The sequence below is a fragment of the Streptomyces olivaceoviridis genome (assembly GCF_014650115.1).
GTDB classification, from domain to species: Bacteria; Actinomycetota; Actinomycetes; order Streptomycetales; family Streptomycetaceae; genus Streptomyces; species Streptomyces olivaceoviridis.
Genome location: NZ_BMUI01000001.1, coordinates 1 through 55,676 on the forward strand (window position 1 = coordinate 1; position 55,676 = coordinate 55,676).

Here is a 55,676-nt window from a genome sequence, read left to right on the forward strand (position 1 = left end):
CGGCAGCTTGGGCGGGTGGGGCGGGGGGCGGAGCGCCGGGGGCCGGTCCCGTGCCGGGTGCCGTGCGGCGGCTTGGGCGGGTGCCGTGCGGCAGCTTGGGCGGGTGGGGCGGGGGGCGGAGCGCCGGGGGCCGGTCCCGTGCCGGGTGCCGTGCGGCGGCTTGGGCGGGTGCCGTGCGGCAGCTTGGGCGGGTGGGGCGGGGCGCGGGTGGCGGGTCCCGTGCCAGGTGGCGGGTGCCATGCCTGCGGCGGCCAGTGCGGGTGGGGCGTGGCTCGGGTCGCGCCTGCCGTGGGGTGGGGGTCGGGGCCGCGCCGGGTGGTGTCCGTCCTCGGTCCGGCGGGCCGTTGCTCCTGTGGTGCCCGGGGTTTTCGCCGGCCGCTGCGGGCGGACACCACCCGACACGTCCCCTTCCCACCGTGCGCGGGTGCGGGCCGTCGTGGGTTCCCGCCCCGGCCTCCTGCCTCGGTCGGCCCCGCCGTGGGCCGTTGCGGGCCGTCGCGGTCCCTGCCACGCCGTGCGCGGGCGCGGGCCGTCGCGGGTTCCCGCCCGGCCTCCTGCCTCGGTCGGCCCCGCCGTGGGCCGCTGCGGGCCGTCGCGGTCCCTGTCACGCCGTGCGCGGGTGCGGGCCCTCGTGGGTTCCCGCGCGACCTCCTGCCTCTGCCCGCTGGTGCGGGAGGCTCGTCGTCAGGAGGTCGTGCAGGGTCTGGGCCGCCCTCGGGGCCGCGTCTCCGCAGCAGTTGTTGAAGAGGACGTGCACCTCTTCGGCCTGAGTGGCTGCCTGCCGGATGGGGGGCAGCCAGGCGGAGAGTTCCTGCTCGGTGTAGCTGTGGCGGAAGCGGTCCTCCTTCGTGCCCTTTCCCCAGTGGGGGCTGCGGCCGTGGAAGCGGATCAGGTGCAGGTGGGCGGTGGTGACGGGGGCGGGGGGCGGGGCGTCGGGGGTGTCCGTGGCCACCGCCGTCGCGTTCAGGTCGCCGAGGAACGCCGCCGTACGGGCTGCCTGGGCGGGGTGCCACCAGGCGGGGTCGCGGAACTCCACGGCGAACGGCCAGTCGTGGGCGCGTTCGCGGGCCGTGCGGATGAAGCCCTCGGCCTCCGGGCCGGGGGTGAGGGAGGGCGGGTACTGGAAGAGCAGGGTGCCCAGGCGGCCGGCGTCGCGGAGGGGGGCCAGCGCTTCGGCGTAGCGGGTCCAGACCTCCGTGCGCAGGGCCTCGTCGCGGGGGTGGTCGCGCAGGTCCGCGGGGAGCGTGGCGGGCCGGGTACGGTGGCCGGTGAGCAGGGAGAACGCCTTGACGTCGAAACGGAAGCCGGGAGGCGTGCGTTCGGCCCAGAGGGCGGCTGTGCGCGGGGCCGGGAGGGCGTAGTACGGGGAGTCCGCCTCGACGAGGGGGAAGCGCGTGGCGTAGTGGCGCAACCGCTTCTCGGCGTCCCGGTGGCCGGGTGGGTACCAGCCGCTCCGGAGCAGCGCCGGGTCGGTCCAGCCGCACGTGCCGATGAGGATGTCCGCCATGCGGGCGTGGGTACCCGCCGTTCACCGGGTTTTCACCCGTGGGGTTGGCCGACGTGGGCCGCGGGCACATTGGCGTGAGCATGCTCTGTCCGCACCGCCAGCCGCCCATCCCTACCCGGAGGTTGAAGTGTCCGGCAGTTCTGCTCGTTCGGCGTATCGCCGTGCCCGCGCCGTCGTGGCGTCCGCGGCAGCCCTCGCCGCAGCCGCGGTCGGGCTGTGGACCGGGCTCGGCGAGGGGTCCGCGCACGCCGCGGGCGCCGTGCCCAGCCCGGACCACGTGGTCGTCGTGGTCTTCGAGAACCATGCCTACAGCCAGGTCATCGGCTCCTCCAACGCGCCGTACATCAACTCGCTGAAGGCGGGGGGTGCCAACCTGACCCAGTCGTACGCCGAGACCCACCCCAGCCAGCCGAACTACTTCGCGCTGTTCTCCGGGTCGACGCAGGGGATCACCGACGACAGCTGCTACACCCCGGGGTTCTCCTCGGCGCGCAACCTCGCGTCCGAGCAGATCGCCGCCGGCCGCACCTGGGCCAGCTACAACGAGACGCTGCCGAGCCAGGGCTCCACGACGTGCAGCAGCGGCACCTACGCCCGCAAGCACAACCCCTGGTTCGGGTTCAGCAACGTACCGACGTCGACCGCCAAGACGTTCGCCCAGTTCCCGACGGACTACTCGACGCTGCCGCAGATGTCGTTCGTGGTGCCGAACCTGTGCAGCGACATGCACGACTGCTCGGTGTCCACCGGTGACACCTGGCTGAAGAACAACCTGGGCGCCTACGCGACCTGGGCCAAGACCCACAACAGCCTGCTCGTCGTCACCTTCGACGAGGACAACCGGCTGAGCGGGAACAAGATCCCGACCGTGTTCTACGGGCAGCCCGTCGCCGCCGGGTCCAGCTCCTCGACCACGTACAACCACTACGACCTGCTGCGCACCCTGGAGGACACCCAGGGCCTGACCACGCACGCGGGCAACGCGGCCTCCGCCCAGGACATCACCGGGATCTGGGCGTCCTGACGTGTACGTAGCGGACAGCCGTACGAACACGTCCGCTCAGGGTGCCGTCCGGCCTTCGGCCGGGCGGCGCCGTGCGGCCCTCGCGCCGACCGTGCTCGCGCTGGGGACGGTGAGCCTGGTCACCGACGTCTCGTCGGAGATGGTGACGGCGGTGCTGCCGTTGTACCTGGTGACCGGTCTGGGTCTGTCGCCGTTGGGGTTCGGGCTGCTGGACGGCGTCTACAACGGGTTCTCGGCGCTCGTGCGCCTGGTGGGCGGGCACTTCGCCGACCGGGGCGGCGGGCGGCACAAGTGGATCGCCGGGCTGGGGTACGGCATCTCGGCCGTGTGCAAGCCGCTGCTGCTGGTGGCGCACGCACTGACCCCGATCGGGCTCGTGCTCGCCGCCGACCGGACCGGCAAGGGACTGCGCACGGCGCCCCGGGACGCGCTGATCTCGCTCGCCAGTACGCCGGAGACGCGCGGGCGGGCCTTCGGGGTGCACCGGGCGATGGACACGGCCGGGGCCCTGCTCGGGCCGCTGGTGGCGTTCCTGATCCTGCGGGCCACCGTCGACGGGTGCGACGCGGTGTTCACCGTGAGCTTCTGCGTCGCCGTGCTGGGCGTCCTGGTGCTGGTCCTCTTCGTGCCGGGCGGGCGGGGTGACGCGGTCCCGGCCGAACGGCCGACTCTCCGCGCGGCCCTCGCCCTGCTGCGCGGCCGTGATCTGCGCCGGATCACCGTGTGCGCACTGCTGCTGGGCCTCGCCACGGTCAGCGACTCCTTCGTCTACCTGCTGCTCCAGCGCCGCCTCGGCGTCCCCGACCGCTGGTTCGCGCTGCTGCCGCTCGGCACGGCCGCCGCCTTCCTGCTGCTGGCGGTGCCGTTCGGCCGGCTCGCGGACCGGGTGGGCCGCTGGACGGTCTTCCTGGCCGGCCACGGCGCCCTGCTCGTCGTGTACGCGCTGCTGCTCACTTCCTGGCACGGCACGGGCCTGCCCTACCTCGTGCTCGCCCTGCACGGCGGCTTCTACGCCGCCACCGACGGGGTGCTGATGGCCGCGGCCTCGGACAGCGTGCCGGAACGGCTGCGCTCCTCCGGGCTGGCCGTCGTACAGACCGGGCAGGCACTGACCCGGTTCGCCTGCTCGCTGCTGTTCGGCGCGGCCTGGACGGTGTGGGGCGACCGGGCGGCGCTGTCGGGCGCGGCGGTGGCGCTGGCCGCGTGCGCCGCGTTCTCCCTCACCCTGCGCCCGAAGGGAACGGTGCCCGCATGACCGTACGCACCCGCATCCTGATCCTCGTCTCCGCCGTCGCCGTGCTGGCGGCGGTCGGGCTGGCGTCGGTGCTGCACGCCTCCGCGCGGGCGGACCGCCGGGACCACGCGCAGGCGGGCGGGCCGCGCGTCACGCCGGGGACGGTGACGCTGCGCGGGCCGGGGCGGCTCGTGTTCCGGAACATGGCGTGGGGGCCGCACCGCGACGAGCTGACCAGCGTCCCGGCCTCCGCGCCGGACGCGCCGCGCACCGCCTCCGGCCTCAAGTGCCTGCGGTTCTACGCCGCCTCGGGCACCGGCGTGTGCCTCCAGGCCGTGCACGGGCCCGTCTCGGACACCTACCGCGCGCTGATCCTGGACGCGCGCCTGCGGACCGTGGACCGCTACGACGTGCCGGGCATCCCCTCCCGCGCCCGGGTCTCCCCCACCGGGCACTTCGCCGCCTGGACGGCGTTCGTGGGCGGCGACTCGTACGCCGGGACGGACTTCTCCACGCGCGCGGCCATCGTGGACACCCGCGACGGGAAGCTGATCCCGTCCCTGGAGTCCTTCCGGATCGTCAAGGACGGGCGTCCGTACCAGGCGGCGGACGCCAACTTCTGGGGGGTGACGTTCGCGGCCGACGACCGCACGTTCTACGCGACGCTGGCGACCAAGGGGCGGACGTACCTGGTCCGCGGCGACCTGCGCCGCCGTACGGTCACCACGCTGCACGCCAACGTGGAGTGCCCGTCCCTGTCGCCCGACGGCACCCGGGTCGCGTACAAGAAGCGGGTCGCGGGGCTGCCGAAGGACGCGCCCTGGCGGCTGTACGTCCTCGACCTGCGCACGATGCGCGAGACCCCGCTCGCCGAGCCGCGCAGCGTGGACGACCAGGCGGTGTGGAAGGACGCCCGTACCCTCGTGTACGCGCTGCCCGGGGACTACGGCGCCGACCTGTACGAGGTCCCGGCGGACGGCTCCGGACGGCCGCACCGGATCAGCTCGGCGGCGGTGTCACCGGCGTACCTCGGCTAGGTCGTTTCCTGTGTCGTCGACTGACGCCCAGACGCGGCGCACCGGGTGGCGGCGATGGTCACAACGCGGTCACGGGGCGGCGGCCCGGACGGCCTCGGCCGGCACGCACCGCCACGCGAGACCCGCCGCGAGCAGGTAGGCGAGGGCGCCGACGGCCATGGCGAGCCGTACCCCGGAGCCGTAGTCGGTACTGGTCGCCAGCAGGCTGCCGCCGAGTGCGACGCCGGTGGCGCTGCCGATCTGGCGGGTGGTGTTGAACAGGGCGGAAGCGGCTCCCGCGTACGCCCGGGGCGCGGCGCCCATCACCGTGGTGGTCGAGCCGGTCAGGGCGAAGGACGTGCCGAAGCCGGCGGCCATCATCGGGGCCACCAGCAGCGGGTAGGCCGGGTCGTTCCCCGCCGCGGCCCAGCCGGCCAGCCCGAGTGCGCCCAGGAGCATGCCGGAGACCACCAGCGGGCGGTCCCCGGTGCGGCGGGTCAGGCGCCCGGACAGGACGGAGGCGAACATGGTCACCGCCACGGCCGGGAACAGCGCCAGCCCGGTCCGCAGGGCGCTGAAGCCGCGCTGGTGCTGGAAGTACAGGCTGGCGGTGAACACCATGCCGTAGAAGCCGAGGTTGAACAGGAGCCCGACGACGGCCGCTCCGCTCATCGCCGGTGAGCGCAGCAGCCGCGGTGGGAGGGCCGGAGTCCGGGCGAGCCGCTCACGCACCGCGAACCCGGCCACGGCCAGTGCCGCCAGACCCAGTCCGGCGAGGACGGCCGGGTCGGACCAGCCGCGCCGTCCGGCCTCGTTCAGGGCGGCGGTCAGCAGGGTGACGGCCGCCACCACGGCGGCCTGGGCCGGCCAGTCCACGGCCCGGTCCGGATGCCGCGGCGAGGGCGCGACGAACCGCGCTGTCAGGGCCAGGCAGGCCGCGCCGACGGGCACGTTGATGAGGAACACCCACCGCCAGCCCGCGGTGGACACCAGCAGCCCGCCCAGCAGGGGCCCGGCGGAGGCGGCGATCCCGGCCATCGACCCCCACAGCCCGAAGGCGCGCGAGCGGGCCGCCGACTCGGGGTAGACCTCCTGGAGCAGGGCGAGCGAGCCGGGAACGATCAGCGCCGCGCCGAGCCCTTCGACCAGCCGGGCCGCGACGAGGGCCGGGGCACTGGGCGCGCCCGCGCACAGGGCCGATGCCACCGTGAACAGCGCCACGCCCGCGCAGAAGACCCGCCGGTTGCCCAGCCGGTCACCGAGCGCACCGCCCGTCATCAGGAACCCGGCGAGAACGAGGGTGTAGCCGTCGGTGATCCACTGGATGCCGGTGAGCGAGGCCGCCAGCTCACGGCCCACCGCGGGCACGGCGACATTGATGATCGTGACGTCCAGGATGACCATGAAGTACCCGGCGCACACGGCGAGCAGCGGTGCCACAGGCGCATGCTAGGGCCGGGCGAACGCCGGATCGACGACCTCGGGTGCGTGTTCACGACCGCGGGGGCCGACGGTCCGCGACCGTCGGCCCCGCCCGCCGCATCAGCGGCAAGTCTCTGACCTGCCCTTACAGCACCGGCAGGTTCTTCCGCAGCTCGAACGCGGTGACCTCGGAGCGGTACTCCTCCCACTCCTGCCGCTTGTTGCGGAGGAAGAAGTCGAAGACGTGCTCGCCGAGGGTTTCGGCGACCAGGTCGCTGCCCTCCATGAGGGTCAGGGCCTCGCCGAGGTTCTGCGGGAGGGGCTCGATGCCCATGGCGCGGCGTTCGGCGTTGGAGAGGGCCCAGACGTCGTCCTCGGCGCCCGGCGGGAGCTCGTAGCCCTCCTCGATGCCCTTCAGGCCGGCGGCGAGGAGGACGGCGTAGGACAGGTACGGGTTGGCGCCGGAGTCGAGGGAGCGGACCTCGACGCGGGCCGAGCCGGTCTTGCCGGGCTTGTACATCGGGACGCGGACCAGGGCGCTGCGGTTGTTGTGGCCCCAGCAGATGTAGGAGGGGGCCTCGCCGCCGGCGCCGGCGGTGCGCTCGGAGCCGCCCCAGATGCGCTTGTAGGAGTTCACCCACTGGTTGGTGACCGCGGAGATCTCCGCCGCGTGCCGCAGCAGGCCCGCGATGAAGGAGCGGCCGACCTTGGAGAGCTGGTACTCGGCGCCGGACTCGTAGAAGGCGTTGCGGTCGCCCTCGAAGAGGGACAGGTGGGTGTGCATGCCGGAGCCGGGGTGCTCGGAGAAGGGCTTCGGCATGAACGTCGCCTGCACGCCCTGCTCCAGTGCCACCTGCTTCATGACCAGCCGGAACGTCATGATGTTGTCGGCGGTGGAGAGCGCGTCGGCGTAGCGCAGGTCGATCTCCTGCTGGCCCGGCGCGCCCTCGTGGTGGGAGAACTCCACCGAGATGCCCATCGACTCCAGCATGGTGATCGCCTGGCGGCGGAAGTCCATGCCGACGTTGGTCGGGGTGTGGTCGAAGTAGCCCGAGTTGTCGGCGGGGGTCGGGCGGGAGCCGTCCAGCGGGCGGTCCTTCAGCAGGAAGAACTCGATCTCCGGGTGGGTGTAGAAGGTGAAGCCCAGGTCGGAGGTGCGGGCGAGGGCGCGCTTGAGGACGTACCGCGGGTCGGCGAAGGACGGCGAGCCGTCGGGCATGAGGATGTCGCAGAACATGCGGGCCGTGCCGGGGGTCTCCGCGCGCCACGGCAGGACCTGGAAGGTGGACGGGTCCGGCTTGGCGATCATGTCGGACTCGTAGACCCGGGCGAAGCCCTCGATGGCGGAGCCGTCGAAGCCGATGCCCTCGTCGAAGGCCTGTTCCAGCTCGGCGGGGGCCACGGCGACGGACTTCAGGAAGCCCAGCACGTCCGTGAACCACAGGCGTACGAACCGGATGTCACGCTCCTCCAAGGTCCGGAGCACGAACTCCTGCTGCTTGTCCATCTTCCGCTTCCCCATCCTTGCTGGTCAGGCCGCCTGTCCCCCGAACCACGGGAGGCGGTCGGGCACCTGAGCATCCCACCACAACACCATTTCACGCGCGTTGCGGACCTTGATCGCCCGAGCATCCTCGCCCTGAACGCCTCCCGTACGGCAGGTGTACTGCGCTCTCGCCCCATCTTGCCTGCTCGGACCGGCATCCGTAATGGCCGGTCCGCTTCCTCCGTGACCGACACCACGCCCGTTAAATTTGCATCTCAGATGCAAGTTTTCATAGCGTGGTGATCAGCCGAGTTCTCCGAGGAGTCCGATGCTGACCGAGCAGTCCACAGCCACCGTCCGCGCCACCCTGCCCGCCGTCGGCGCGGCGATCGGCGAGATCACCGAGCGCTTCTACGCCCGCCTCTTCGACGCCCACCCCGACCTGCTGCGCAACCTCTTCAACCGCGGCAACCAGGCCGCCGGCACCCAGAAGCAGGCCCTCGCCGGGTCGATCGCCGCCTTCGCCACGCACCTGCTGGACCACCCGGACCAGCGGCCGGACGCGATGCTCGGCCGCATCGCGCACAAGCACGCCTCCCTGGGCGTGGCCCCCGAGCAGTACGACGTCGTCCACGAGCACCTCTTCGCCGCCATCGCCGAGGTCCTCGGCGAGGCCGTCACCCCCGAGGTGGCCGCCGCCTGGGACGAGGTGTACTGGCTGATGGCGAACGCCCTCATCGCGATCGAGAAGCGGCTGTACGAGGAGAGCGGCGGCCCCGGCCTGCGCGCCTGGGAGGTCGTCGAGCGCGTCGAGGAGACCCCGGACGTCGTCACCTTCCGGCTGCGTCCGGCCGACGGCGGCCCGGTGGCCGGCTTCCGCGCCGGGCAGTACGTCTCCGTCGGCGTCACCCTGCCCGACGGCGCCCGGCAGATACGGCAGTACAGCCTGACCGGGGCGCCGGGCGAGGCGGTGCGCCAGATCAGCGTCAAGCGCGTACGGGGCGAGGCGACGCCCGCCGGCGAGGTCTCCCACCACCTCCACGCGCACGTGCGGCCCGGCGACGTCCTGGAACTGTCCGAGCCGTACGGCGACCTCGTGCTGGCCGGCACCCCGGACACGCCCCTGCTGCTCGCCTCGGCGGGCATCGGCGTGACCCCGATGATCGCGATGCTGGCCGACCTCGCGGCCGGCGGCCACCGCGCCCCGGTCACCGTCGTGCACGGCGACCGCTCCCCCGCCGACCACGCCCTGCGCACCGACCACACGGCGTACGCGGAGAAGCTGCCCGACGCCACCGCGCACTTCTTCTACGAGCGCGACGCCGAACCGGGCACCCGGACCGGCCTGGTCGACCTGACCGGCATCGCCGTACACCCCGGCACGCGCGCGTATCTGTGCGGTCCCCTCCCCTTCATGCGCGCGATCCGCACCCAGCTGATCGAGAAGGGCGTCGCCCCGGCCGACATCCACTACGAGGTCTTCGGCCCGGACCTCTGGCTGGCCCAGGGCTGAGCGCCCCGAAGAGGCGCGGGGAACCGCGCGACCAGCCACCACGGCGCGGCACACGCCTGACCACCTCACGCGGCCGGTCGCGACGCATTGCGTCCAGCCCCGGCCGACATCCACCACAAGGCATCCCGCCCCGACCTGGCGGCCGGCCCAGGGCTGAGCGTCCGCGCGCGTTCAGTCCAGCCCTGGCCGCCGGGAGATCCCCAGCAGCAAAGGCCCCGTCGGCCCAGTGACGAGCTCCCCGATCGTGACGGAGTCCAACGCGGCGAAGAACGCCTCCTGAGCCCCGCGCAGAGCGCCCCGCAGGCGGCAGTCGGAGCGCAGGGGGCAGGCCGGCGTCCCCTGCGTCCCCTCGCAGTCCACCACGTCACCGTCGCCCTCGAAGGTCCGCACGACCGCGCCCACCGACGCGGTGCGGCCCCGCTCCGTGAGCGCCAGCCCGCCGCCCCGCCCGCGCCGGGCGTCGACCAGGCCCAGGTGCTGGAGTTCGGCGACGACCTTCGCGGCGTGCGTGTAGGGCACGTCCATGTCGGCGGCGACCTGACGGGTCGTCGGGGTGGATTCGGCGACGACCGCGAGTCGCATCAGGACGCGCAGGGCCAGGTCGGTGGAGCGCAGCAACCGCATACCGCGAGCGTAGATAATGCGCATCCCGGCTTCAAATTATCCGGTTCCTGTGCCCTCCCTACGTCAAGGGCTGCCCCGTCGCATTACGATCAGCGGGCCCCACCGTCCACGTCCCCCTTCCCCCGAAGGACACGCCTCATGGGTTCCGGCAAGAACAGCAGCACCGCGGCGCGCAAGGCGCGCATCGAGGAGATGCGGCGCGCGGAGCGTGCCCGCGAGCGCCGCAACCGGGTGCTCACCATCACCGCCAGCGCGGTGGTCGTCGTCGGTCTCGTCGTCGGCGGTGTGGTCCTCGTGAAGACGCAGGACGACTCCGGCAAGGACCAGGCGACGCCGAGCGGTGACGCCAAGGGCTCCGGGGACTCCGGAAAGTTCACCACCGGCGCGGACGGCGTGAAGACCTGGTCGGGCAAGCTGTCCCGGACGCACGTGACGACCAAGGTGTCGTACCCGATGCACCCGCCGGTCGGCGGCAACCACAACCCGGTCTGGCTGAACTGCAACGGCGACGTCTACACCAAGGCGGTGCCGGAGGAGAACGCCGTGCACTCGCTGGAGCACGGCGCGGTCTGGGTGACGTACACGGACAAGGCGGCCAAGGCCGACGTCGACGCGCTCGCGGCGAAGGTGAAGAAGACGCCGTACTCGCTGATGAGCCCGTACGAGAACCAGGACGCCCCGCTGATCCTGTCGGCCTGGGGCCACCAGGTCGCGGTGAAGAGCGCCAAGGACCCGGAAGTGGACAAGTTCTTCGCCACGTACGTACAGGGGCAGCAGACGCCCGAGCCGGGCGCCTCGTGCACCGGCGGGGTCATGAAGTGAGGCGGCAGCACATCGGCTGGGTCGCCGGGGCCGCGGCGGCGGTGCTCGTCGCGGCCGGCGCGATCACCTACGCGGTCGCCGAGGAGCCCGGCGGATCGGACCCGAAGACGCCGAGCGCACAGTCGGCGGACGCCGGGTTCGCCCGGGACATGGCCGTCCACCACCAGCAGGCCGTCGAGATGTCGTACATCGTGCGCGACCGCACGAAGGACGACGAGGTACGGCGGCTCGCCTACGACATCGCGCAGACGCAGGCCAACCAGCGCGGGATGCTGCTGGGCTGGCTGGACCTGTGGAACCTGCCCAAGGTCTCGGCCGACCCGCCGATGACCTGGATGGGCATGGGCGGCATGGCCTCCGGCAAGGACGGCGCGCTGATGCCGGGGATGGCCACGAACACCGAGCTGAAGAAGCTCGGGTCGCTCAGCGGCAAGCAGGCCGAGATCTTCTACCTCCAGCTGATGACGGACCATCACAAGGGCGGCATCCACATGGCCGAGGGCTGTGTCGCCAAGTGCACCGTCGGCGTGGAGAAGCGGCTCGCGCAGGGCATGGTCGACGCGCAGCAGTCGGAGATCGAGCTGATGGCCGGAATGCTCAAGGAGCGGGGCGCGCAAGCCCGTTCGTAACACCGCCGTAAGGATGAAACGGTCAAACCGCCCGACGTGGCGGTTACTTGAGCTTCTCTTGACTTTCACGTTCCCCTCGCATGAACGGTTCATCGCAAGAGTGGCCCCCATCGTGTGATCCACTCGCCGGCCGACACCGCCGCGGGCCGGCGCGCGCCTCCACGACGTGCCAACCACTACATGCATGCGAACCGCATCGCAGGGGGTTCTATGAGATCCAACCGCGCCACCGTGCGCGCCGGTGTGAGCATGGCAGCGACACTGCCCATGATCGCCGGTGCGCTGGCGCTGGGCATACCCGCGGCACACGCCGCGGACAGCCCCGCTCGTGACGTACTGAAGGGCACCAAGCCGCTCTGGGCCACGGCCAAGGCGGACAAGGGCGCGACCGCGGACACGTCCCAGGTCAAGGCCCGCGTCTACCTGGCCGGCCGGGACGCGGCCGGACTCGCCGCCTACGCCAAGGCGGTGTCCGACCCCAGCTCGCCCCTGTACGGCAAGTACCTCAGCGCCAAGAAGGCGCAGGCCCGCTTCGGGGCCACCAAGGCCCAGGTGTCCGCCGTCACGTCCTGGCTGAAGTCGGCCGGTCTGACGGTCACCGCGGTCACCCCGCACTACGTCGCCGTCTCCGGTGACGTGGCCGCCGCCGAGAAGGCGTTCGGCACCGAGCTGCACAACTACGCCAAGGGCTCGAAGACCTACCGGGCCGCGGCTCGGGCGGCCTCCGTCCCGGCCGGCCTCAAGGGCGCCGTGCTGACCGTCACCGGCCTGGACAACGCCCCGCACAAGGCGAACCACGACGACCAGCTGCCGCCCCCGGACGCGGTCTTCAAGAACGCCGGCCCCTTCTCGTCGTACTACGGCTCGAACGTCGCGACGACGCTCCCGGACGCCTACGGCCAGAAGATCCCGTACGCGGTCAAGGGCTACACCGGCAAGCAGCTGCGCGCCGCGTACGGCGCCGGCACGTACACCGGCCACGGGGTGCGCATCGCGATCACCGACGCGTACGCCTCCCCGACGATCGCCTACGACGCCGGCGCGTACGCGGTGAAGAACGGTGACGCGGCCTGGAAGACCGGCCAGTTGCACCAGGTGCTGCCGAAGAACTACACCAAGACCGACGAGTGCGGGGCCGCCGGCTGGTACGGCGAGGAGACCCTGGACGTCGAGGCGGTCCACGCGGTCGCCCCGAACGCCGACGTCACCTACGTGGGCGCGGCCTCCTGCTACGACGACGACCTGCTGGACTCCCTCAGCAAGATCGTCGACAGCCACCTGGCCGACATCGTCTCCAACTCCTGGGGCGACGTCGAGGCCAACCAGACGCCGGACCTCGCGGCGGCCTACGACCAGGTCTTCCAGCTGGGCGCGGTCCAGGGCATCGGCTTCTACTTCTCCTCCGGCGACGACGGCGACCAGGTCGCCAACACCGGTGTGAAGCAGGTCGACACCCCGGCCAACTCCGCCTGGGTCACCGCGGTCGGCGGCACCTCGCTGGCCGTCGGCAAGGGCGACAAGTACCAGTGGGAGACCGGCTGGGGCACCGAGAAGGCCACGCTGGCACCTGACGGCAAGAGCTGGGTCGGCTTCCCCGGCGCGTTCACCTCGGGCGCGGGCGGCGGCACCAGCAAGACGGTCGCCGAGCCGTACTACCAGAAGGGCGTCGTGCCGAACGCGCTGGCCACGGCCAACAGCGCCTCCGGCAACCGCGTCGTCCCGGACATCGCGGCCATCGCCGACCCGAACACCGGCTTCCTGGTCGGCCAGACCCAGACCTTCCCCGACGGCACCGAGCAGTACAGCGAGTACCGCATCGGCGGCACCTCGCTGGCCGCACCGGTCATCGCGGCGGTCCAGGCCCTGGCCCAGGAGGCCCGCGGCGGCAAGCCCCTCGGCTTCGCCAACCCGGTGATCTACGCCAAGTACGGCAAGAAGGGCGTCTTCCACGACGTCACGGACGACCCGACGGGGTCGGGCCTGGCTGTGGCACGTGTCGACTTCGCCAACGGCCTGGACGCCGCTGACGGCCTGCTGACCTCGGTCCGCAGCCTGGGCAAGGACAGCTCGCTGACCGCGGTGAAGGGCTACGACGACGTGACGGGGGTCGGCTCACCGGCCAACGGGTACGTGGAGTCGTTCCGGCGGTAAGTCGCTGGGGTTGCTCGGTTGAAGGGGCGTGGGGTGCGTGTGCACCTCACGCCCCTTCGGCTTCAGGGTGCCTTGAGTGCGGTGATGAAGGGGGTCCAGGCGGTGGGGGGGAGGAGGAGGACGGGGCCGTGGGGGGACTTGGAGTCGCGTACGGGGATGACTCCAGGGACGTTGGAGGCGACTTCCAGACAGTTACCGCCGTCTTCGTTGCTGTAGCTCGACTTTCGCCAGAGGGCGGCGCCGGGGAAGTCGCTGGCGACTTCGACGCATTCTCCGCCATCACCGTTGCTGTAGCTGCTCTTGAACCAGAGCGCGTCACTCAAGTCGATCCGGTTGGTCGCCATTTCGGAAATCCTCTGCCGCTGCCTTGATCATGGCCAGGGACGTGTCTGGTGACAGCGCGACGGCCCTGAGCCGATCGTATGCCTTGCGGTACTGCTTCACGAGGGCCGGATCATCGATGGTGTCCCCGCTGTAGGAAGCATCGGTGTAGATCAGCGGCGGGGCTTCCGGGAACGTCATGATCATGATGGAGGCGGCCATCAGGGGATACGCCCCGCATGTGCGCGGAACGATCTGCGGAGTGATCCGGCGCCGCTCGGCCAACGCCACGATGCGGTCGAGCTGTTCGGCCATTTCCGGCGGAGACAGGATCGGCTCCGCGATCAGCGACTCGTGCAGGATCGCCCAGTACTCCGGGGTGGTGTGATCGTCCTCGAAGATGTGAGCCCGCGCGAGTCGGGCTGTCACCTTCTGCTCCACCCACTCATCAACGGCTCCCGGGTGAGCCGACCGGACCAGCGCCCGCGCGTACGGGGCGGTCTGAAGCAGCCCAGGCAAGATGATGGGAGACCACAGCTCAATGGAATCCGCGTGCTTCTCCGCCTCCAACGCCTTCTCGAAGTAGGCGGCATGCCCACTCCTCCTGGCCTTCCGCACATCCTCGCAACGGCGCTCGAAGAAGCCGTCGGTGTCCAGCACTCGATCCGCATGCCGGGCAAGGTCGAGCGGCATCCGTCGCTCCCCGTGCTCGATATCGCTGAGGTACGTCTTGCCGTAGAAGCTGCCCTCAAGGAACGCCTCCAACGACAGGCCGGCCGCCTCCCGCTTCCACCGCAACTCCTTGCCGTAGAAGGTCGGGACGCTCATCGAGCCGTCAATGTCCTTGCCCCGAGCCACCGCTCACTCTCCTCCGCTGCCCTGGTCGCGAACGCGAAACCTCTTCCACGGTAGCGAGCGCGGCGACAGTCTGTGATGCGTTCGTCACACACAGCACAGAAGGTTGCCGCCCCTCATGTCCGACCGCTCCCCCACCGCCTACGACGTCACGCTCTGCGTCGAGGACCTCCGTGCCGCGCTCGCCCTGCACGGCATCACGCTCCCCTCGCTCCGGGTCGACCTGCCGAGCTTCGCGGGTACGTACGCCCCGCCCGCCGGACTCGTCACGCTCGGGAACTGCAACACGGCCACGGCGCGGGCGCTGGCCGCCGTGCTGAGGAAGGCGGCGGCGGAGTGACGACGCCGATGACACCGCTGGAACTGCACCTGCTGGCCACGCCGAAGGCCGCGCCGGAACTGCGCCACCACCTCCGTGCGCACGGCTTCGACGTCCGGCTGTGTGCGACGGAGCTGCTGACGAACGTCATCGACCACCTCGGCGAGGGAACACCGGTGACGGTCCGGGTCGGGGGTACGGCGGTGGGGAACCGTACCCGCATCGAGGTGACCGATCCCGACCCGCGCGCGTTGCCCGTCCTGCTGTCGGCTGGGGAAGCGGCGGAGTCGGGGCGGGGGTTGGCGCTCGTGGACGCGCTGGCCGAGCGGTGGGGCGTGGAACAGGGGCCGGACCGGAAGACGGTGTGGTGCGAGCTGAGGAACTGACCGTCGGGCCGCCCGCTTCCCGGCCAGTGTCGGGCTTCCGCGAGGTGAGTCAAGGGCGCGTTCGGGAAAGTGGCCCCCTCACCGGCACCGGTCCCTGACGCCAACCGCGTCCACACCGTCGGAAGGGGAACGCGACCGCGCCTCGCCAGCACGCCGGGTGGGCTCAGTGCTGTTGTACCGCGAGTCCGGGGCAGTGACGCCGCATCGCGTCCAGGACCGCCTCGGGCGGCACCGGCAAGGTGTTCGTGGGCATGTTGGCCGGGCCGAAGCCGAGCCGTGCGTTCATGGACGCGGTCCTGCGGACGAGCTTGGGCGCGCGGGCCAGGTAGGCGTCCGGATCGTGCAGCACCAGCTCGATGAACCGCTGCGAGGTGTTGCGTACCCGCTGCTCGCGTATCCGCACGGCGGCTATCTCGTCCCAGCCGAACCGGCCCAGCCCCACGTGCTCCACTCCCGCGTCGTCCAGCACCAGCTCCGGTCGGTCGCGGAGCAGGCGCTGGATGAAGAGCACCGAGCAGAACCCGAAGAAGAGGACGGCCAGCGCCCCCGCCGCAGTCATCTTCACCGTGCTGTGGGCGACCAGGAAGACGATGCCCAGGGCGACGAAGACCAGGGACCCGGCCAGCATGGCCCACGCACGTCCCTTGGCCAGCGGGTAGACCGTCGGGGGCAGTGGAGCCGCTTTTTCGATCACGGGCAGACGATAGGACCAGACCCCTCGCCAACGGAACCCCGGCAACCCCTCACCCCACACAGAGGCTGGTGATTGGCGTATTTGGGCCACTACTGCCGCACAGCCACCCCTCTGACCTGCACCACTGCCGGGCCCCTTGGCACAATTCCGCCAATCACGGCCTGCGGGGACCCAACCACCCGCCCACCACAAGCCGCTAAGCCCACCCGGCGTCCATGCGAGACGCGGACGCGCCCCACCCACCGGCCGCAAGCCGCCAGACCGACCCGGCGTGCCGGCGAGGCGCGACCGCGTGACCCTCCCGACGGGGCGGGGTAGCCGGCCTGGGGGCCCGTTGCCGCTGGGGCCACCGCTGTCCCGGGCCGCTCGCTCGCTTCTTCCCCGGGCTGGAGCGAGGTGTGTCAAGGGTGGGCCGGAGGCCCATCGCCGAAGGCGACGCGCAGCGCCCTTGACTCACCTCGCGGAAGCCCGACACTGGCCGGGAAGCGAGCGGCCCGACGGTCACCTCGGCAGCTCGGTCAGGTGGGGCTCCAGAACCCGGGACGCCACCACCCGTCCCACCGACGGAGTCTCCCGGCGGCGGTCCACCGCGTACGCCACGCTCGCCACGCCCAGGCCCAGGACGGCCAGGGCCGCTCCCGCGAGTGCCGGGGACGTCGTGCCGAGGCCGGCCGCCAGGGCCAGGCCGCCGATCCAGGCGCCGCCCGCGTTGGCCAGGTTGAACGCCGCCTGGTTGGCCGAGGAGGCGAGGGAGGGGGCCGCCGACGCCTTCTCCATCACCATGAGCTGGAGCGGGGAGCCGGTGACGAACGCCGCCATGCCCAGCAGGGTGACCGCCAGGGCCGCGCTCCACTCCGCCCGCATCAGCAACGGGAAGAGCGCCAGCACCGCGCCCAGGGACGCCAGGCCGCCGAAGAGGGTGCCGCGCAGGGAGTGGTCGGCGAGCCGGCCGCCCAGCAGGTTGCCCGCCGTGGCGCCGACGCCGAAGAGGGCCAGGAGCAGGGTCACGCTGGAGTCGGCGTAGCCCGCCGCGTCCGTCAGCATCGGGGTGACGTAGCTGTAGGCCGCGAAGAGCGCGCCGAAGCCCGCGACCGTCGTACCGAGGGCCAGCCAGACCGGCACCGACTTCAGGGCCGCCAGTTCGCCGCGCAGACCCGTCGACGTGGCCGCGTGGTTCCGGTCGTGCGGGATCAGGAGGGCCAGGGAGGCGATCGCCGCCAGGCCGATCACGCTCACGCCCAGGAACGTCGCCCGCCAGCCCAGGTGCTGGCCCATCAGCGTGGCGACGGGGACGCCCACGACGTTGGCGACGGTCAGGCCGAGGAACATCAGGGACACCGAGCGGGCCTTGCGCTCCGGTGGGACCATCGCCGTGGCGACGACCGCGCCGACGCCGAAGAAGGCGCCGTGTGGCAGGCCGCTGAGGAAGCGGGCGGCCAGCAGGGAGCCGTTGCCGGGGGCGAACGCCGACAGGGCGTTGCCCGCCACGAACAGGGCCATGAGGGAGATCAGGACCGTGCGGCGGGACATCCGCGCGGTCAGGGCAGCCAGCAGCGGTGCGCCGATGACGACGCCCAGCGCGTACGCCGAGACCAGGTGACCGGCGGCGGGGATCGAGATGTGCAGGTCGTCCGCGACGTCGGGCAGGAGGCCCATCATCACGAACTCGGTCGTACCGATGCCGAAGGCGCCCACGGCGAGGGCGAGCAGGGCCAGGGGCATGAGGGACCTTTCAGAGAGCGGAGTGCCGTACAGAGTCGAGTCTCGCAGTATGTTCCTGGACGGAACAAACGCTCTCAGGTCCAGTATTCCGGCAGGTTAAGACCCTGTGTCGAGCTTCACACGGGCCGCTATGGGCAGGTGATCGCTGTTCGTGCGCGGCAGCGTCCAGCTCTTCTCCGGCTCCACGCCCTTCACCAGGATCTGGTCGATGCGGGCCATCGGGAACGACGCCGGCCAGCTGAACCCGAAGCCGCTGCCCGCCGCGCCCTGCGTGGAGCGCATCTGGGAGGTGACGCCGTTGAGCGCGCGGTCGTTCATGGTGCCGTTCAGGTCGCCGAGCAGCACGACCTGCTTGAGGGGCTCGTCGGAGATGGCCTCGCCGAGCGCGTCGGCGCTCTTGTCCCGCTGCCGGGCGGTGAACCCGGCCTCCATCTTCACCCGCACCGAGGGCAGGTGGGCGACGTAGACCGCGACCGGGCCCTTGGGCGTCGCCACGGTGGCGCGCATCGCGCGCTTCCAGCCGAGCTTGATGTCGACGGCGTGGACGCCGGTCATCGGGTACTTGCTCCACAGCCCGACCGTGCCGACGACCGCGTGGTACTTGTACGTCGACGCCAGCGCCTTCTCGTAGACGGGCGCGGCGGAGGCGGGCAGCTCCTCCAGGGCCAGGACGTCGGCGCCGGACGCGGCCACGCCGGTGGCGGTCGCGGCCGGGTCGGGGTTGTCGGCGTTGACGTTGTGGGTGGCCACCGTGAGGTCGCCGCCACCGCCCGACTTGTCGGTCAGCAGCCCGCCGAAGAGGTTCAGCCAGACGACCGCCGGGAGCAGAAGCGCGATCAGCGCGGTCGCCGACCGGCGGATCAGGGCGAGGACCAGCAGCACCGGGACGGCCAGGCCCAGCCAGGGCAGAAACGTCTCGGTGAGCGAGCCGAGGTTGCCCACCGCGTTCGGCATGTGCGCGTGCAGCAGCATCACCAGGGCGAGCAGCAGGGCCAGCACGGCGAGGACGGCGCCGCGCCGCCACACGCCCTTGTCGTTCCGCCACCCGGCGAACAGGCGGTGCTTCAGGCGCCGGAGCCGGGATCCCGGTCGCTCGGGCTCCGTGCCGTCGCCCACCGTCTCCGTCATGTACGCCTGCTGCGCCATACCGTCTGCCTCACTGCCTGCCGTGCACACCGTTCGCCCCCGTGCTCTTCCGACCCTAGGGGATGATCGGCTCCGTTCCGCCGTCCCATGACGGCCGTACGGAAGACGAGGACGAACGAGCCGGGGCCGCGAGTTCCGGTGACCCCCGGGGTGCGCGGGGTCTGTGACGAAACGCGCACATTAGTGCTACGACGCGGTGGACCTGACGGGGCGTAGGCCGTCCAGGACCGCGTCGACGATCTGCTCCGCCAGTCCCTCGGGCAGTTCGGCGTCGGGGCGCATGACGGAGCGGACGAGCATGGGGCCGACGAACATGTCGTTGGCCAGGTCCAGGTCGATGTCCGCGCGGATCTCGCCGTTCGCCTGCGCGCGGCGCAGCAGGCCCAGGGCGAGGTCGCGGCGGGGCGCTATGACGCCTGCGTGGTACGCCGCCCAGATCCGCGGGCTGCTCTTCATCTGCGCGTACACGTTGTGCAGGATCGCCGAGGAGCGGCTGACCAGGCCGCGCCGGCGCAGGGACTCCAGCAGCACGACGAGGTCGTCGCGCAGGGAGGTGCCGGGGAGCTCGGGGTCGGGGGGTTCGGCGGCGCGTACGACGTCGACGAACAGTTCCTCCTTGCCGCTCCAGCGGCGGTAGATGGTGGCCTTGCCGACCCCGGCGGTGCGGGCGACCCGCTCGATCGACAGCTCGGCGAGGGGCACGCCCTCCTCCAGGAGCTTCATCACGCCCTCCAGGATGGCGCGTTCCACCGCTTCGCTGCGCGGCCGGCCCCGTGCGGGTCCGTCCGGGCGCGGCCGGCTCTCGGCAAGGCTCACGACGATCCGTCCTCTCACTGTGCTGCGGGAATTGTCCCGCAGCCGCCTCCTTCCCCCGTGGAACCGCGCGCGGAGCTCACTCCCCGGCGGCGACCAACTCCGTTTCCGTCTCCCGCCGCTGACCGGCGGGAGGCTTGCCCGGCAGGAACAGGAAGGTCACCACGGCGCCGATCAGCGCGACGCCCGTACCGCACAGGGCGGTGACGTGCATGGCGTGCAGGAAGGCGTCGTTGGCGGGGGTGACCAGGGCCTTGCCCTGCGGGCCGAGCTTCTCGGCGACGCCGAGGGTGGCCTCGATGGACTCGCCGGCGGTCGCCCGCAGGTGGGGCGGCAGCAGGCCGAGCTTGTCCTCGATGCCGTTGCGGTACGCGGTGGCGAGCACCGAGCCGAGCACGGCGATGCCGAGGGCGCCGCCGACCTGGCGGAAGGTGTTGCTGAGCGCCGAGGCGGAGCCTGCCTTCTCGCGGGGCAGGGCCTGCATGATGACGACCGAGGTCGGGGTCATGATGTGCGCCATGCCGGTGCCCATGAGGAAGAAGACGACCTCCAGCAGCCAGATCGGCGTGTCGGCCTCGAACGTGGCGAAGGCGGCCAGCGTCGCCGCGATCAGCACCAGACCGCCGGTGGTGGTGGCCTTGTTGCCGAACCGGTCGACCAGCAGCCGGGCGCGGGGCGCGAAGATCAGCTGGGCGGCGGCGAGGGGCAGCATCAGCACACCCGACTCCAGCGGGGAGTAGCCGCGCACGCTCTGGGTGTAGAAGACGCCGAAGAACGTGACGCCCATCAGCGCGAAGAAGACCAGCGCGATGGCGCTCATGGCGGCCGAGAAGACCTTGTTGCGGAAGTAGGTGACGTCCAGCGACGGGTGGTCGCTGCGCTTCTCGAAGACGACGAAGGCGGCCAGGACGACAAGACCGGCGACGATGGTGCCCAGCGCCTTGGCGTCGGTGAAGTCGGCCAGCTCGCCGCCCTTGATGATGCCGTAGACGAGCAGCACGAGGCCGACGACGGACAGGACCACGCCGATGGGGTCGAGGCGGCCGGGCCGCGGGTCGCGGGAGTCGGGCACCAGCCAGGCCATCAGGACGAGCGCGACGATGACGATGGGCACGTTGATGAGGAAGACCGAGCCCCACCAGAAGTGGTCGAGGAGCGCGCCGCCGGTGATCGGGCCGATGGCGATGGCGAGGCCGACGCCGCCGGCCCAGATGCCGATGGCCTTGGGCTGTTCCTCGCGCTCGAAGACGTTCATGAGCACGGCGAGGGTGGCGGGCATGACGAAGGCGGCACCGAGGGCCATCAGCGCGCGGTAGGCGATCAGCTGGCCGGGCGAGCCGGACTCGGCGGCGAGCGCGGAGCCGATACCGAAGACGAGGATGCCACCGAGCAGCACCTTCTTGCGGCCGAGCCGGTCGCCGACGAGTCCGGCGGTGAACAGCAGGCCAGCGAAGACGAGGGTGTAGGCGTTGATCGCCCACTCGATCTGGCTCTGCGTGGCGCCGAGGCCGGTGGGCGCCGGGGTGGCGATGGTCTTGATCGCGACGTTCAGGATGGAGTTGTCGAGCACCACGATCAGCAGGCTGAGCATGAGCACGCCGAGGATCGCCCAACGGCGCCGGTGCACCGCTTCCGGTATTCGGGAGGCAGGGACGGGACTTGTCATGCGTTCGAGCCTACGATCATTCCGATACGGAACCGTCTCGTATCTTATTTCTTTACCAAGCCCTTACGCGGCTCGGCTCACAGGGGGGTACCCCTGGCCCCGAATGGCACGAGGTGCCACCATGTAGTCGATCCGGGGACGCCGTCAGGGCGCCTCGAGATGACTGAAGGAGCCGTTGCCATGACGCAGCTTTCGGCTGCCCAGAACAAGCCTTCCGACGGCAGCAAGGCGCTGTACGGGGGGAAGGGCACCCGCCGCATCACCGTCCGCGACATCGCCCTCGCCAAGGAGCGGGGCGAGAAGTGGCCCATGCTCACCGCCTACGACGCGATGACCGCGTCCGTCTTCGACGAGGCCGGGATCCCGGTCATCCTGGTCGGCGACTCGGCGGGCAACTGCCACCTCGGCTACGAGACCACCGTCCCCGTCACCCTCGACGAGATGACCATGCTGTCGGCGGCCGTCGTACGCGGCACGACCCGGTCCCTGATCGTCGGCGACCTGCCCTTCGGCTCCTACCAGGAGGGCCCGGTGCAGGCGCTGCGCTCGGCGACCCGGCTGGTGAAGGAGGCCGGGGTCGGCGCGGTCAAGCTGGAGGGCGGCGAGCGGTCGCACGAGCAGATCCGGCTGCTGGTGGAGTCCGGCATCCCGGTCATGGCCCACATCGGGCTGACCCCGCAGTCCGTCAACGCGATGGGCTACCGCGTGCAGGGGCGCGGCGAGGAGGCGGCACAGCAGCTGCTGCGCGACGCCAAGGCCGTGCAGGACGCGGGCGCGTTCGCGGTGGTGCTGGAGCTGGTTCCGGCGGAGCTGGCGGCCGAGGTGACGCGGGTGCTGCACATCCCGACGGTCGGTATCGGCGCGGGCCCGGAGACGGACGCGCAGGTCCTGGTCTGGACGGACATGCTCGGGCTGACCTCCGGCCGGGTCCCGAAGTTCGTCAAGAAGTACGCGAACCTGCGTGAGGTCATGGGCGACGCGGCGAAGGCGTTCGCCGAGGACGTCGTCGGCGGGAGCTTCCCGCTGGAGGAGCACTCCGTCCACTAGACCACTGCGGCACCACCGGGCAGCCCGCCGACCGTCCCCCGTCGGCGGGCTGCTGCCGTTTGCGCCTAAGCCGGCGCCGCTCTCGCGGACGTGGTTGCTCGCCGTCGTGGTTCCTCGATTGATGGTTGCGGTGCTCGTCGGGGACGTGTCGGTGGTGGCGGCCTTCCGTCGGCCGGCTGTCGGCGGGTGTCGGTCGGCTGTCGGTGGTTTGTCGGTGGGGCCTGGCACTGTCGTCGGCATGACACGCATCGACGACAACCCCGTCGGCGGACGCTCCGCCGTGACCGTACGGGGGCTGGTCAAGCACTACGGCGAGACCAAGGCACTGGACGGTGTCGACCTGGACGTGCGCGAGGGCACCGTGATGGGTGTGCTCGGGCCGAACGGCGCCGGCAAGACCACCCTCGTACGGATCCTGTCCACCCTCATCGCCCCCGACGCCGGGCAGGCCACGGTGGCCGGCTACGACGTCGTACGGCAGCCCCGCCAGCTCCGCCGGGTCATCGGCCTCACCGGCCAGTACGCCTCGGTGGACGAGAAGCTGCCGGGCTGGGAGAACCTGTACCTGATCGGCCGGCTGCTGGACCTGTCCCGCAAGGACGCCCGCGCCCGCGCCGACGAACTGCTGGAGCGGTTCTCGCTGACGGAGGCGGCCAGGCGGCCCGCGGGCACGTACTCCGGCGGTATGCGGCGGCGGCTGGACCTGGCCGCGTCCATGATCGGCCGGCCCGCCGTGCTGTACCTGGACGAGCCGACCACCGGCCTCGACCCCCGCACCCGCAACGAGGTGTGGGACGAGGTGAAGGCGATGGTCGGCGACGGCGTCACCGTGCTGCTCACCACCCAGTACATGGAGGAGGCCGAGCAGCTCGCCTCCGAGCTGACCGTGGTCGACCGGGGCAAGGTCATCGCGAAGGGCGGGATCGAGGAGCTGAAGGCCCGCGTCGGCGGGCGCACCCTGCGGGTGCGGCCGGTGGACCCGCTGGAGCTGCGCCCGCTCGCCACGATGCTGGACGAGCTGGGCATCACCGGGCTCGCCGCGACCACCGTGGACGCCGAGACCGGGACCCTGCTGGTGCCGATCCTCAGCGACGAGCAGCTGACGGCCGTGGTCGGCGCGGTCACCGCGCGCGGCATCACGGTCTCCTCCATCACCACCGAACTGCCCAGCCTGGACGAGGTGTTCCTGTCGCTCACCGGCCACCGCGCCGGTGCCCCGCAGGACGCCATGCCCGCCGACGACCGTCAGGAGGTCGCCGTATGACCGCCGCCACCTTGTCCCCGACCGTCCCGAAGACCGACACGCCGATCCCGCTGCGGGCGCACCTGCGCCACACCGGCGCGCTGATCCGCCGCAACCTGCTGTGGATCCGCCAGGACCCGGAGTCGATGTTCGACGCGATCCTGTTCCCGGTGGTCTTCACGCTGCTGTTCGTGTACGTCTTCGGCGGCTCCATCGGGAAGTCCCTGGGCGGCGGGCAGGACCAGTACGTCCAGTACGTCATCCCCGGCCTCATGGCCATGATGGGCATGAACATGGCCCAGGGGGTGGGCACCGGCTTCAACCAGGACTTCAACTCCGGTGTCATGGACCGCTTCCGGTCCCTGCCGATCGGGCGCGGCTCCGTGCTCTTCGCGAAGATCGCGGTGGAGCTGATGCGGATGCTGTTCGCGACCGCGGTGCTGATGGTGGTGGCCCTCCTCGTGGGCTACGACATCAACAGCTGGAGCGGCCTGCTGGCCTCCGTGGGGCTGTCGGTGGTGTTCGGCTCGGCGCTGATGTGGGTGTTCCTGACCCTCGGCGTGGTGATGAAGAACGCGCAGTCGGTGCAGGCGATGGGCTTCCTGGTGCTGATGCCGCTCCAGTTCGGCTCGTCGATCTTCGCGCCGACCGCCTCGATGCCGGGCTGGCTCCGGGCGTTCACCGACTACAACCCGCTGTCGTCGCTGGCCGACACCGCGCGCGGCCTGATGGAGGGCGGCCCGGTCGCGCACGACCTGTGGGTGACGCTGATCTGGTCGGTCGGCCTGACCGCGGTCATGGCCCCGGTCGCCATCCACAAGTTCCGCACGAAGAGCTGACCTATCCCGGTACTCGGATCAGGGCGGTGGCCTCCGCGAGGGAGAGGCCACCGCCCTCTGCGTACGCGGCCTCGTACGCCCGCGGGCCGAGCGCCTCCCGGATCCGCGCCTCGGTCAGGGCGTGGCACCGCCGCTCCACGTCGGAGGGGATGTGGCCGGGCGGCAGCAGCGCGTCGGCGGCGCCCAGGCAGCGGGCGGCGTCGGCGGCGCGGTCGCCGCCGTCGGCGCGGGCGAGGGCCATCGCCACGATGGTGAGGCAGATGGAGTTCAGGTGCGGGTTGAGGGCCTCGGACAGCGGGTCGGCGCCGAGACGGACGGCCCTGCGGACCCGGGCGAGGGCCTCCTCCGTACGCTCCTCCACGGCGTCCACCCAGGCCTCCTGGGAGGTGATCATCGCGTCGAAGACGACGAACCGCGCGATGGTGACCTCCTCGCGCGTCAGCCGGAGCTGTTCGCGGGCCTCCGCGGTGCGGCCGGTCAGGCTGAGCCAGCCGGCGAGGAAGAGCCGCGCGAAGGGCGCGGCCTCGTTGTGGGCGCCCTGCCGGTCCGCGGTGACGTCGCGGAGCATCCGCTCGCCGCGTTCGCTCTCGCCGGCCTGCACGAGCACGCTGCCGAGCCGGGCGCGCAGTACGGCGACCTGGGCGTGGGCGCCGAGGCGTTCGGCGTGCTCGATGGCGGCCTGGTAGTCGGCGGCGGCCTCGCGGTGGGCGCCCTTGCGTTCATTGGCCTCGCCGCGGGCGGACAGGGCCTCGGTGATGCCCCAGGCGTCGCCGAGCCGGTGGTAGATCTCCAGGGACTCGTCGGCGTCGCGGGTGGCGTCGCCGGCCCAGGAGGCGCGGTTGGCCAGGAGGTTGGCGCGCAGGTGGAGGGCGCCGGCCAGCTCCCACTCGTAGCCCGGGGTCTCCCGGCAGGTCCGCACGTTGGCGTCCACGATGGTGCGCACCATGTCGGCGCCGCCGGTCAGCAGCCCGGCGAAGAACCACAGCATGCCCGGGGGCCGGCAGGTCTGCGGCAGGCCGGGCTCGTAGACCTGGGCGACGACGCGGAGCTTCGCCTGCGCCTCGGGGGTCTGCCAGAGGTCGATCTCGGTGTCCATGCAGGCCAGATGGGCCAGGTGGACCCCGCGCCGGGCCTCGGCGAGGAGTTCGCCGGTGTACGGCGGCGGGGCGTCGGTACAGCGCCGCCACACCGGTTCGGCACGGCGGACCGGCTCGGTGAACGGGTCGGGGCCGAGCGCCATGACCTCCCGGCACCAGGTGCGGATCTCGATGCGCTGGTCGCGCATCTGCCAGAACCAGAACAGGGACAGGACCAGGCACAGGCCCTCCTGCTCGTCGCGTTCGGCGACGGCGTGCCGGAACGCGGTGCGCAGGTTCTCGTACTCCAGCTGGAACCGGTCGATGGCGGCGCGCTGCTCGGAGCCGCGCAGCAACGGGTCGGTGGTGCGGGCGAGTTCCCGGTAGTAGGTCAGGTGGGCGCGCTCGGCCTCCGCGCGGTGGCCGGTCTCCGCGAGGCGCTCGGCGGCGTACTCGGCGACGGTCTCCAGCAGCCGGTAGCGCATGCCGCCGTCGGCCGCGGGGGCGGCCACCACCAGGGACTTGTCGACCAGGGAGCCGAGCGCGTCCAGGGCGGCCGGCCCGCACACCGCCTCGGCGGCGGCCAGGTCGCAGCCGCCCGCGAACACCGACAGCCGGGCGAGGACGTCCCGTTCACCGGCGTCCAGCAGGTCCCAGGACCAGTCGACGACGGCTCTGAGGGTCTGCTGGCGGGGCAGCACGGTGCGGCTGCCGGAGGTGAGCAGCCGGAAGCGGTCGTCCAGCCGGTCCGCTATCTGGCGGGGTGTCAGCATGCGCAGCCGGGCCGCCGCCAGCTCGATCGCGAGGGGCAGTCCGTCCAGGCGGCGGCAGATCTCGGCGCACGCCTCCGGGTCGTCCTCGACCCGGAAGCCGGGGCGGGCCGCCGCGCCCCGGTCGGCGAGCAGCCGCAGCGCGACCGGTTCGGGCAGCGGCTCCACGGGCCGCACCAACTCCCCCGGCACGCCGAGGGGTTCGCGGCTGGTGGCGAGGACGGTCAGCTCCGGGCAGCGGGCCAGCAGGTGCTCGGTGAGCCGGGCGGCGGCGTCCACGACGTGCTCGCAGTTGTCCAGGATGATCAGCATGCGGCGCCGGGCGCAGTGCTCCACGAGCCGTTCGACGGGGTCGCCGTGCCGGTCGGAGACCGCGCGCATGCCGTCCACGCCGGCGCCGTGCAGCACGGTCTCGCGGGCGCCGATCGCGGTGAGCACGGCCTGCGGTACGGCGTCCGGGGCGTCCACGGGGGCCAGCTCGGCGAGCCACACCCCGTCCCGGACGGTGTGCCGTACCGCCTCGGCGGCCTCCTGGGACAGCCGGGTCTTGCCGGCGCCGCCGGGCCCGAGGAGGGTGACCAGGCGGGCCGTGGCCAGGTCGGCGCCGATGGCCCGGAGGTCGGCTTCCCGGCCGACGAAGGAGGTGAGCCGGGCGGGCAGGTTCCCCGGGCGGGCCGCGGCGGGCCGCTCGGCCGGTTCCTCGCGCAGCAGCTCGGCGTGCAGGGCGCGCAGTTCGGGGCCGGGGTCGGAGCCGAGCCGGTCCGCGAGGACGCGTCGTACGTCCTCGTAGGCGGCGAGTGCCTGGGCGGGGCGGCCGGTGTCGCGCAGCGCGCGCAGCCGCAGCGCCTGGAGGGGTTCGTCCAGCGGGTGGCTGTCGCACAGGGCGGTCAGCTCGGGCAGCGCCCGCTCGGCCTCGCCGAGGGCGAGGGCGGCGGTGTGCCGGGCGCGCAGGGCGTCGAGCCGGCGGGTCTCCCAGCGGACCGCCTCGGCGGTGCGGTCGGGCAGGTCGGCGAGGGCGGGGCCGCGCCACAGGGCGAGGGCGTCGTCGAGGACGGCGGCGGCCTTGGCCGGGTCGCCGTCGGCGAGGGCGGTGAGGCCGTCACCGGTCAGCCGGTCGAAGCGGCCGAGGTCGACGTCGTCGGGGGCGGCGGTGAGCCGGTAGCCGCCGTCGGCGGAGACGACGGCGCCGGCACCGAGGGCGCGGCGGAGCCGGCCGACGAGCGCCTGGAGGGCGCCGGTGGCGTCGGCGGGCGGGTCGGCGCCCCACACCTCGTCCACCAGCACGCCGGCGGGCACGGTCCGCCCGGCCCGGAGCGCGAGCACGCTCAGCAGGGCACGCAACCGCGCCCCGCCGACCGGAACGGCCGTACCGTCGGGGCGGATCGCCTGGGTGGTGCCGAGCAGCCGATAGCGCACGGGGTCCATTGTCCCTGGGGACCACCGGGCGCCGCTCGCGGGTCTCAGATGCGGACGAACTGGGAGGAGTCGAGGACGAGGGTCTGGTCGGCGACGGGGATCTTGATCTGGTCCCCGAAGACGCCGGACTCCTGGTGCTGGTACTCGCCGTCCTCAGGGCGTGTCAACAGGGTCCAACGGCCGGCGAGCACGTCGACGATGAGGTAGGCGGGGATGCGGCGCAGAGCATAGTGGCTCGGCTTGGTGTTGTAGTCGCGGTTCTTGCTCTCCGGTGAAACGACCTCAACCACGAAGGGCAGCAGCTCTTCGCTGATGTCGCTCTTGTCCGTCTCGACCAGGTCCAGCGGAATCGCTGTGGCATCGGGTTCGGGCTTGTAGCCCTCCCGGGGTGGGACGACCGAGAACTCGCTCGTCGCGACCCAGCCCGGCAGCCGTTCTTCGATCTGGTTCTCGATGCGCCGCTGAGTCGCCCTGTGCGCATAGGTGACCGGTACCAAGGTGAGCCCATTCCTCGTCAGGCGGAGGCGCGCGCTCTTCGGCACATGAATGGCGTCCTGGACAAGCTCGACCCAGCCCTCGGCGATCGTCATGGCCACCTCCTCAGTCGACTCGATGACAGCGTAACGACTAGCAGGAACCTCCGGCCGCTCGCAGGACGTTTGCCCGCGATCACCGGTACGGTCGACCCCGGCCCGCCCGACGCGACTCGAGGAGCTCTTCCCTATGACCACCGCCACCACCCGTCACGGCGACCGGCAGGTCAGTCCCGTGTTCGTCGGCATCCTGGCCGTGACGGCGGTGACCGGCTGGGCCACCTGGAGCGGGTTCGCCGCGCAGCCGGGCATCGCGGTGTTCCTGTTCGTGACGGCGGCCTGGATCGTCTCCCTGTGCCTGCACGAGTACGCGCACGCCCGCACCGCCCTGCACAGCGGTGACATCACGGTCGGCGCGAAGGGCTACCTCACGCTGAACCCGCTGAAGTACACGCACGCGCTGCTGAGCATCGTGCTCCCGGTGCTGTTCGTCATCATGGGCGGGATCGGTCTGCCCGGCGGCGCGGTGTTCATCGAGCGGGGCCGCATCCGGGGCCGCTGGCGGCACAGCCTGATCTCGGCGGCGGGCCCGCTGACGAACGTGCTGTTCGCGGCGGTGTGCACGGCCCCGTTCTGGCTGCACGCGCTGGACGGCGTGCCCGCGGACTTCCGGTTCGCGCTGGCGTTCCTGGCGCTGCTCCAGGTGACGGCGGCGCTGCTGAACTTCCTGCCGGTGCCGGGCCTGGACGGCTACGGGGTGATCGAGCCGTGGCTGTCGTACAACGTGAAGCGGCAGGTGGAGCCGTTCGCGCCGTTCGGGCTGCTGTTCGTGTTCGCGCTGCTGTGGCTGCCGTCGGTCAACAGCGCGTTCTTCGACGTGATCGACTCGATCATGCGGGCGCTGAACGTCGACGACTTCTCCCGCTACTGCGGCCAGGACCTGTACCGGTTCTGGCAGGGCAGTAACGAGTACTGCGCCGCGGTCAGCTCGTGACGGACCCGTCGCGGGCCGTCTTCCCGCGCTTCGCGTAGTACCAGGTCATGTTGGACGACAGGCCCGCCAGCAGCACCCAGACGATGCCCAGCCAGCTGCCCTGGACGAAGGAGACGACCGCGGCGGCCACGGCGAGGACGCAGACGATCAGGGTGTAGAGGGCGAGTCGCCGGGTCGGGCTGGGCGGGGGCAGGGGGGGCATGGGGGTCGGCTCCGGATCCTGTCAGGGGGACACTGCTTGAGGTCTCCAGTGTCCCCCATGGCCGGACATGGCCGGACCCGGCTCACACGTCGGTGACGCGGAGCCCGGCGTGTGCCTTGTACCGGCGGTTGACGGAGATCAGGTTCGCGACCAGCGACTCGACCTGGTGGGCGTTGCGCAGCCGGCCCGCGAAGACACCGCGCATGCCGGGGATGCGCCCGGCCAGCGCCTGCACGATCTCCACGTCGGCGCGTTCCTCGCCGAGCACCATGACGTCGGTGTCGATCTGCTCGGTCTCCGGGTCCTGGAGCAGGACGGCCGACAGGTGGTGGAAGGCGGCGGCGACCCGGGAGTCCGGCAGCAGGGCAGCGGCCTGCTCGGCGGCGCTGCCCTCCTCCGGCTTGAGGGCGTAGGCGCCCTTCTTGTCGAAGCCGAGCGGGTTGACGCAGTCCACGACGAGCTTTCCGGCCAGCTCCTCGCGCAGCGACTTCAGGGTGTCGCCGTGGCCCTCCCACGGTACGGCGACGATCACGATGTCGCTGCGGCGCGCGGCCTCGGCGTTGTCGGCGCCCTCGACGCCGTGGCCGAGTTCCCCGGCGGCGGTCCGGGCCCGCTCGGCGGCGCGGGAGCCGATGATCACCTTCTGGCCGGCCCGCGCGAGCCGGTAGGCGAGGCCCTTGCCCTGCGGTCCGGTGCCGCCGAGCACGCCGACGACGTACCCGGAGACGTCGGGCAGGTCCCAGGGGTCCTTGGCGGGGGCCTTGGCAGGGGTCTGTGCGCTGTCGGTAGAGGTCATGGGCCGACTCTACGTCCGCCGCCGGGTCCGTACCGGATCAGGTCAGCCGGTGTACGGGCACCCGGCGGAAGGTGATCGTCCCGTAGGCGCCGAAGTCGCCCGTCTCGTACAGCAGCCCGACGGTGTGCGGGTCGACGCGGACCAGGTCGGAGTAGGCGGCGGGCAGTCCGTCGACGGTGAACGCCGGGCGCCAGGTGGTGCCGCCGTCGTCGGAGACGCGGATCGTCATCAGGGCGCGGGCGGCGGGGTCGGCCGGCGCGGAGAAGAGGAGCAGGTCGGGGTCGCGGAGCTGGAGCACGGAGCCCTGGCAGACCGGCGCGGTCAGCCCGGCCTGCGGGCGGAAGGGCTTGACGAGGGTCTTGCCGCCGTCCTCGGAGTGGGCGTCGGCGCGGTTGCCGGGTGACGGGGAGTCGTTGCGGGTGTTGAGGTAGACGCGGCCGTCGGGGAGTTCGGCGGCGGTGGTCTCGTTGACGTTGACGTAGCCGTCGGTGTTCTCGTCCAGGTAGCCCAGGTACCAGCTCTCGCCGCGGTCGTCGCTGAGCAGGCAGTGCCCGCTGTTGTACCTGGCCTCGGCGCCGGTGTCGGTGCCGGTGGGCGGCAGGGTGTGGTTGGCCGGTACGAGGACGCGGCCGGACGTCAGCTGGAGGGCGTGGCCGGGGGTGGTGGCGTACCAGCGCCAGCCGGGCTTCTTCACCTGCCGGGTGATCTCCCTGGGCCTGGACCAGGTCACCCCGTCGTCGTCGCTGTGCTGGACCCACACGCGCCGCCCGTCGGCCTCCCCGACCTGGCCGCGCAGGATGGCGGCCTCGGTGGCGGTGGCGGCGGCGCGCACGTGCACGAGCAGGACGCGGCCGGTGTCCAGGACGACGGGAGCGGGGTTGCCGGCGAGGTTCGCGCCGTTGTCCGCGGCGACCTGGAGCGGGCCCCAGGTACGGCCGCCGTCCGTGGACCGCTTGAGCACGATGGCGATGTGCCCGTGGTCGGCGGCGGAGTCGACGCGGCCCTCGCAGAAGGCGAGCAGGGTGCCGGACCCGGAGGCGACGACGGCCGGTATGCGGAAGCTCGCGTAGCCCTCGTGGCCCGCGCGGAAGGGGACGGTCACGTCGGTCATCGGGCGGCTCCTCGGGCCTGCGGGGCGGGCGGGGTGGCAGCCACCATCCCCGGGTCGGGCGAATTCGCGGTGAACTGCGCGTCACGAGTGCCGTGTTGCGGCAGGATGCGGTCGCATGGACGCCGTACGAGTCGCGTTGCTGCGGGAAGTGCTCGCCGGGACCGAGTGGCTGGGGGCCACCCGGAGGTTCGCGGGGGTGCTGCGCGGGTCGGTGGTGGCGCACGGCGGCGGACTGCTGCTGGTGGGCACGCCTGAGTACGAGCCGTGGCACCTGGCCGCGCACCTGGTGGACGAGGCCGCGTGGTCGGGCACGCCCGAGCTGGCGCCGACGCTGGTACGGCAGCACGCGCGCCCCTCCGATCCGGCGCATCTGGCGGTGGGGCCGGGGCGGATCGCGGCGGCGCGGCGCGGGGAGACGCTGCTGGTGGTGGCGCCCGAGGAGCCGGCGCCGCTGCTGGAGCGGGTGCACGACGCCCGGCGGGCCGGGGTGACGGTGCTGGCGCTCGGTGCGGGCGGGGGCGAGCTGGCCGCGATGGCGCATGACACGCTGGCGGTGCCTGAGGGGGCGGAGCTGGACCTGGACAGCGTGCAGCACCTGGTCAGCGCGGCGGCGGGCGAGAACGCGGGCTCCCCGAGGGCGCGCCGGGGGTTCCGGGACCGCCTGTCACGGCTGACGGAAGCGCTGACGGCTCCGCCGCCTGCCCCTTGGTGACCCGCCTCACCCACCCGCCCCCTCGGCCGGGCCGGGAGGGGACCGCAGCGGTCCGCGCCCGGCACCGCACCCGTCCTGGCGCGGAGGGGGAGCGCACGTGGGGGCACTTTCCGGCCTACCGAGTCGGGTGGGTGGGAAAGGGTCGGAAAAACAGTTGCCGGCCGGTGCCGGGGCGTCGAGCATGCCTCAGTGAGCCGAGCCCTCCTCCCCGACCTCGCCCCCTGGAAATCCTCCGCCGACTTCCGGCGCCTGTGGAAGTCCGGTCTGATCAGCAACTTCGGCAGCTTCCTGACCTTCGTCGCGCTGCCGGTCCAGCTCAAGGACCTGACGGGGTCAGCGGCAGCGGTCGGCGCGATCGGCGCCGTGGAGCTGCTGCCGCTCATCGTGTGCGGCCTCTACGGCGGCGCCCTCGCCGACGCCCTGGACAAGCGGAAGCTCATCGTGTGGACCGAGGCCGGCCAGGGCCTGCTCAGCGCCGCCCTGCTGCTGAACGCCCTGCTGCCCCGCCCCGCGGTCTGGCCGCTGTACGTCGTCGCCGCCCTCTCCTCCGCCCTGGTCTCCGTGCAGCGCCCGGCCCTGGACTCCCTGTGGCCCCGGATCGTCGCCCACGCCGACATGCCGGCGGCGGCCTCGCTGAACTCCCTGCGCTGGACCGTCGGCGGAGTCGCGGGCCCGGCGGTCGCGGGCGTGGTCGTCGCCTACGCGGGCCTCGGCTGGGCCTACGCGGCCGATCTGCTGACGTTCGCCGTCTCGTTGGCGTACATCGCGCGGATCGCCCCCTCCCCCGCCGCCGAGGAGGCCGCGAAGCCGGACCTGAAGGCCATCGCGGAGGGCGCCCGGTACGCGTGGAGCCGCAAGGAACTCCTCGGCACCTACGCCGTCGACCTCGCGGCGATGTTCCTGGCCATGCCGCTGGCCGTGCTGCCGTTCCTCGCCGACGACCTGCACGCGCCGTGGGCGCTCGGGCTGATGTACGCGACGATCCCGGCGGGGGCGCTGCTGGTGAGCCTGACCAGCGGCTGGGCCTCGCGGGTGCACCGGCACGGGCTGCTGGTGGTGCTGTCGGCCGCCGGATGGGGCCTGGCGGTGGCGGCGGCCGGGGTCTGCGGGAACGTCTGGCTGGTGCTGCTGTTCCTCGCCGTCGGCGGCGGCTTCGACATGGTCAGCGGGATCTTCCGGGCGGCCATGTGGAACCAGACGATCCCGGACGAGCTGCGCGGCAGGCTCGCCGGGATCGAACTGCTGTCGTACTCGGTCGGTCCGCAGCTCGGCCAGGTCCGCGCGGGCGGCATGGCCGCGTGGGCGGGCGTACGGGCCTCGGTCTGGTCCGGTGGCCTGGCGTGCGCGGGCGCGGTGGGGCTGCTGGCGCTGTGCCTGCCGGGGCTGATGACGTACGACGCCCGCACGAACGAGCACGCGGTACGGATGCGCGAGCGGCGCGCGGCCGTATCGGCGTGATCAGTCCTCGTCGGTGCCGCCCCCGGCGGGCGCGTCGTGCCAGCGCGGGTCGTTCTCCCACTGGAGGTTGCGCTCGGCGGCGGTCTCCATCGCGTGCCGGGCCTCCTCGGGGGAGGCGTACGGCCCGAAGCGGTCCTTGCCCGGGCAGTCCGGGCCCTCCTCGACCTTCTTGTGTTCCAGGCAGTAGTACCACTCGCCCGGCTTGCCGACGGTGCGCTTCTTGAACAGGGCCATGAACAGCTCCTCTCGCCACCGACATGTTCCCCCATGTCCGCTGGTTAGACTCGCTCGCATGTCTGGCCAGTCGCTGCTCGTACCAGGGGAGCTGTCCCCCACCCGTTCGGTTCCCGGAAACATCCGCCGCCCCGAGTACGTCGGCAAGCCCGCGCCGGCGCCGTACACCGGGCCGGAGGTGCAGACCCCCGAGACCATCGAGGCGATGCGGACCGCCGGCCGTATCGCCGCGCAGGCGATGGCCGAGGCCGCGAAGCACATCGCGCCGGGGGTCACCACGGACCTGCTGGACAAGGTCGCCCACGCGTACATGTGCGACCACGGCGCCTACCCGTCCACGCTCGGCTACCGGGGGTTCCCGAAGTCGCTGTGCACCTCGGTCAACGAGGTCATCTGCCACGGCATCCCCGACTCGACGGTCCTCAGGGACGGCGACATCGTCAACCTGGACGTGACGGCGTACATCGGCGGGGTGCACGGCGACAACAACGCCACCTACCTGGTCGGTGACGTGGACGAGGAGTCGCGGCTGCTGGTGGAGCGCACCCGCGAGGCGCTGAACCGGGCGATCAAGGCCGTCAGGCCCGGCCGGCAGATCAATGTCATCGGCCGGGTCATCGAGTCGTACGCCAAGCGGTTCGGCTACGGCGTGGTGCGGGACTTCACCGGGCACGGCATCAACACGTCGTTCCACTCCGGGCTGATCATCCCGCACTACGACAGCCCGCACGCGACGACCGTGATGCAGCCGGGGATGACGTTCACGATCGAGCCGATGCTCACGCTGGGCACGCACGAGTACGACATGTGGGACGACGGCTGGACGGTCGTGACGAAGGACCGCAAGCGGACCGCGCAGTTCGAGCACACGCTGGTGGTGACGGAGACCGGCGCGGACATCCTGACCCTCCCCTGAGCGCGGTGCGACCGGGTCCCCCGCCGCGCGCGGGAGGGGACCCGGGCCGGATCAGCGCAGGTAGTCGCTGCAGTGGGCGCCCGACCACGTCAGGTGGTTCTCCAGCGAGGTGAGGGTGCCGGCGTACGGGCTGCACACGGCCTCGTCGTCGGTCTTGGGGTCGTAGTGGGCGGCACTGGCCGTCGTGGCGCCGGACGCGGCGAGGGCGGCGGCGAGGGCCGTCGCGGCCAGGACTGATCTGATGCGCATGGTGCTCCTCTCAAGGAGGCGGAGTGGTCACGCCCAGAGGTCCCCGTTCGCCCCTGTCGGCCTTCGCGCGCACACACGGATCCACCCGAACGGGGGCTCGAACGATCCCCCGGACGCGCGTACGCGTCAGCGCTCCAGGTGGACGCGTCCGCCGACCTCGATCCACCCGTGCGGCTGGGGGGCGGTCAGGAGCTGCGAGCCCTTGCCCTGGGTGATGTTCAGCGCCCGGCCCAGCAGGTCGGTGAGGAGCAGCGCCGCCGCCCCCGTCGCCTCGTCCTCCTCGATCCCGTCGTCGCGGCCGGGGAAGGCGCGGGCCCGGACCCGCCCGGCCGCCTCGTCCTCCCACGCCCAGGCGTACACCCACTCCCCCGGCGGCGGCACGTCGAGGGCGTCCACCTCGGCGGCGCTCGCGTACCGGCGCAGGGTGCGCGGGGGCGCCCACTCCGCGCGGGCCTCGATCCAGGTGAACTCGCCGTCCAGGCGGGTCCCGACGACCCCGGCGGGGGTGACCAGTTCGGGCACGTCGAGCAGCCAGGCCGTGCCCACGCACGGGTGGCCGGCGAAGGGCAGGCGCAGGGTGGGGGTGTAGATGTCGATCACTCCGCGCTCGGGGTCGTCCACGAACACGGTCTCGCTGAAGCCGAGTTTGGCCGCCAGCGCCTGCCGGTCGCTCCGCTCGGGCAGCACCGAGCCGTCGCGGACGACGCCCAGTTCGTTGCCGTAGCCGCCGTTCGGCCCGCAGAAGACGCGGAGTACGTCGTAGTCAGTCACCGGGGAATTGAAACATCGCGGCGGCGGCGACCGCCTCCCCGGCGGAGACACCACCGGGCAGCGGCCGATGCCCCCACGCTGCCACCGCGTGAGAGCTGAATCACGGGAGGGAGGGGTATGGGTGAGGATAGCCTCATGTAAGTTAGGGCAGCCTCACCAGACCAGATCCGCTTGGAGCCTGCATGCGCGCCGTCCGACTGACCGTCACCGCCGCCGCCACCGCGGCGGCTCTGACCGCCCTCTCGGCCTGCACCGCGAAAAGCGATGCCAAGGACGGTGACGCCATACAGGTCACGGCCGCCGACTCCACGTGCGAGACCTCCAGCACGTCGGTGCCGGCCGGCCAGGTCACGCTGAAGATCGAGAACACGGGCTCGAAGGCGACCGAGGTCGAGATCCTGTTCCCGGACGACCGGATCGTCTCCGAGAAGGAGAACATCGGTCCGGGCACCAAGTACACGCTCACCGCCGAGGTGAAGGCCGGCTCGTACGAGATCGCCTGCCGGCCCGGCATGAAGGGCCACGGCGTCCGGCAGAAGCTGACCGTGACCGGCGGCGGCAGCACCGCCAAGCGGAACCCGAAGCTGGACCAGGCGGTCGCCGAGTACCGCCAGTACGCCCAGGACCAGGCCGACGAGACGCTGCCGAAGGCCGAGACCTTCGTGAAGGCGGTCAAGGACGGCGACCTGGAGGCCGCGAAGAAGTCCTACGGCCTCTCCCGTCTCGGCTGGGAGCGCACCGAGCCGGTCGCCGAGTCCTTCGGCGACATCGACCCGAAGGTCGACGTCCGCGAGGACGGCCTGGAGGCCGGCCAGAAGTGGACCGGCTGGCACCGGCTGGAGAAGGCCCTCTGGCACGACAAGAAGATCGGCGCCGAGGAGAAGGCCCTCGCCGACCAGCTGCTGACGGACCTCAAGGACTGGCAGGCCCGGGTCGGCAAGGCCGAGATCACCCCGACCTCCATGGCCAACGGCGCCAAGGAGCTGCTGGACGAGGTCGCCACCGGCAAGGTCACCGGCGAGGAGGACCGCTACGCCCACACCGACCTGGTCGACTTCAAGGGCAACGTCGAGGGCGCCCAGAAGGCGTACGAGCTGCTGAAGCCGGTCGCCGCGAAGAACGACCCGGCGCTCACCAAGGAACTCGACAAGCAGTTCGCGGCGCTGGACGCGCTGCTCGACAAGTACCGGACGGACAAGACGTCGTACGACTTCGTCTCCTACGACAAGGTCACCAAGGACCAGCGCAAGGAGCTGTCGGACGCGGTGAACGCGCTCGCCGAGCCGCTGTCCAAGCTCGCCGCCGCGGTCGTGAAGTAAGCGAGGGGGCAGAGGCGATGACCGAGACCCAGGAGACCCAGGCCAATCCGTCGCGCCGCGCGCTGATCGGCTGGGGCGGTGCCGGGCTCGCGCTCGGGGCCGCCGTGGCCGGCGGGGCGGTGGCCATGGCCAGGACGGGCGACGACATGGACCCGGCCGCCGCCGAGACCGGCGGCTCGGTGGAGTTCCACGGCGCCCACCAGGCCGGCATCGCCACCCCGGTGCAGGACCGGCTGCACTTCGCCGCGTTCGACGTGAAGACCGACGACCGCGAAGCGTTCGTCCAGATGCTCAAGGACTGGACGGCGGCGGCCCGCCGGATGACCGCGGGGAGGACCGTCGGCGAGGGCGCCTACGGAGGGCTCGCCGAGGCCCCGCCGGACGACACCGGTGAGGCGCTCGGGCTCAAGCCGTCCCGGCTGACGCTCACCATCGGATTCGGTCCCTCGCTCTTCGACAAGTTCGGTCTGACGGACCGGCGGCCCGAGGCCCTGGTCGACCTGCCCAAGTTCCCCGGCGACAACCTGGACAGGTCCCGCACCGGCGGCGACCTGTGCGTGCAGGCCTGCTCCGACGACCCGCAGGTCGCCGTGCACGCCATCCGCAACCTCGCCCGGATCGGCTTCGGCAAGGTCGCCATCCGCTGGTCCCAGCTCGGCTTCGGCAAGACCTCCTCGACCACCCCGGACGCGCAGACCCCGCGCAACCTGATGGGCTTCAAGGACGGCACCCGCAACATCGCGGGCACCGAGACCGACCGGCTCAAGAAGTTCGTGTGGGTCGGCGAGGCGGACGGGCCGGACTGGATGGCCGGCGGCTCGTACCTGGTCGCCCGGCGCATCCGCATGAACATCGAGACCTGGGACCGCGCCTCGCTCCAGGAGCAGGAGGACGTGTTCGGCCGGGACAAGCGCGAGGGCGCCCCGGTCGGCAAGGCCAAGGAGCACGACGAGCCGTTCCTGAAGGCGATGAAGCCCGACGCGCACGTACGGCTCGCGCACCCCGACTCCAACAACGGGATCACCATCCTGCGCCGGGGCTACTCCTTCACCGACGGCACCGACGGCCTCGGACGCCTGGACGCGGGCCTGTTCTTCCTCGCCTACCAGCGGGACGTGCGCAAGGGGTTCATCCCGCTCCAGCGCAGCCTCGCCGCGCACGACGCGCTCAACGAGTACATCCAGCACGTGGGTTCGGCGGTCTTCGCGGTCCCGCCCGGTGTCCGGGACTCCGGTGACTGGTGGGGCCGCACGCTGTTCTCGAAGGGGGCATAGCCCGTGTTCTCCAACTACCTGATCGGCCTGCGCGAGGGACTGGAGGCGTCGCTCGTCGTCTGCATCCTGATCGCCTACCTGGTCAAGACCGGCCGCAAGGACGCCCTGCGGCCGATCTGGATCGGCATCGGCATCGCGATCGCCATCGCCATGGGCTTCGGCTGCGCCCTGGAGTTCGGCTCCCAGGAGCTGACGTTCCAGGCGCAGGAGGCGCTCGGCGGCTCCCTGTCGGTCGTCGCCGTGGGCCTGGTGACCTGGATGGTGTTCTGGATGCGGCGCACCGCCCGGCACCTGAAGTCGGAACTGCACGGCAAGCTGGACGCCGCCCTCGCCCTGGGCACGGGCGCGCTGGTCGCCACCGCGTTCCTCGCGGTCGGCCGGGAGGGCCTGGAGACCGCGCTGTTCGTGTGGGCGTCGGTGCACGCGGCGAGCGACGGCACCCCGCGCCCGCTGATCGGCGTCGCCCTCGGCCTCGCCACGGCGGTGTTGCTGGGCTGGCTGTTCTACCGGGGCGCCCTGAAGATCAACCTGGCCAAGTTCTTCACCTGGACCGGCGGGATGCTGGTCGTGGTGGCGGCGGGCGTGCTGGCGTACGGCTTCCACGACCTCCAGGAGGCCGACTGGATCCCGGGCCTGAACGACCTGGCCTTCGACATCTCCGGCGTCATCCCGCCGGACAGCTGGTACGGCACCCTGCTGAAGGGCGTGTTCAACTTCCAGCCGGACCCGACGGTCCTTCAGATCACGGTGTGGGCGCTGTACCTGGTCCCGGTGCTCGGGCTGTTCCTCTCCCCGGTAGGGTTCGCCTCCGGGAAGGGGAAGGTGAAGGAGCCCGATGACCAGGGAACGCAGCCGTCAGCGGCTTCGCAGGCGTGACCGGAACGCACTCATAGCGGCCTCGCTGACCGCTTTGTCGCTGACCGCGAGCGGATGCGTGGTGGTGCACGGGGAGCGGGTGGTGCTTCCCGCGGCCACCCGCGCCGAGGCCGCGAAGGCGGTCACCGCGTTCACGGACGCGTACAACAGGGCCGACAAGGCCTACGACAGCTCCCTGGACGCGCCCTACGTCACCGGCGCGCTCTCCGACATCGACTCCGCCCGGCTGCGGGCCGGGCACGTCAACAGCCCGTCGGGGAACGCGAACCACACCCCGCTGACGCTGACGGACGTGAAGATCACGATCCCGGAGAAGGCCGGCTGGCCCCGCTGGTTCGTCGCCGACGCCCGGGGCAACAAGGGCGGGAACTACCGCTGGGTGCTGGTCTTCACCCGGGGCGACCTCGGCGAGCGCTGGCAGGTGGGCTATCTGACGCTCATGGCCCCCGGCACCGTGCCCGCGTTCAAGACGGACCAGGACGGCTGGGCCGAGGCCATACCGGCCGGTGCCGGCGGGCTGGCCGTCCGCCCGGACGCGTTGAGCAAGACGTACGCGGACTACCTGGAGAACGGCGGGAAGACCTTCGCGGACGGGCGCGACACCAGCGGGCTGCGCGCGGACCGCGCGAAGGAGGCCAAGAAGCCCGGCCTGGTCCGGCAGTTCATCGACGAACCGCTCACCCACGGCGACTACGCGCCGCTCGCGCTGCGCACGGCGGACGGCGGGGCGCTGGTGTTCTTCGCCACGCACCACTACGAGAAGCAGACCGCCTCCACGGGCGCCACCGTGCCGGTCCCGAACAAGGACGTGCAGGCCCTGATCAAGGGCGACGTGAAGCAGTCCCTGACGCTGGAGTCGATCGCCAACCAGGCCGTGCTCGACCCGGCCGGCAGTGGCCCGGTGCGGGTGCTGGGACGGGTGCAGGGGCTGACGTCCGCGCAGGGCGAGTAGGACGAGCGGGACCGGGGGCCCGCCGGCCCGTCAGTGGTGCAGGGGCCAGGCCGTGCCGTGGTGGCCGGGCTCGGAGCCCACGTGCCGGGCACAGGCGTCGGTGAGCGCCTCCAGCAGGCTCAGCGGGTCCGGCAGCGGATGCTCCGGGCCGCGCACCCAGCGCACCCGCTGGTCGGCGTCGCCGGGCAGCCGGGCGGGCGGTACCAGGACGTAGGAGCCCCGGCAGTGCCAGCGCAGCCCGGGGTGCTCGTCCATCGTCTCGGGGTGGCAGTCCAGCTCGCAGGGCCACCACTCGTCCTCGTCCTCGGGGGTGCCGCGGGTGAGGGTGAAGAACAGCAGGCGGCCGTCGTCGCTCTCGGCGACCGGGCCGACCTCGACGCCGGAGCCGAGCAGCCGGTCCAGCGCCTCCCGGCCGGCCTCCAGGGGCACGTCCAGCACGTCGTGCACCATGCCGGTGGCGGTGATGAAGTTCGCCGTCGGCTGGTGCCGGGCCCAGCGCTCGATCTGGGCGCGGTCCGTGGTGGACTGCGTCTGCCAGGCGAACGACACCGGGTGCCGGGCGGGGGTGGGACAGCCCACGCGGTCGCAGGAGCAGCGGTAGCCGTCGGCGGGGTGCGCGGCCGGGGCGAGGGGCAGGCCCGCGGCGGCGGCTGCGAGCAGCAGGGTCTCACGGCCGCTGTCGTCGTCGGCGGCCTCCTTCGGGCGGCGTCCGAGCAGCCACTGGGAGAGTTTGCCCTGCCGGCCACCCCGGCCGCCGAACGTCGCGCTCATCTATCCCCTCGGTCTGGTGGTCGCCTCGCTGGTGTGCGGACAGCATGCCTTATCGTCCCATCTTCGCGTACTTCGGGGGGTCGCCGCGGGAGAGTGGCCGACAGTCACCGGTGGGCGGGCGGTTCAGCGCGGGGCGATTCCGTGCAGGGCGTACTCGACGAGGGTGTCCGTGTATGCGTACGAGACCGGCCCGCTCCGTTGCAGCCAGCGCTGGGCGAGCGGGGAGACGAACAGCTCCAGCGCGATCCGGGGGTCGACGTCGGCCCGAACGGCCCCCGCGTCCTGGGCCGAGCGCAACCGGGTGACGTACAGCTGGAGCTGCGGTTCCAGCAGCTTGGCGACGACCTCGCGGCCGAGCTGCTCGTTGACCACCCCCTCCGCGGCCAGCGCCCGCGCCGGCACCTCGAAGCGCGGGTCGAACAGCTCGTCCACCGTGGCCCGCAGCACCGCCTTGAGGTCGGCGGCCAGGTCACCGGTGTCAGGGACGGCGTCCGCCTCCTGCCCCGCCGCCTGCGCCGACTGCCCGGCGAGGTCGAGGAAGGCCTCCAGCAGGACGTCCGCCTTGGACGACCACCAGCGGTAGATGGTCTGCTTGCCGACTCCGGCCCGGGCGGCGATGGCCTCGACGGTGGTCTTCGGGTACCCGACCTCCCCGACCAGGGCGAGGGCGGCGGCGTAGATGGCCCGGCGGGACCTCTCGCTGCGGCGGGTGGCGTCGGGTGCGGGCTTGCTGACCATGGGGTCGAAAGTAACAAGCGGCGGGGGTGGGCTACGACACGCGTCAGGACGCGGGGTCGTACGGCGGCCAGGCGTCGCCCCACTCCGCGTCCCGGGCCGCCTTGTACAGGTCGCCGTGGCGCTTGGTGACCGTCGTCCGGCGCAGCCGCTCCTCGGTCTCGCACAGGTCGAGCAGCACTTGGCCCTTGCGGAGCTGCGGGCGCCGGACCACCCGGGCGGGGGCGGGCTCGGCGGGCAGCCGGGTGGCGGCGACGTAGGAGAACTTCTCGTCCTCGTACGCCAGTGAGCCGCCCTTGACCTGGCGGTGCAGGGAGGAGCGGCCGACGCGGGCGGAGAAGTGGCACCAGTCCGTGCCGGGCGCGATGGGGCAGGCGGCGCTGTGCGGGCAGGGGGCGGCGATGCGGAAGCCGGCCCGGACCAGCCGGTCGCGGGCCTCGATGACGCGCGCGTAGCCGGCCGGGGTGCCGGCCTCGACGATCACGACGGTCCGCGCGGCGCCGGCGGCGGCGTCGACGAGGGCGGCGCGGTCGGTCTCGGCGAGTTCGTTGAGGACGTACGACACCGTGACCAGGTCGGTGGCGTCCAGGGTGAGGTCCCCGCCGATCCGGGCGCGCTGCCAGCGGGCGTCCTTCAGCGCCGGGTTGGCGGCGGCGATCTCCCGGCCGAGGGCGAGGGCGGGTTCGGCCCAGTCCAGCACGGTGACGCTGCGCTCGCCGGGCCAGGTGGCGGTGACGGCCCAGGTGGCGGCGCCGGTGCCGCCGCCGACGTCGACATGGCTGCCGGGGGTCCAGTCGGGGACGGTCGCCGCGAACGCCTCCAGCGCGGAGTGGACGGCCTCGAAGGTGGCGGGCATGCGGTAGGCGGCGTACGCGGCCACGTCGGCGCGGTCGCGGAGGATCGGCGCGTGGGTCGGGGTGTCACCGCGGTAGTTGGCGATGAGCCGGTCCACGGCGGCGGTGACCTCCGTGGGGGGCAGGCCGTCGAGCAGCTCGGCCAGGGCTGTGCGGAGGGGGTCGTTCACCTGGCGATTCTATGGCGCCCGGCGCCGGTGCGAGCCCGCCGGGGGCTCCGCTGCCCGCGCCCACCCGCCGCCCGACTCGGTCGGCCGGGAAGGCACCCCCCACGGGACCGCCTCCCCCGGTTCTCAGATGACCGCTCTCGCCAGGTGGGTCGCCAGCCTCGCGCGTGGGGCGCTGTCGGGGGCGCGGCGTTTCGGGTGGACCGTGTTGGCCAGGAGTACGAGGAACGTGTCCGTCGCCCGGTCCAGGATCAGGGCCGTGCCGGTGAAGCCCGTGTGGCCCGCCGCGCCACGGCCCGCCAGTTCGCCCATGAACCACGGCTGGTCCACGTGGAAGCCCAGTCCGGGCGGGGTGAACAGCAGCTCCACGAAGTCCGGGCCGAGGATGCGCGCGGGACCGTAGGAGCCGCCCGCGAGCAGGGCGCGGCAGAAGACGGCCAGGTCGGGCGCGGTGGAGAAGAGGCCCGCGTGGCCGGCGACCCCGCCGAGCGCCCAGGCGTTCTCGTCGTGGACCACGCCCCGCAGCATCCCCCGGTCGGCCTTGGCCCACGGCCGCCGCTGGTCCTCGGTGGCCGCGGCGCCGGGGCAGGGCCCGAACGCGGTGGCGGTCATGCCGAGCGGCCGGGTGACGCAGTCCCGCACGAGGACGTCGAGGCTCCGCCCGGTGACGCGTTCCAGGACGAACTGGAGCAGGAGCATGTTCAGGTCCGAGTACGCGTACCGGCCCACCTCGCCGGACGGGGCCTCGGCACGCAGCAGGTCGAGACGGGTGGCGTCGTCGGGGCAGTCGTACAGGGGCAGCTCGGGGCGCAGCCCGGAGGTGTGGGTGAGCAGTTGCCGCACCGTGATGCCGTGCGCGGCGGCGGCGTGGAAGTCGGGCAGGTAGTCGCCGACGCGGGCGTCCATGCCGAGGGTGCCGCGCTCGATCTGCTGCACGGCGGCGACGGACGTGAACAGCTTGGTCAGGGACGCCAGGTCGAAGGGGGTGCCGACGGTGGCCGGGACCCGGGCGGCCGGCGGCAGTTCCACGCCGGCGCCGCTCTCGGGGTCGTGGGCGGCGTAGCGCACGGCCCAGCCCGCGGCCTCGGCCACGGCGATCACGGGTCCGCGGCCGGCCAGGACGACGGCGCCGGGCGCCCAGGGGCGCTCGCCGGCGGTGAGGGCGTGCACCTCGTCGACCAGGTGCCCGAGTTCGACGGGGTCGAGCCCGGCCCGTTCCGCTGTGCCGGCGCGCAGTCTCGGTGCGCTCAGCTCTCGTCTCCCTCCGACCCCGCACGGGTGGTCCCCCGTGTCGCCCAGGGACGGCACATTCCCACGAAGCAGGCCACCGCGACCAGTGCTCCGGCCAGCTGGACGACGGCCATCGGGACGGCGGTGTGCTCCCCGGCGACGCCGACGAGGGGGGAGGCGATGGCGCCGACGAGGAAGGAGGAGGTGCCGAGCAGCGCGGAGGCGGAGCCGGCCGCGTGCCTGGTGCGCAGCAGGGCGAGGGTCTGGGCGTTGGGCAGGGTGACGCCCATCGCGGACATCAGGACGAAGAGGGCGGCGGCGACGGGGACGAGGCCGGTGTCGCCGAAGACGCCCGTGGCCATCAGCAGCAGGGCGGTCGCGGCGAGCACGATCACCGCCAGGCCGCCGGCGAGCACCTTGTCCAGGCTGACCCGGCCGACCAGCACCTTGCCGTTGAACTGGCCGGCGGCCACCAGGCCGACGGAGTTGAGGCCGAACAGCAGGCTGAAGGTCTGCGGGGAGGCGCCGTAGATCTCCTGGACGACGAAGGGGGACGCGCTCACGTAGGCGAACAGCGCGGCGAAGGCGAAGCCGCCGGCGAGCATGTAGCCGGTGAAGGGCAGGTCGGCGAGGAGGCCGCGCATCGCCCGCAGGGCCTCGCCGGTTCCGCCGCTGTGCCGTTCGCCCGGCGGCAGGGTCTCCGGCAGCCGGACCCAGACGAGGGCGGTGAGCGCGGCGCCGACCACCGTGAGCACCACGAAGACGCCCCGCCAGTCCGTCACCCGGAGGATCTGCCCGCCGACGAGCGGTGCGACGATGGGGGCGGCCCCGGAGATCAGCATGAGGGTGGAGAAGAAGCGGGCCATGGCGACGCCGTCGTAGAGGTCGCGTACGACGGCTCGGGCGACGACCACGCCGGCCGCGCCGGCGAGGCCCTGGACCAGCCGGAAGGCGATCAGCGTCTCGACGGTGGGCGCGAGGGCGCACAGGGCGGTGGCGAGCAGGTAGACGACGAGTCCGGCGAGCAGCGGGCGGCGCCGGCCCCAGCGGTCGCTGAGGGGGCCGACGACCAGTTGGCCGAGGGCGAGTCCGGCCATGCAGGCGGTGAGGGTGAGCTGGACGGTGACGGCGGGGGCGTCGAGCGAGCGGGTGACCTCCGGCAGTGACGGCAGGTACATGTCCATCGCGAGCGGGGTGGTCGCGGTGAGGCCGCCGAGGAGGAAGGTGACGAGGGGGCCGGTGCGGCGCGGTGCGCGGGCCGGTGACGGTGCGGAGGCGGAGGTGGGGGAGGACCGCTGGTCCTGTCGCGGTGTCGGTGCCGCCGCGTGGTCCGGCATGTGCCCCTCCCTGTTCTCTGACACCGTTCTCTGACATCGGTGTCGCTGACATGACCGGCACCTATGCTCTCAGCTCGTACACACTGCCGAGGAACAGGCGAGCGAGGGCGGGGATGGCGGGAGAGAGCGTGCGGTGGGGGATCCTGGCGACGGGCGGGATCGCGGCGGCGTTCGCGGCGGATCTGGTGGATCTGCCGGGCGCGGAGATCGTGGCGGTGGCCTCGCGCCGGCGGGAGTCGGCGGAGGCGTTCGCCGAGCGGTTCGGGGTGGAGCGGGCGTACGGCGACTGGGAGTCGCTGGCGGCGGACCCGGACGTCGACGTCGTGTACGTCGCCACTCCGCACGCGGCGCACCGGGCGGCGGCCGGGCTGTGCCTGGAGGCGGGCCGGAACGTGCTGTGCGAGAAGCCGTTCACGCTGAACCTGCGCGAGGCGGAGGAACTCGTCGCGCTGGCGCGGGAGCACGACCGCTTCCTGATGGAGGCGATGTGGATGTACTGCAATCCGCTGGTCCGGCGGCTGAAGTCGCTGGTGGAGGACGGGGCGATCGGCGAGGTGCGGACCGTGCACGCCGACTTCGGCCTGGCCGGCCCCTTCCCGGCCGCGCACCGGCTGCGGGATCGGGCGCTGGGCGGCGGTGCGCTGCTGGACCTGGGCGTGTACCCGGTGTCGTTCGCGCAGTTGCTGCTGGGCGAGCCGGACGGGGTCGCCGCGAGCGCGGTGCTGTCGCCCGAGGGCGTCGATCTCCAGACGGGCGCGGTGCTGTCCTGGGAGAGCGGTGCGCTGGCCTCGCTGCACTGCTCGATCGTCGGCGGTACGGCGGTCACCGCGTCGGTCACCGGTTCGCGCGGCCGGATCGACATCCCGTCCGGCTTCTTCCACCCCGACCGGTTCGTACTGCACCGGGACGGCCGTGACCCCGAGGAGTTCGCCGCCGACCCGGCCGACGGGCCGCGCACCAGCCTGCGGCACGAGGCGGCGGAGGTCACGCGGGCACTGCGGGCGGGCGAGAAGGAGTCGCCGCTGGTGCCGCTGGAGGGCACGCTCGCGGTGATGCGGACGCTGGACGCGGTGCGGGAGCGGATCGGGGTGCGCTACCCCGGGGAGGAGACGGCGGGTGACGAGGTGGCCGTCCTCGCCGGGTAACCGTATGGCGGACACTGGATTCCGCATGGCGGACTTCCCGCCTACGCTGCGGAACCATGACTGACACGCAATCGAACATCGCGGTGGTGACCGGGGCCGGCTCCGGCATCGGGCGGGCCGTCGCCGTGGAACTGCTGCGCGCGGGCTGGTCGGTGGCGCTGGCCGGCCGGCGCGCGGAGCCGCTGACTCAGACGGCGGCACTGGCGCCGGGGGCGGCCTCGCTCGCCGTACCCACCGACGTGTCACGGCCCGAGGACGTCGAGGCGCTGTTCACGGCGACCGTGGAGCGGTTCGGCCGGGTGGACCTGCTGTTCAACAACGCGGGGACCTTCGGGCCCGGCGGGGTCCCGGTCGAGGAACTGCCCTACGACGCCTGGCGGCACGTGGTGGACACCAACCTCAACGGCGCGTTCCTGTGCGCCCAGGCGGCCTACCGGCGGATGAAGGAGCAGGACCCGCAGGGCGGCCGGATCATCAACAACGGCTCGATCTCGGCCCACACGCCCCGTCCGCGGTCGGTCGCCTACACCGCGACCAAGCACGCGCTGACCGGCCTGACCAAGTCGCTCTCCCTGGACGGGCGGCCGTACCGCATCGCGGTCGGGCAGATCGACATCGGCAACGCGGCGACGGACATGACGGCCCGGATGGGGACGGGCGCGCTCCAGGCGAACGGGGAGGTGGTCCCGGAGCCGGTGATGGACGTGGCCGATGTGGCGCGCACGGTACGGCACATGGCGGAGCTGCCGCTGGAGGCGAACGTGCAGTTCGCGACGGTGCTGGCGACGGCGATGCCGTACATCGGGCGGGGCTGAGGCGCGCTTCGGCCGCTCCCGCAAACGGAATTTGAACATCCGCGCTATTGCGGTCCAACGGTGACATGTGCTCAACTTTTCTCCACCAGAGCTTCACAGTTGAGACACAGAGGTTCCGCGGCCACTGCGAGGGGGGAGGCGGCGGCCGTTCCATCGGACGGGAGTTGGGGGTGGACCTCGCGGCGGGCCGCGGGGTACACACCGGCCGCTGGAACGACCGCCGCCACATAGCGCCGTGCGGCGGGATCGGTGGCAGGGCAGGCGGTACGACCGCTCAGCGCCGGTACGGTGAGACCACCCGCGCCGGCACTCCGCTCAGCGCCGGTGCCCGCCCCTCGGCTCCGCTCCGTCGGCCGCCGGTGCCCCCGCCGTCCGTGCCCGGCGCCTGCGCAGGGTCCAGGCTCCCGCTCCCAGCAGCGCGAGCGCCCCGGCGGCGCCCTCCGCGATCCGCCACGCCGAGCCGCCGGACGCCGAGCCGGGTACGCCGGCCGCCGCCTGCACCGTCTTCGGCGTGGGCGCCGGGGTCGCGCTCGCCCCGCCCTCGCTGAGCGGTTCGACCAGCAGGCCCACCGGCTGGGCCGAACGCCCGTGGGTGAAGCCCCAGTCGAGGAGCGCGGCGGTGTGCTCGTAGACGGCGTTGCCGCCCGCGTCGGGATGCATCACGGTGACCAGCAGGGTGCGCCCGCCCCGGGTGGCCGCGCCGGTGAAGGTGTTCCCGGCGTGGCTGGTGTAGCCGTTCTTGACACCGATCAGCCCGTCGTAGGTCTTCAGACCCCATGCCCCGGTGAGCAGACGGTCGGTGTTCTGGATCTGGAAGGTCTTCTTCCCGCCGGCCGGGAAGTCGGCGGTCCGCGTGCCGCAGTAGGCGCGGAAACCGGGGTCCTTCAGGCCGTGACGGGCGAAGAGCGTGAGGTCGTACGCCGAGGAGAGCTGCCCCTTGTGGTCGAAGCCGTCCGGGCTGACCACATGGGTGTCCAGGGCCTGGAGGTCCGCGGCCTTGGCCTGCATCTCGGCGACGGTCTTCGCGATGCCCCCGTTCATGTGGGACAGCACGTGCACGGCGTCGTTCCCCGAGCGCAGGAACACGCCCTGCCACAGCTGCTCGACGGTGTAGGTGAGGCCGGGCTTGATGCCGACGAGGCTGGAGCCGGCCGGGATGTCGGCGAGGTCGGCGTCGGTGACCCTGTACCGCTCGGCGCGGTCGAACTTCTTCAGCACGGTGTCCGCGAACAGCATCTTCAGCGTGGACGCGGGCGCGAGCCGCCGGTGTGCGTCGAACGAGGCGAGCACCTCCCCGCTCTCGCAGTCGGCGACCAGCCAGGAGTGGGCGGTGAGCTTCTTGGGCAGCCCGGTGGCGCCGCGCACCTGGACGCCGGCGCGGGCGAGCCGCTCGCCGCCGACGACGGTCGCCGCGGCGGCGGAGGTGGCCGTGGACAGGGGAAGGGCGGCGGCCGTCAGCCCGAGGACGGCACGCCGGCTGAGCCGGGAACATTCACGCACCCGGGGACCGTACACCGCGTCGAGCAGGGACTTCGCGAACTGGTGGCCGAGACGGCACGGAATTTGCCGCGTTATGAAAATCCGATGAAGTACCCCGGTTCCCCGGCCCTTACACCTCTCTTACACCCCTCCTACCGCTCACCTGCCGAGCAGACGGTCGATCTCCGCCGACTGTGCCGCGGTGAGGGGCCCCTGCGCGAGCGCCCCGGCGTTCTCCTCGGTCTGGGCGACGGTCCGGAAACCGGGGATGGGCACGGTGCGCGGGCTGCGGGCCCACAGCCAGGCGAGGGCGCCCTGGGCGAGGCTGCGGCCGTCGCTGGTGAGGAGGGAGCGGACCGCGTCGGTCCGGGCCAGCCACTCGGGATCGGCGCCGGAGCCGTCGTCCGCGTACCCCGGGAGCCAGGCCGGCGGCCGGCTCCGGATGTCCCCGGCCTCCAGCGACCCGCCGCGCCGCCCGGCGAGCAGTCCCATGGCGAGCGGGCTGCGGTTGACGCTCGCCAGCTCCAGCCGCTCGCACAGGGCCACGAGTTCCGGTGCGTCCTGGAGGACGTTGAGGGTGTGCTGTACGGCCGCGCAGTGCGGGCCCTCGGCGAAGACGGCGGCCCGCGCGGGGTCGTCGGTGCTCCAGCCGTAGGCGCGGACGAGCCCTTCGCCGACGAACTCCTCGCAGGCGTCGCGCAGTTCGGCGGCCCGTGCCGGGTCGGCGTCGGAGATGTGGAGCTGGTAGAGGTCGACGCGGTCGGTGCCGAGGCGGCGCAGGGAGGCGGTGAGGGCCCGGCGGGCGTACTCCGGGGTGGCGTCGGTGCCGGTGAGGGTACGGGTGTCCGCGTCGAAGACGTTGCCCCACTTGGTGGCGAGGACGACGTCGTCCCGCCGCTTGCCGAGGGCCTTGCCGAGGATCTCCTCGCTGTGCCCGGTGCCGTAGGAGTCGGCGGTGTCGAAGAAGGTGACGCCGAGGTCCAGCGCCCGGCGGACGGCCCGTACGGACTCGTCGTCGTCCACCTTCCCCCAGCCGACGGGCTGCCCGTCGGCGGTCTGGTGCTCACCCCCGATGGCCCAGCACCCGAAACCGAGCGCGCTCACCTCGATGCCGCTGCGTCCCAGCGTTCGTGTCGTCATGGGCGGGACGGTAGGGGTTGGAGCGCACGCGAACACAAGCCCACGGGGGCGTCGTCACGTGTGCGTCTCCTCAAGCCCGGGTCTTCCTACGCCTGCCCGGTCTCGAACCGCGAGATCCGCCCGTCGTCCTCGACGGTGAAGCTCCACCGGGTGCGCATCTCGCCCCAGGTGTCGTTGCGGTAGCGGGCGAGCAGGGTCCGGCCGCCGGCGGACTCGTTGTCGACCTCCATGTGGCCGTGGGAGGAGAAGATCTCCCGGTCGATCCAGTCGGCGAGGTCCCGGTCGGAGCCGTCGTCGGCCATGGTCGCCCCGGGCGTGAGCAGGGCCATGAAGCCCTCGCGGTCGTGGGCGTTGACGGCGTGGACGAAGGCCCGGACCACGGGGTCGCTGAGCTTGGCCGGCTGAATCGTCATGGCGTCAGGCTCACACCGCGCCGGCGGGCCCGCCACCCGAACGGCAGCCAGGACGGGCCGGACCGCGTCGGCGGTGCGAGGGTGGGAACGCGGGAGGGGACGTGTCCGCCTGTCTGCTGGGGAGTCACCGTGACCTGTTACGACCGACGTGATCTGGGCCTGCTGCTGCTTCGGCTGAGCACCGGCGGGGTACTGGCGGCGCACGGCGCGCAGAAGCTGTTCGGCTGGTTCGGCGGGCACGGGCTGGAGGGCACCGGCCAGTACATGGAGTCCATCGGCTTCGTGCCCGGCAAGCTGAGCGCGACGGCGTCGGGCCTGGCTGAGGCGGGTGGCGGCACACTGCTGGCGCTGGGCCTCGCGACCCCGGCGGCGGGCGCGGCGGCGGCCGGCGGGATGGCGGGGGCGGCGGCGGTGCACATGCCCCACGGCTTCTTCGCGCAGGAGGGCGGCTACGAGTACGCGGCGACCCTCGGCCTGGCCGCGGCCGGCCTCGCCGTCGCCGGTCCGGGCCGCCTCTCCCTCGACCACGCCCTCGGCCACGTCTTCGACCGCGGCTGGATGGTCCCGGTCGCCCTCGGCGTGACCGCCGCGGCGACGGCCGTGGTGGTGGGCGCCCGCAACCGCCGGGTACGGCAGCAGGCGGAGGGCGAACAGGAGACGCTGTTCGAGGAGTGAGCCAGCGGTCGTCCTTCGAGGGGGAGCCAACGGGCGTCCTGCGGGGCGGCGGGCGGCGCCTGCCTCTCCGGTCATGCTCGGGGCCTGGCGACCGGCGCCGGGGCCGGCTGTCTCTGGACGGCAGGAGGCATTCATGATCGGGTCGGGGCCATGACCTCCTTGATCCGCCATGTCACCATCGACTCTGCTGATCCCTACGACCTTGCGCGTTTCTGGGCCGAGGTTCTGGACGGCTCTCTCGCCGAGGACGACTTTCCAGGAGATCCGGAAGCCGTGGTCACATCCGCCACGGCCACCTTGCTGTTCGTCCGGGTCGATGACCGCAAGAGCGTGAAGAACCGCGTGCACGTGGATCTCCAGCCTCAGGACCTCACCCGGGACGAAGAGGTCGAGCGGCTGCTCTCGCTCGGTGCCACGCTGGAGAGCGACCACCGAAGGCCCGACGGAACGGGGTGGGTGACGCTGCACGACCCCGAAGGCAATGAGTTCTGCGTGGAACGCAGCGCGGCGGAGCGGGCGAACGGCTGACGGTCTGTCGGTCTGTCGGTCGGACGAGCGGCCTGTCGTTCGGTCTGCGGCCTGTCGTTCGGTCGAGCGGCACTGCCGCCGAGCGTCGGCGGGCCGCGCCGGCTGCGCCACCTGGACCTGCGCAACAACCAGCTCGACGAACTCCCGCACCCAATCGGCAGGTTGACCGTGCGGACCCATCTCGACCTGCGCGGCTGCGCCGTGCTGACCTGACACGGCACTCCCTCGACGCTTGAAGGCGTCTCCCCCGCTTGAAGGGGCCTCTCCCGCTTGAAGGGGTCTCTCCTGCCTGAAGGGGCCTCCCCGAGGGCGGCGAACGCACTGATGACTTTCAGCCATCTTTGAGCTCCTGTCGCTTCCGCCCCGTGCGGCACAGCCCGTCTCCCGTCCGGCCACGGCCCGACCGCGCACCCTCCACGGGCGTCGCGGGAGAGCCCGCGGAGCCCTTGTCGCGCCTGGACGCAGAGCCCCGTTTCCGCTCGCTGTCCGAACAACTAACGCACCCCGGGACACTACATCTGGGGTCCATTGCGACGCGAGACACAAGATGTATGCTCCCACCTGATTTCGGCGACACCTGAGACGCCCACGGCACAGCGGGCCCCTCGGGCACTGGCGTCTGCCTTTCCACGCCTTGCCACCCCTGTGTCCCGGGCCCCGCCCTCCACCCAACGAGGGAGCACCACGTGACCATCGCTCCGAGCTTTCCGGCCTCGCGCACCGAGGAGCCCTTGCAGCGGGACCTGGAGCCCGCGCTGCTGCGGACGCTGACCGAGCTGACCGCCGACCTGCCCGACGCCGACCCCGGGCGGGTCGCCGCCGCCGCGCTGCGCGGACGGTCCGCCCGAGCCGACGAGGCGGAGCTGCGGGAGCTGGCCACGGAGGCCGCCGCCGGGCTCATCTCCGAGGACCCCGCCTACTCCAAGCTGGCCGCCCGGCTGCTGACGATCAGCATCCGCCGTGAGGTAGCCGCGCAGGGCGTGTCGTCCTTCACCGAGTCGATCGCGCTCGGCCGGCGCGAGGGCCTGATCGCCGACGGCACGGCGGAGTTCGTCCGCACCCACGCCGAACGGCTCGACGCCCTGGTCGAGTCCGCCGTGGCGGAGGGCGCCGACGACCGGTTCGGTTACTTCGGCCTGCGCACGCTCTACAGCCGCTACCTGCTGCGCCACCCGGTCACCCGCAAGGTGGTGGAGACGCCCCAGCACTTCCTGCTGCGGGTGGCGAGCGGCCTGGCGGAGGACGACACGGAGCGCTCGGTGGACCAAGTGTCCGCGCTGTACGACCTGATGAGCCGCCTGGACTATCTGCCCTCCTCCCCCACACTCTTCAACTCCGGCACCCCGCACCCGCAGATGTCCGCGTGCTACCTGCTGGACTCCCCGCTGGACGAGCTGGACTCCATCTACGACCGCTACCACCAGGTCGCCCGCCTCTCCAAGCACGCCGGCGGCATCGGCCTGTCCTACTCGCGCATCCGCTCCCGCGGCTCCTTCATCCGGTCACGCAGGGGCGGCTGTACGACTACATGAACGGCAAGAGCCGGGTGGAGAAGCTGACCCTGTTCGAGCAGATCGCCGACGCCTTCCACATCCCCGGCCATCTGCTGGGGCTGGCTCGACGCTCGTGGGAGCCCGCGCCGACGGCCGCCGAGCACGAGCGGACGGACCGGCCGCCGCCGGACGGTGACGACCTGGTGGCGATGGATCATTTCCGCAGCGCTGACCGGCAGACCGGCGGCGGCAGGTTGTACGGGGCTGTCGTCCGCCACCTGTCGGACCGGGTGGCGCCCCGGCTGGTCGACATCGGCAGCGGTCCGCAGGTGTTCGCCGCCGCAGCCGCGCTGACCGAGATGGCGGGCTGGATGGCTCACGACTCCGGTCATGATGACCGTGCGGCCCAGCACTTCGCCCGCGCTCTCCCTCTGGCCCGTACCTCTGGTGACCTCCCGTTGGCCGCGCACGTCGCTGCGAGCAGCAGCCACCTTGCCCTTGAGACCGGGGATGCGGCCGGGGCTGTCGGCTGGGCGCGGACCGGGCTCGAACTGGCCGCGCAGGGGCCTCGGATTCCCGCGCTGACGGCGCGGTTGCACACCATGCAGGCGCGTGCGCTGGCGGTCGCGTCTCAGCGCACCCCGGCCGCCCACGCGCTGGAGGCCGCGCACCGCGACCTGGAGGCTTCGCCCGCTGCTGATCACCCGTGGCTGAGCCCGTTCGACGCCGCCGCGCTGGCCAGCGAGTCAGCCCTGATCCTGCGTGACCTGGTGCAGTACGACGAGGCGCTGCCGCAGGCCGAACAAGCTGTTGCGCTGCGCGAGGCGGGGCGGGCGCGGTCCCTGGCTCTCAGCCGGATCAGCCTGGTGGACATCCACGTACGCCGGGGTGACCTGGACGCCGCGGTGAGCGTCGGCCACGACCTACTCAGTACGAGCCCGACTCTCGGTTCGGTCCGAGTGGTGCAGCAGCTTGACGGGCTACGCCGGCTGCTGGAGCCGCACCGGGAGTACCGGCCGGTCCGGGAGTACCTGGCGCGGTTCGATGATGCACGCCGCGCCAGAATGCTCCTGCTGGCTGATCTGATCCCGCCGTCCCCGGAAGGCACCATCGCATGAGGCCCACAGCACCCGATCCCGCCGACACCGACGCGTGGAACGCGTACCTCGCGGAGGGCAACGCCAAGCAGGCCCGCAAGCGCGTGGCGGCCGATGTGCTGCTGCGGGACCCGTCCGGCCGTGTGCTCCTGGTGAACCCCACCTACAAACCGGGATGGGATCTGCCCGGCGGGATGGCGGAGGCCAACGAGCCGCCGGAGAAGACGGCACGCCGTGAGCTGATGGAAGAACTCGGCATACACGTCACGCTGCTCGGACTGCTGGTGGTGGACTGGGTGGCCCCGCACGGCCCCTGGGATGATCAGATCGCGTTCATCTTCGACGGCGGCACCCTGGACGGGGACCAGGCCGACCGGCTACGGCCACGAGACGACGAGTTGTCCGAAGCGGCCTTCGTCACGGCCGCCGAAGCCGCCGGTCGCCTCCGGGACCGCATCCGGCGCCGGTTCGAGCACGCCATGAAGGCGAGGGACGCGGGACGGCCGCTGTACCTCCACGACGGCGCACCCCTCATGTGATCAGCTCCGGATGCGGTGCTCAGGCTGGTCAGCACGCTCGGATTACGCGGGCCCTCATTCGATCCGGATGGTTTGTTCAGCGAGAACACATGGCTGACTGGTGGAAATACAGGGCGGCAGACGAGTCGGGCTGTACGCCGGGTTCTGTTCCCCGGTGTCCTCGCGGACGCCGGGGCGACGGCCATCCATCTAGGGCCGGCGTTGCCGCCGGCCTCGTGCGGTCTACCCGCGGACTCGGGCGGGCCGCCCTCGATCGTCCGCGCAGGGACGCCCCTCTTGCGAGAGGCGGCCCCTCTTGACCTTGCTCCGGGTGGGGTTTACCTAGCTGCCCAGGTCACCCTGGGCACTGGTGGTCTCTTACACCACCGTTTCACCCTTACCAGGGGCCGGAGCCCCGGGCGGTCTGCTTTCTGTGGCACTGTCCCGCGGGTCACCCCGGGTGGCCGTTAGCCACCACCCTGCCCTGTGGAGCCCGGACGTTCCTCGGGAAGCCCCCTAGGGGGACTCCACGCGGCCGTCCGCCCGGCTCGTCTGCCGTGACGACCATGGTACCGGGCGCGTGCCGCGTCGCGGACCCGCGGCCGTCGCGAGGACCGAGCCGGCCAGGATGAGGGCGAAGGCGGCCAGCACCGGGAGGGTCAGCGGTTCGTCCAGGAACAGGGCGCCCGCCGCCACCGCCACCGCCGGGTTGACGTAGGTGATCACCGTGGCCCGGGTGGGGCCGGCCTCCTTGATCAGCTCCAGGAAGGCCACGAACGCCACCGCGGTGCAGATCACGCCCAGTCCGGCGAGCGCGGCCAGGACGGTGGGCGAGGGCAGGGCGGCCGGGCGGGTGAGGGCCGCCGCGGGGGCGTAGACCAGGGCGGCCAGGGTGAGGCACGCGGCCGTCAGGTGAAGCGACGGGACCTCCTTGAGGCGGCGGGCGGCGATCAGGGGGGCCGTGGCGTAGCCCAGGACCGTCACCAGGACCTCCGCCAGGGAGCGGGCGTCGCCGCCGGTGAGGTGCGGGAGGGTGAGGACCGCCACCCCGGCCAGGCCCAGGGTCAGGCCCGAGACCCGGCGGGCGCCGAGGTGCTCGGTGTCGCCCAGGAACCGGGCCAGGACCACGCCGACGATCGGT

General features: G+C 72.4%; 54 protein-coding genes, 1 other RNA gene and 2 pseudogenes (1 of these 57 running past the window's edge). 28 read left to right on the forward strand and 29 right to left on the reverse strand.

Features of this window, described 5'->3' with window-relative positions; all coding sequences use genetic code 11:
- Window positions 1-604: 604 nt before the first annotated feature.
- Window positions 605-1,507, reverse strand: coding sequence for a DUF72 domain-containing protein (locus tag IE273_RS00005; protein ID WP_189813040.1), 903 nt, complete (start codon window positions 1,505-1,507; stop codon window positions 605-607).
- 127 nt (window positions 1,508-1,634) lie between these two features.
- Between IE273_RS00005 and IE273_RS00010 the strand changes: the two genes are divergently transcribed.
- Genes IE273_RS00010 through IE273_RS00020 form a run of 3 tightly spaced genes read left to right on the forward strand, consistent with a single transcriptional unit; the run spans window position 1,635 to window position 4,802 of the window.
- Entirely contained in the window at window positions 1,635-2,531 is an 897-nt protein-coding gene (locus tag IE273_RS00010) for an alkaline phosphatase family protein (protein WP_189813041.1), read from the forward strand.
- Between the two features lies 1 nt (window position 2,532).
- Window positions 2,533-3,786, forward strand: a complete 1,254-nt coding sequence (locus IE273_RS00015; protein ID WP_189813042.1) for an MFS transporter — start codon at window positions 2,533-2,535, stop codon at window positions 3,784-3,786.
- On the forward strand, window positions 3,783-4,802 hold the full coding sequence (locus tag IE273_RS00020) for a TolB family protein (RefSeq protein WP_189813043.1): 1,020 nt from the start codon (window positions 3,783-3,785) through the stop codon (window positions 4,800-4,802). The genes IE273_RS00015 and IE273_RS00020 overlap by 4 nt, the downstream gene beginning before the upstream one ends.
- Window positions 4,803-4,871: 69 nt before the next feature.
- Here the strand turns inward: IE273_RS00020 and IE273_RS00025 are convergent, their stop codons facing one another.
- Both IE273_RS00025 and glnA2 read right to left on the reverse strand, forming a co-directional pair.
- A complete protein-coding gene (locus IE273_RS00025; RefSeq protein WP_189813044.1) occupies window positions 4,872-6,221 on the reverse strand; it encodes an MFS transporter in 1,350 nt (449 codons plus the stop codon).
- Between the two features lie 127 nt (window positions 6,222-6,348).
- Window positions 6,349-7,710 carry a gamma-glutamylpolyamine synthetase GlnA2 gene (gene glnA2, locus IE273_RS00030; RefSeq protein WP_189813045.1) on the reverse strand — a complete coding sequence of 454 codons (1,362 nt, stop codon included), beginning with the start codon at window positions 7,708-7,710 and terminating at the stop codon, window positions 6,349-6,351.
- A gap of 307 nt (window positions 7,711-8,017) precedes the next feature.
- On the opposite strand from glnA2, the gene IE273_RS00035 reads away from it, so the two are divergent.
- Window positions 8,018-9,202, forward strand: a complete 1,185-nt coding sequence (locus IE273_RS00035) for a globin domain-containing protein (protein WP_189813046.1) — start codon at window positions 8,018-8,020, stop codon at window positions 9,200-9,202.
- 171 nt (window positions 9,203-9,373) lie between these two features.
- Here the strand turns inward: IE273_RS00035 and IE273_RS00040 are convergent, their stop codons facing one another.
- The gene (locus IE273_RS00040; RefSeq protein WP_189813047.1) at window positions 9,374-9,826 is read right to left on the reverse strand and encodes an RrF2 family transcriptional regulator; all 453 of its coding nucleotides are present in this window, start codon (window positions 9,824-9,826) and stop codon (window positions 9,374-9,376) included.
- Window positions 9,827-9,964: 138 nt separating this feature from the next.
- Here IE273_RS00040 and IE273_RS00045 point away from each other — a divergent pair, with 138 nt between their 5' ends.
- The 3 genes from IE273_RS00045 (at window position 9,965) to IE273_RS00055 (ending at window position 13,428) form a co-directional block, all read left to right on the forward strand.
- Window positions 9,965-10,648, forward strand: coding sequence for a thioredoxin-like domain-containing protein (locus IE273_RS00045; protein ID WP_189813048.1), 684 nt, complete (start codon window positions 9,965-9,967; stop codon window positions 10,646-10,648).
- Window positions 10,645-11,277, forward strand: coding sequence for a DUF305 domain-containing protein (locus IE273_RS00050; protein ID WP_189813049.1), 633 nt, complete (start codon window positions 10,645-10,647; stop codon window positions 11,275-11,277). Before IE273_RS00045 ends, IE273_RS00050 begins: the two co-directional genes overlap by 4 nt.
- Before the next feature lie 210 nt (window positions 11,278-11,487).
- The gene (locus IE273_RS00055; protein ID WP_189813050.1) at window positions 11,488-13,428 is read left to right on the forward strand and encodes a S53 family peptidase; all 1,941 of its coding nucleotides are present in this window, start codon (window positions 11,488-11,490) and stop codon (window positions 13,426-13,428) included.
- Between the two features lie 62 nt (window positions 13,429-13,490).
- Here the strand turns inward: IE273_RS00055 and IE273_RS00060 are convergent, their stop codons facing one another.
- On the reverse strand, window positions 13,491-13,772 hold the full coding sequence (locus IE273_RS00060) for a DUF397 domain-containing protein (protein ID WP_189813051.1): 282 nt from the start codon (window positions 13,770-13,772) through the stop codon (window positions 13,491-13,493).
- Window positions 13,744-14,607, reverse strand: a complete 864-nt coding sequence (locus IE273_RS00065; RefSeq protein WP_229887014.1) for a helix-turn-helix domain-containing protein — start codon at window positions 14,605-14,607, stop codon at window positions 13,744-13,746. The genes IE273_RS00060 and IE273_RS00065 overlap by 29 nt, the downstream gene beginning before the upstream one ends.
- 115 nt (window positions 14,608-14,722) lie before the next feature.
- Here IE273_RS00065 and IE273_RS00070 point away from each other — a divergent pair, with 115 nt between their 5' ends.
- Complete coding sequence (locus tag IE273_RS00070; RefSeq protein ID WP_014672342.1) at window positions 14,723-14,944, forward strand: hypothetical protein; 222 nt, start codon at window positions 14,723-14,725, stop codon at window positions 14,942-14,944.
- Between the two features lie 8 nt (window positions 14,945-14,952).
- A complete protein-coding gene (locus IE273_RS00075) occupies window positions 14,953-15,309 on the forward strand; it encodes an ATP-binding protein (RefSeq protein ID WP_189813672.1) in 357 nt (118 codons plus the stop codon).
- Between the two features lie 163 nt (window positions 15,310-15,472).
- Here IE273_RS00075 and IE273_RS00080 read toward each other — a convergent pair whose 3' ends face one another.
- From IE273_RS00080 to IE273_RS00100, 5 genes are all read right to left on the reverse strand, one after another.
- The gene (locus tag IE273_RS00080) at window positions 15,473-16,003 is read right to left on the reverse strand and encodes an STM3941 family protein (protein ID WP_229887015.1); all 531 of its coding nucleotides are present in this window, start codon (window positions 16,001-16,003) and stop codon (window positions 15,473-15,475) included.
- A 501-nt stretch (window positions 16,004-16,504) separates the two neighbouring features.
- Entirely contained in the window at window positions 16,505-17,725 is a 1,221-nt protein-coding gene (locus tag IE273_RS00085; RefSeq protein ID WP_189813052.1) for an MFS transporter, read from the reverse strand.
- 96 nt (window positions 17,726-17,821) lie between these two features.
- Window positions 17,822-18,871: an endonuclease/exonuclease/phosphatase family protein gene (locus tag IE273_RS00090; protein WP_189813053.1), complete on the reverse strand. Its 1,050-nt coding sequence runs from the start codon at window positions 18,869-18,871 to the stop codon at window positions 17,822-17,824.
- Window positions 18,872-19,057: 186 nt separating this feature from the next.
- Entirely contained in the window at window positions 19,058-19,687 is a 630-nt protein-coding gene (locus IE273_RS00095) for a TetR/AcrR family transcriptional regulator (protein ID WP_189813054.1), read from the reverse strand.
- A 76-nt stretch (window positions 19,688-19,763) separates the two neighbouring features.
- Entirely contained in the window at window positions 19,764-21,350 is a 1,587-nt protein-coding gene (locus tag IE273_RS00100; RefSeq protein WP_189813055.1) for an MFS transporter, read from the reverse strand.
- 180 nt (window positions 21,351-21,530) lie between these two features.
- Here IE273_RS00100 and panB point away from each other — a divergent pair, with 180 nt between their 5' ends.
- The 3 genes from panB (at window position 21,531) to IE273_RS00115 (ending at window position 24,479) form a co-directional block, all read left to right on the forward strand.
- Window positions 21,531-22,397, forward strand: coding sequence for a 3-methyl-2-oxobutanoate hydroxymethyltransferase (gene panB / locus IE273_RS00105; protein WP_189813056.1), 867 nt, complete (start codon window positions 21,531-21,533; stop codon window positions 22,395-22,397).
- A gap of 238 nt (window positions 22,398-22,635) precedes the next feature.
- Window positions 22,636-23,661 carry an ATP-binding cassette domain-containing protein gene (locus IE273_RS00110; protein ID WP_189813057.1) on the forward strand — a complete coding sequence of 342 codons (1,026 nt, stop codon included), beginning with the start codon at window positions 22,636-22,638 and terminating at the stop codon, window positions 23,659-23,661.
- Entirely contained in the window at window positions 23,658-24,479 is an 822-nt protein-coding gene (locus IE273_RS00115; protein WP_189813058.1) for an ABC transporter permease, read from the forward strand. Before IE273_RS00110 ends, IE273_RS00115 begins: the two co-directional genes overlap by 4 nt.
- Before the next feature lies 1 nt (window position 24,480).
- Here IE273_RS00115 and IE273_RS00120 read toward each other — a convergent pair whose 3' ends face one another.
- Together IE273_RS00120 and IE273_RS00125 are read right to left on the reverse strand one after the other, a co-directional pair.
- Window positions 24,481-27,750 carry an AfsR/SARP family transcriptional regulator gene (locus IE273_RS00120; protein WP_189813059.1) on the reverse strand — a complete coding sequence of 1,090 codons (3,270 nt, stop codon included), beginning with the start codon at window positions 27,748-27,750 and terminating at the stop codon, window positions 24,481-24,483.
- A 35-nt stretch (window positions 27,751-27,785) separates the two neighbouring features.
- On the reverse strand, window positions 27,786-28,331 hold the full coding sequence (locus IE273_RS00125) for a Uma2 family endonuclease (RefSeq protein WP_189813060.1): 546 nt from the start codon (window positions 28,329-28,331) through the stop codon (window positions 27,786-27,788).
- Between the two features lie 133 nt (window positions 28,332-28,464).
- On the opposite strand from IE273_RS00125, the gene IE273_RS00130 reads away from it, so the two are divergent.
- Entirely contained in the window at window positions 28,465-29,268 is an 804-nt protein-coding gene (locus IE273_RS00130; protein ID WP_189813061.1) for a site-2 protease family protein, read from the forward strand.
- Here IE273_RS00130 and IE273_RS00135 read toward each other — a convergent pair.
- The 3 genes from IE273_RS00135 to IE273_RS00145 form a co-directional block, all read right to left on the reverse strand.
- Window positions 29,258-29,470: a hypothetical protein gene (locus IE273_RS00135; protein ID WP_189813062.1), complete on the reverse strand. Its 213-nt coding sequence runs from the start codon at window positions 29,468-29,470 to the stop codon at window positions 29,258-29,260. The two genes, IE273_RS00130 and IE273_RS00135, sit on opposite strands and share 11 nt — an antisense overlap.
- Window positions 29,471-29,552: 82 nt before the next feature.
- Window positions 29,553-30,266: an NADPH-dependent F420 reductase gene (gene npdG, locus IE273_RS00140; RefSeq protein ID WP_189813063.1), complete on the reverse strand. Its 714-nt coding sequence runs from the start codon at window positions 30,264-30,266 to the stop codon at window positions 29,553-29,555.
- Between the two features lie 37 nt (window positions 30,267-30,303).
- Window positions 30,304-31,377, reverse strand: a complete 1,074-nt coding sequence (locus tag IE273_RS00145) for a sialidase family protein (RefSeq protein ID WP_189813064.1) — start codon at window positions 31,375-31,377, stop codon at window positions 30,304-30,306.
- Between the two features lie 115 nt (window positions 31,378-31,492).
- On the opposite strand from IE273_RS00145, the gene IE273_RS00150 reads away from it, so the two are divergent.
- The gene (locus IE273_RS00150) at window positions 31,493-32,089 is read left to right on the forward strand and encodes a hypothetical protein (RefSeq protein ID WP_189813065.1); all 597 of its coding nucleotides are present in this window, start codon (window positions 31,493-31,495) and stop codon (window positions 32,087-32,089) included.
- A gap of 189 nt (window positions 32,090-32,278) precedes the next feature.
- Window positions 32,279-33,547 (forward strand): MFS transporter, encoded by a 1,269-nt coding sequence (locus IE273_RS00155; protein ID WP_189813066.1) that lies wholly within the window; start codon window positions 32,279-32,281, stop codon window positions 33,545-33,547.
- Here IE273_RS00155 and IE273_RS00160 read toward each other — a convergent pair whose 3' ends face one another.
- Entirely contained in the window at window positions 33,548-33,781 is a 234-nt protein-coding gene (locus IE273_RS00160) for a hypothetical protein (protein ID WP_189813067.1), read from the reverse strand.
- A 58-nt stretch (window positions 33,782-33,839) separates the two neighbouring features.
- On the opposite strand from IE273_RS00160, the gene map reads away from it, so the two are divergent.
- The gene (gene map / locus IE273_RS00165; protein WP_189813068.1) at window positions 33,840-34,697 is read left to right on the forward strand and encodes a type I methionyl aminopeptidase; all 858 of its coding nucleotides are present in this window, start codon (window positions 33,840-33,842) and stop codon (window positions 34,695-34,697) included.
- Between the two features lie 51 nt (window positions 34,698-34,748).
- Here the strand turns inward: map and IE273_RS00170 are convergent, their stop codons facing one another.
- Window positions 34,749-34,946, reverse strand: a complete 198-nt coding sequence (locus IE273_RS00170) for a hypothetical protein (RefSeq protein ID WP_189813069.1) — start codon at window positions 34,944-34,946, stop codon at window positions 34,749-34,751.
- A 126-nt stretch (window positions 34,947-35,072) separates the two neighbouring features.
- Window positions 35,073-35,717, reverse strand: a complete 645-nt coding sequence (locus IE273_RS00175; RefSeq protein WP_189813070.1) for a PhzF family phenazine biosynthesis protein — start codon at window positions 35,715-35,717, stop codon at window positions 35,073-35,075.
- Window positions 35,718-35,899: 182 nt separating this feature from the next.
- On the opposite strand from IE273_RS00175, the gene efeO reads away from it, so the two are divergent.
- Genes efeO through IE273_RS00195 form a run of 4 tightly spaced genes read left to right on the forward strand, consistent with a single transcriptional unit; the run spans window position 35,900 to window position 40,138 of the window.
- The gene (gene efeO / locus IE273_RS00180; RefSeq protein WP_189813071.1) at window positions 35,900-37,036 is read left to right on the forward strand and encodes an iron uptake system protein EfeO; all 1,137 of its coding nucleotides are present in this window, start codon (window positions 35,900-35,902) and stop codon (window positions 37,034-37,036) included.
- A 17-nt stretch (window positions 37,037-37,053) separates the two neighbouring features.
- On the forward strand, window positions 37,054-38,310 hold the full coding sequence (efeB, locus tag IE273_RS00185; RefSeq protein WP_189813072.1) for an iron uptake transporter deferrochelatase/peroxidase subunit: 1,257 nt from the start codon (window positions 37,054-37,056) through the stop codon (window positions 38,308-38,310).
- Window positions 38,311-38,313: 3 nt separating this feature from the next.
- A complete protein-coding gene (gene efeU / locus IE273_RS00190) occupies window positions 38,314-39,186 on the forward strand; it encodes an iron uptake transporter permease EfeU (RefSeq protein ID WP_189813073.1) in 873 nt (290 codons plus the stop codon).
- Window positions 39,146-40,138 carry an SCO2278 family lipoprotein gene (locus IE273_RS00195; protein ID WP_189813074.1) on the forward strand — a complete coding sequence of 331 codons (993 nt, stop codon included), beginning with the start codon at window positions 39,146-39,148 and terminating at the stop codon, window positions 40,136-40,138. Before efeU ends, IE273_RS00195 begins: the two co-directional genes overlap by 41 nt.
- Before the next feature lie 30 nt (window positions 40,139-40,168).
- Here the strand turns inward: IE273_RS00195 and IE273_RS00200 are convergent, their stop codons facing one another.
- From IE273_RS00200 to IE273_RS00220, 5 genes are all read right to left on the reverse strand, one after another.
- On the reverse strand, window positions 40,169-40,909 hold the full coding sequence (locus IE273_RS00200; protein ID WP_189813075.1) for a bifunctional DNA primase/polymerase: 741 nt from the start codon (window positions 40,907-40,909) through the stop codon (window positions 40,169-40,171).
- A gap of 123 nt (window positions 40,910-41,032) precedes the next feature.
- Window positions 41,033-41,647, reverse strand: coding sequence for a TetR/AcrR family transcriptional regulator (locus IE273_RS00205; protein WP_189813076.1), 615 nt, complete (start codon window positions 41,645-41,647; stop codon window positions 41,033-41,035).
- Between the two features lie 43 nt (window positions 41,648-41,690).
- Window positions 41,691-42,668, reverse strand: a complete 978-nt coding sequence (locus tag IE273_RS00210; protein ID WP_189813077.1) for a small ribosomal subunit Rsm22 family protein — start codon at window positions 42,666-42,668, stop codon at window positions 41,691-41,693.
- Window positions 42,669-42,791: 123 nt separating this feature from the next.
- Entirely contained in the window at window positions 42,792-43,973 is a 1,182-nt protein-coding gene (locus IE273_RS00215) for a serine hydrolase domain-containing protein (RefSeq protein ID WP_189813078.1), read from the reverse strand.
- Window positions 43,913-45,232: a multidrug effflux MFS transporter gene (locus IE273_RS00220; protein WP_189813079.1), complete on the reverse strand. Its 1,320-nt coding sequence runs from the start codon at window positions 45,230-45,232 to the stop codon at window positions 43,913-43,915. The genes IE273_RS00215 and IE273_RS00220 overlap by 61 nt, the downstream gene beginning before the upstream one ends.
- A gap of 113 nt (window positions 45,233-45,345) precedes the next feature.
- On the opposite strand from IE273_RS00220, the gene IE273_RS00225 reads away from it, so the two are divergent.
- Together IE273_RS00225 and IE273_RS00230 are read left to right on the forward strand one after the other, a co-directional pair.
- Entirely contained in the window at window positions 45,346-46,377 is a 1,032-nt protein-coding gene (locus IE273_RS00225) for a Gfo/Idh/MocA family protein (protein WP_189813080.1), read from the forward strand.
- A 56-nt stretch (window positions 46,378-46,433) separates the two neighbouring features.
- The gene (locus IE273_RS00230; protein WP_189813081.1) at window positions 46,434-47,192 is read left to right on the forward strand and encodes an SDR family oxidoreductase; all 759 of its coding nucleotides are present in this window, start codon (window positions 46,434-46,436) and stop codon (window positions 47,190-47,192) included.
- A gap of 315 nt (window positions 47,193-47,507) precedes the next feature.
- Here IE273_RS00230 and IE273_RS00235 read toward each other — a convergent pair whose 3' ends face one another.
- The 3 genes from IE273_RS00235 to IE273_RS00245 all read right to left on the reverse strand — a co-directional run bounded on the left by IE273_RS00235 (window position 47,508) and on the right by IE273_RS00245 (window position 50,224).
- Complete coding sequence (locus IE273_RS00235) at window positions 47,508-48,692, reverse strand: D-alanyl-D-alanine carboxypeptidase family protein (RefSeq protein ID WP_229887016.1); 1,185 nt, start codon at window positions 48,690-48,692, stop codon at window positions 47,508-47,510.
- Window positions 48,693-48,830: 138 nt separating this feature from the next.
- On the reverse strand, window positions 48,831-49,811 hold the full coding sequence (locus IE273_RS00240) for an aldo/keto reductase (RefSeq protein ID WP_189813083.1): 981 nt from the start codon (window positions 49,809-49,811) through the stop codon (window positions 48,831-48,833).
- Between the two features lie 86 nt (window positions 49,812-49,897).
- Window positions 49,898-50,224 (reverse strand): nuclear transport factor 2-like protein, encoded by a 327-nt coding sequence (locus tag IE273_RS00245; RefSeq protein WP_189813084.1) that lies wholly within the window; start codon window positions 50,222-50,224, stop codon window positions 49,898-49,900.
- Between the two features lie 129 nt (window positions 50,225-50,353).
- On the opposite strand from IE273_RS00245, the gene IE273_RS00250 reads away from it, so the two are divergent.
- The 6 genes and pseudogenes from IE273_RS00250 to IE273_RS00275 all read left to right on the forward strand — a co-directional run bounded on the left by IE273_RS00250 (window position 50,354) and on the right by IE273_RS00275 (window position 54,556).
- Window positions 50,354-50,899: a DoxX family protein gene (locus IE273_RS00250; RefSeq protein WP_189813085.1), complete on the forward strand. Its 546-nt coding sequence runs from the start codon at window positions 50,354-50,356 to the stop codon at window positions 50,897-50,899.
- A gap of 150 nt (window positions 50,900-51,049) precedes the next feature.
- Entirely contained in the window at window positions 51,050-51,427 is a 378-nt protein-coding gene (locus tag IE273_RS00255) for a VOC family protein (RefSeq protein WP_189813086.1), read from the forward strand.
- A gap of 102 nt (window positions 51,428-51,529) precedes the next feature.
- Window positions 51,530-51,640, forward strand: coding sequence for a hypothetical protein (locus tag IE273_RS43255; RefSeq protein WP_373309292.1), 111 nt, complete (start codon window positions 51,530-51,532; stop codon window positions 51,638-51,640).
- Between the two features lie 473 nt (window positions 51,641-52,113).
- Window positions 52,114-52,941, forward strand: a pseudogene (locus IE273_RS00265) (ribonucleotide reductase N-terminal alpha domain-containing protein); the annotation flags it as partial.
- 14 nt (window positions 52,942-52,955) lie between these two features.
- Window positions 52,956-54,038 carry an NsdA family TPR-like regulatory protein gene (locus IE273_RS00270; RefSeq protein WP_229887017.1) on the forward strand — a complete coding sequence of 361 codons (1,083 nt, stop codon included), beginning with the start codon at window positions 52,956-52,958 and terminating at the stop codon, window positions 54,036-54,038.
- On the forward strand, window positions 54,035-54,556 hold the full coding sequence (locus IE273_RS00275; protein ID WP_189813087.1) for an NUDIX domain-containing protein: 522 nt from the start codon (window positions 54,035-54,037) through the stop codon (window positions 54,554-54,556). The genes IE273_RS00270 and IE273_RS00275 overlap by 4 nt, the downstream gene beginning before the upstream one ends.
- A gap of 117 nt (window positions 54,557-54,673) precedes the next feature.
- Here IE273_RS00275 and rnpB read toward each other — a convergent pair.
- Window positions 54,674-55,086: RNase P RNA component class A (rnpB, locus tag IE273_RS00280), an RNA gene on the reverse strand.
- Window positions 55,087-55,201: 115 nt separating this feature from the next.
- Window positions 55,202-55,676, reverse strand: a pseudogene (locus IE273_RS45025) (DMT family transporter); its annotated part runs 305 nt beyond the window's last position; the annotation flags it as partial.

Coding starts and splice junctions, on each gene's coding strand:
- IE273_RS00005 (WP_189813040.1), bottom strand. CDS start 1,507: ATGGCGGACATCCTCATCGGCACGTGCGGCTGGACCGACCCGGCGCTG.
- IE273_RS00020 (WP_189813043.1), top strand. CDS start 3,783: ATGACCGTACGCACCCGCATCCTGATCCTCGTCTCCGCCGTCGCCGTG.
- glnA2 (WP_189813045.1), bottom strand. CDS start 7,710: ATGGACAAGCAGCAGGAGTTCGTGCTCCGGACCTTGGAGGAGCGTGAC.
- IE273_RS00035 (WP_189813046.1), top strand. CDS start 8,018: ATGCTGACCGAGCAGTCCACAGCCACCGTCCGCGCCACCCTGCCCGCC.
- IE273_RS00040 (WP_189813047.1), bottom strand. CDS start 9,826: ATGCGGTTGCTGCGCTCCACCGACCTGGCCCTGCGCGTCCTGATGCGA.
- IE273_RS00045 (WP_189813048.1), top strand. CDS start 9,965: ATGGGTTCCGGCAAGAACAGCAGCACCGCGGCGCGCAAGGCGCGCATC.
- IE273_RS00055 (WP_189813050.1), top strand. CDS start 11,488: ATGAGATCCAACCGCGCCACCGTGCGCGCCGGTGTGAGCATGGCAGCG.
- IE273_RS00060 (WP_189813051.1), bottom strand. CDS start 13,772: ATGGCGACCAACCGGATCGACTTGAGTGACGCGCTCTGGTTCAAGAGC.
- IE273_RS00070 (WP_014672342.1), top strand. CDS start 14,723: ATGTCCGACCGCTCCCCCACCGCCTACGACGTCACGCTCTGCGTCGAG.
- IE273_RS00075 (WP_189813672.1), top strand. CDS start 14,953: ATGACACCGCTGGAACTGCACCTGCTGGCCACGCCGAAGGCCGCGCCG.
- IE273_RS00085 (WP_189813052.1), bottom strand. CDS start 17,725: ATGCCCCTGGCCCTGCTCGCCCTCGCCGTGGGCGCCTTCGGCATCGGT.
- IE273_RS00090 (WP_189813053.1), bottom strand. CDS start 18,871: ATGGCGCAGCAGGCGTACATGACGGAGACGGTGGGCGACGGCACGGAG.
- IE273_RS00100 (WP_189813055.1), bottom strand. CDS start 21,350: ATGACAAGTCCCGTCCCTGCCTCCCGAATACCGGAAGCGGTGCACCGG.
- panB (WP_189813056.1), top strand. CDS start 21,531: ATGACGCAGCTTTCGGCTGCCCAGAACAAGCCTTCCGACGGCAGCAAG.
- IE273_RS00110 (WP_189813057.1), top strand. CDS start 22,636: ATGACACGCATCGACGACAACCCCGTCGGCGGACGCTCCGCCGTGACC.
- IE273_RS00115 (WP_189813058.1), top strand. CDS start 23,658: ATGACCGCCGCCACCTTGTCCCCGACCGTCCCGAAGACCGACACGCCG.
- IE273_RS00120 (WP_189813059.1), bottom strand. CDS start 27,750: ATGGACCCCGTGCGCTATCGGCTGCTCGGCACCACCCAGGCGATCCGC.
- IE273_RS00125 (WP_189813060.1), bottom strand. CDS start 28,331: ATGACGATCGCCGAGGGCTGGGTCGAGCTTGTCCAGGACGCCATTCAT.
- IE273_RS00130 (WP_189813061.1), top strand. CDS start 28,465: ATGACCACCGCCACCACCCGTCACGGCGACCGGCAGGTCAGTCCCGTG.
- IE273_RS00135 (WP_189813062.1), bottom strand. CDS start 29,470: ATGCCCCCCCTGCCCCCGCCCAGCCCGACCCGGCGACTCGCCCTCTAC.
- npdG (WP_189813063.1), bottom strand. CDS start 30,266: ATGACCTCTACCGACAGCGCACAGACCCCTGCCAAGGCCCCCGCCAAG.
- IE273_RS00145 (WP_189813064.1), bottom strand. CDS start 31,377: ATGACCGACGTGACCGTCCCCTTCCGCGCGGGCCACGAGGGCTACGCG.
- IE273_RS00150 (WP_189813065.1), top strand. CDS start 31,493: ATGGACGCCGTACGAGTCGCGTTGCTGCGGGAAGTGCTCGCCGGGACC.
- IE273_RS00160 (WP_189813067.1), bottom strand. CDS start 33,781: ATGGCCCTGTTCAAGAAGCGCACCGTCGGCAAGCCGGGCGAGTGGTAC.
- map (WP_189813068.1), top strand. CDS start 33,840: ATGTCTGGCCAGTCGCTGCTCGTACCAGGGGAGCTGTCCCCCACCCGT.
- IE273_RS00170 (WP_189813069.1), bottom strand. CDS start 34,946: ATGCGCATCAGATCAGTCCTGGCCGCGACGGCCCTCGCCGCCGCCCTC.
- efeO (WP_189813071.1), top strand. CDS start 35,900: ATGCGCGCCGTCCGACTGACCGTCACCGCCGCCGCCACCGCGGCGGCT.
- efeB (WP_189813072.1), top strand. CDS start 37,054: ATGACCGAGACCCAGGAGACCCAGGCCAATCCGTCGCGCCGCGCGCTG.
- IE273_RS00195 (WP_189813074.1), top strand. CDS start 39,146: ATGACCAGGGAACGCAGCCGTCAGCGGCTTCGCAGGCGTGACCGGAAC.
- IE273_RS00200 (WP_189813075.1), bottom strand. CDS start 40,909: ATGAGCGCGACGTTCGGCGGCCGGGGTGGCCGGCAGGGCAAACTCTCC.
- IE273_RS00205 (WP_189813076.1), bottom strand. CDS start 41,647: ATGGTCAGCAAGCCCGCACCCGACGCCACCCGCCGCAGCGAGAGGTCC.
- IE273_RS00220 (WP_189813079.1), bottom strand. CDS start 45,232: ATGCCGGACCACGCGGCGGCACCGACACCGCGACAGGACCAGCGGTCC.
- IE273_RS00225 (WP_189813080.1), top strand. CDS start 45,346: ATGGCGGGAGAGAGCGTGCGGTGGGGGATCCTGGCGACGGGCGGGATC.
- IE273_RS00230 (WP_189813081.1), top strand. CDS start 46,434: ATGACTGACACGCAATCGAACATCGCGGTGGTGACCGGGGCCGGCTCC.
- IE273_RS00240 (WP_189813083.1), bottom strand. CDS start 49,811: ATGACGACACGAACGCTGGGACGCAGCGGCATCGAGGTGAGCGCGCTC.
- IE273_RS00245 (WP_189813084.1), bottom strand. CDS start 50,224: ATGACGATTCAGCCGGCCAAGCTCAGCGACCCCGTGGTCCGGGCCTTC.
- IE273_RS00255 (WP_189813086.1), top strand. CDS start 51,050: ATGACCTCCTTGATCCGCCATGTCACCATCGACTCTGCTGATCCCTAC.
- IE273_RS00270 (WP_229887017.1), top strand. CDS start 52,956: ATGAACGGCAAGAGCCGGGTGGAGAAGCTGACCCTGTTCGAGCAGATC.
- IE273_RS00275 (WP_189813087.1), top strand. CDS start 54,035: ATGAGGCCCACAGCACCCGATCCCGCCGACACCGACGCGTGGAACGCG.